This window comes from Shouchella tritolerans (assembly GCF_025770735.1).
GTDB classification, from domain to species: Bacteria; Bacillota; Bacilli; order Bacillales; family Bacillaceae_D; genus Shouchella; species Shouchella tritolerans.
The window spans coordinates 112,846-170,516 of record NZ_JAODPB010000005.1; the positions used below are offsets into that span (position 1 = coordinate 112,846).

Below are 57,671 nucleotides of genomic sequence, written 5' to 3' on the forward strand. Positions count from 1 at the left end.
ACAGAAAGAACCGCTTCACCTAGGGGCGGACTTTTCAGCATGGCTCGCCATTGTAGAAAGCATTTATGGATTTATCCAAGCAGGCCTCGTCGTGCCAGGGCAAGACGGGTTATGGAAATTAACAATCAATGACGCTTGGTACGACGACTGTTTTGCCAGTCTGCCTAAAGCAGCTCTCTCTTTGCGCTCAAGTCAAATGGCCAACAGCGATAAGCAAACCGACGAAATCGAGCACCATACAACCGCATTGCTGAAAACGATCATTGACGAGACCGTCCGCTCCCTTCTTTCTGCTGACAACGTCTCTGCTGCGTTTGCTGCTTGGAAACAGGCCGTCCCGCAGGAAATTGCGCCTTTTTTGCATTCACTGGAAACAGGCCGCTCGAAGGCAGTTTCACCGCCAAGCACGTTGTTTGCAGAACAGCTGGGACTAAAAAAAGCGGAGCCGTTTCAAACGGCTCTTGTTTTACACGACCCTCCGACCCCAAAGGAAAGCTGGTCTGTCTCTTTATCTGTAGCTGACCGCAACCGCCCGGAAACATTAGTAGGCATGGAACAGCTGATGGCTGGCAGTCACCCTTGGCGGACAAACCCAGTCTCACGGCTAAAAAGCGATGTTTTGCTAATTTCGAAGCACATTCCCCTATTAGCGGGCCTGTCGCTGGGTGCTCCTACAAAAACGATGAGCGCTGAAGAAGCTTACCAACTCTTTACCGCTTACGACAGGCAACTTGCTGAAATGGGCATTCAATTGATTGTGCCAAAATGGCTTAAACAGCGAAGTCCATTAAGTGTTCGCCTGATTGGCGATCATCAAACAGCACAAAACGGGGCAGACCCCGTCTTAAACTGGCAAGATTTAGCGAACTTCCAATACACGGTCTCCATCGGCGGGCAAGCAGTTACAGAAGAAACGTTTAATCGATATGTACAGGAAAACAAACCATTTCTTTATGTAAACGGCCAGTGGCTAGCTTGGGACCCAACGTTAGCGAAGCAACTCAAAGCCTATCTCGAAGATATAAATAGCCGTTTTACTTATTTGGATGCTTGGAAAATCACGAAAACACAAGACGTCCCCGAAGCTCTTTCCACCGTTCCGTTCCAGCTAGAGTGGACAGACGAGCTGGAAGAGAGGCTGACGGCACTCTATAAGCAGCAGCCTGAACCGGTTACAATGCCTTACGCCTTAGAAGGCACGTTGAGGCATTATCAAAAGCAAGGGCTTGATTGGCTTTCCCATTTGCGCAAAGTTGGCTTTGGCGGCTGTTTAGCTGACGATATGGGCTTAGGCAAGTCGATTCAAACAATCGCTTATATGTTATATGTCCGCGAACAGCAATTGGAGCAACAAACAGCGCCATTCCTGCTTATCTGCCCGACTTCGTTGCTTTACAACTGGGCCGATGAATGTAGAAGATTTGCGCCGAGCTTAAAGGTGTTTATCCACCACGGCTCAGACCGCCTCGAGGAAGGAGACGCAAGGCTGGCCGAAGCAGATCTCGTTCTAACCTCTTATGCTCTCGCTTTAAGAGATGCTCGCTTTTTCCAAACTGTCCACTGGAATGGCCTGATTTTGGATGAAGCTCAACATATAAAAAACAAAAATACAAAACAGCGGCAAGCAATCCGCCAACTGTCGGCTACACACCGTATTGCTTTAACAGGAACGCCGATTGAAAACAGGCTTCATGAATTGTGGTCATTGATGGACTTGCTCAATCCGTCGTTGCTCGGCTCATTTGCCGGCTTTCACAAAGCCTATATTCGCCCAATTGAGCGAGACCACGATGAAACAAAACAACAAGCGTTGCAAACGTTAATACGTCCGTTTCTTTTGCGCCGTACGAAAAACGACCCTGCTACTGGACTACAACTGCCAAACAAGCGGGAAACGACCGAGTCTGTCCCCCTCTCCCTTGAACAAGCTGCCCTTTACCAAGCTGTGGTGGAAGATGTGTCAGAACGACTCGCAACGGTGGCTAATTTGGAGCGAAAAGCAATGATCTTGCGCGCCATTACGCGCATGAAACAAATTTGCAACCACCCTGCTCAATTTTATAAAGACGGGGATATAGCTGGGCACCAATCAGGGAAATGGGATGCTTTCCTCGATATTGTCGCCAACATTTTCTCAAAAGGCGAGAGTGTCTTGATCTTTACTCAGTATAAAGAGATGGGCAAGCTGATTAGCCACGAGCTACAGGTACGCTATGGGATGTCTGTGCCTTTTTTACACGGTGGCCTATCGCGTAGCCAACGGCGTACGGCAATTGACCAATTTCAGAACGATCCACACGCGGCCGCGTTTGTCTTGTCTTTGAAAGCAGGGGGCGTTGGTTTAAACTTAACAAAAGCAACCAACGTGATTCACTATGACCGGTGGTGGAACCCGGCGGTTGAAAACCAAGCAACGGACCGTGCTTACCGGATCGGCCAGACAAAGCCTGTCCAAGTATACAAACTGCTGACGTCTGGCACCGTCGAAGAACGAATTGATCAGCTCATCAATGGAAAAAAAGCGCTTGCTGAAGGGGTTCTGCAAACACCTGCGTTTTTAACAGAATTAAATGATGATGAATTGCTTTCCCTCATTCAACTAAGCCATACGGAAAGGAGCAACGAATGAAACCACTGTTTGAGCATTTTTGGAACAACGAAAAAACGCGAATTCTGAACGAAAACTACATTTATTCGCCATCTGAACAAGGGAGACCTGAATGGCAAACATTCATAGAAGCCTTGAAAGCAGAAAGTGAAAAACGCCTAAAGGGATAGCAAAAGCTATCCCTTTAGGCGTTTCAGACTATAGACAGTTACTGGGCTTATTCGATTTCCACTTCTACTGTTTGTACAAATGGATTGTCGTCTCCTTGCGCTTCGATTGTTTCTTTTGATACAGCTAACTCAGCTGTTAATGTATAATGGCCAGCTGGTAAATCGCCAACTGGAATCCGTTCCTTTTGCAACTCAATTTGTTCTCCTGGTTCAAATTGACGCTCCACAATGACTTGGGCAAACATATGGTTTTCTGAATAACGGAAAACCTCTTCCCCTTCCTCATTCTTAAGCACAAGTTCGTATTCTTGTGACGATGGAAAGACAAGTGTTTGCTGCTGATCCGATTCGTTCTTTACATCCATTTCGACTTCCAACATCTCGCCTGATTGCTTTGCACGAACGTCAAACGTCCATTCAGTGCTCACTGAGGCATCTCCTCCCGCCGGAATATCCGGATTTTCTTCTTCTGGCTGTCCGCCACATGCGCAGAGCACCAATATGAAACTAAGCGCTATAAGCACATTCCACTTTTTCATCAAAAATCCTCCCTAATCTTTGCGGAACAAGCCAAAGATACTGGCTGTCTCGACAATATTCGTAAAGGCTTCCGGATCGACTTCTTCGATGATGTTTTTTAAATCATACAATTCATAGCGAGTGATGACAATGACAAGCATTTCCTTTTCCTCAAACGTATACCCGCCTTTTGCTGGAATTCGGGTAATTCCCCTCGTCAGCCGTTCATGAATCGCCTTATTTAATAAATCAGGTTTTTTTGTGACAACCATGGCTGTCAGCTTCACGTAGCGTGTATGAATCGCATCAATAAAGCGAGAAGTGACGTATATGGATATTAATGTAAATAACGCTTTTTCAGGATCAAGCAATAGCCCGGAAGCAACAACAATAATGGAATTGAGGAGGAAGAAAAAGCTGCCGACTGGTCGATCCGTATAGCGGGCCAGCACAAGGGCAATGATGTCTAGCCCGCCAGATGAAGCCCCCCATTTAAGGAGCAGGCCTGCCCCTGTTGCGCCGATAACGCCACCAAAGACAGCATTAAGCATAATATCCGACGATAAAGCATGGACAGGAATCAGCTCAAGAAAAAGCGTCGTCATTGCGACACTGGCAAAACTGTACACCGTAAAGCTTTTTCCCACTTTAAGCCAACCTAAAATCGCAACTGGTATATTTAAAAGCAAAAGCAACGTCCCTGTTGATAAAGGAAGAATATAGGAAAGAAGCTGGGCTACGCCCGTAAAACCGCTAGCAAACACATCAGCGGGGATTAAAAATAAGTTTAACGAACAGGCAAGCAGAAATGAACCAGCAAGAACAATAAAAATTTTTCCTGCTTCCCTAAAAAGATTATGTTGTACGAGAAACATGAGAACTTCCCATTGCTTGGGGGAGAAATTCTGCCGCCGCAAGCATTGCCTTTCTAGAGATTTTATGGCCGGCGCCTTCCTCTGCGATAAACTGAAAGCGGTCTGTGTTGCCTTTATAAGCATCGAACAACCGATTGGCAAATTGTTCTGCATAGAAAAAAGGCACTGTGTCATCTTGCTTTCCATGCCAGATAAACAAAGGACGCCCATTTAATCGTTCGATGTCAGCCGCCAAGTCAAATGGGCGGATCTTTGCTAGCACAGCTTCTTTCTGCGCTTCTTTCACTTCCACTCCCCGTTGTTCCAGCTTTTCAAACATCGCTTTCGAAAATGTCATATATTGGGGGACGCCCATAAAACAACAACCTGAACAAAGCCATGGATAAGCTGCTAAAGCGCCATAAGCAGTAATCGCCCCCATGGACGTGCCGCCAATCGCTATCCGGTTCTCATCGATCAATCCTTCTTGCAAAAAAGGCTCGGCGATAGTAGGGACTTCATGAATCGATTGCAAAACAATATCCCAAAAGGATAAATAGCGCTTCTCACCAACGATGCTTTTTTCCCGCTCCCCATGGTGAAGGGCATCAGGCAAAAGAACGCGAAACCCTTTCTTTGCAAACGTATAGGCAATATGTAAGTTATGCTCTTTTGCACTTGTGATTCCATGATAGAAAAGAAGCGCTGGCTTTTTCGCAGGGCCGTCATTGTCTGTAATATGTAATAGCGGTACAGAGTGGATTTCTCGTTCTTCAATTAAAAACATTGGTTCCCTTCCTCCCTTGGTAAAAGAAGCTGCCCTTTTAGGCAGCTTCAGACTGTAAACAAATGCGTCGCTTAAGCAGGAAAAACACTGCTCATGAGCGCCTGTTCTACTCGCATCTTCCCTCGCCTGACAAGCGTTTTTTATCAGTCTAGGCAATGGCAACAAACGCTCATCATTCTTTATGGCTCAATGAATATGTTTTGTCGGCACAGAATAATGGTGTCCATTCTAAGTCGGTGCCGGCATGCACTTAAACGCCTTCTTGGTATTTTTCGTTGTAGCGCTTAATGCTATACAAGGAACCTTCATCGACCATTTTGCTGTCTGCTGACGATGGCTTAGGATTGCCGAGCTTAAACACGTTTTCATTCGCCGTCGTTTTCTGTCCCCTCCATTTGGCTAACACCGTTTGCAATTTGTTTTTCATTTGCTGCCTGCGGTTTTCGTCTTTTAAGCAAACGACAGCCATTCCAGCAGCCGCCGCGATTCCAAGCGCAAGTGTCGTTTGTTTGGCTTTCATCTCTTCCATCCCCTTTTATATAGAATGATCTTCTTACTCTTATGTCTTCCCTAAAAGAGGAGAGATAAACCTAAAAAGGCCTCTTGTCGTAACGGGGAGGCCTTTTTCGCACCTTATTTATAAAGTTCTTCTATGTCCTTTACGACCCATTCCTGGCCATATTCAAGCTCTCCATCCCAAGCTAACATTCCGCCTTCATAATTTCGGACGTTCGAAAATCCCTGTTCTTTTAAGTACAAGGCGGTGTTTTGGCTTCTTCTGCCGCTACGGCACACCAATACATAACTTTTTGATTGGTCCATTTCAGCAACCATACTTGGAATTTCATTCATGGGAATGAGTGGTACACCTGGCAGATGGCCATTCTCGTATTCCTCTACTTCTCGGACGTCAATAATAATCGGCTCGTCTGCTTTATTGATCAAAAAAGACTTTATTTCTTCTGTTGACAATTGAACGATACCGTCTTCATTACGGGCCATATTGCGCCACCTCCACTACTAGTTTACTGGTCAGTTTGCTTGCAAAGCAAGCAGAACGCATTTATTGGAAATCAAATTGGAGATGCGGGAGATGTTCCCGTAACTGTGTTAACGTAATCTCCTCGTTGTCTAGCTTTTCAAGCTCAGGGACGGCGACTTGATCGATATAAGCCGCCACATCAATTGACTGGTCATGACGGACAACTTCCTCGTTTGCTTTGGCAAATGCGTAAATCGGTTCATATTCATCGATCGAAATATGTACGGTCTTCCCCTGTGCTTCTCGGATCACTGCCCCTGTTTCAATACCGTGGACTTTATAAATCGTCGATAAACTCAAATAGCGAACTCCCTTGTCTTCGACCAGTTTTGCTGTGTTTGGTCCGATGAGTACATCAGAAACATACGCACGTGGGAGGGCAAGCGACAATGCAAAATAAATTAACAGCACTGTGACAAATACTAAAAAAGCGCCTGCTTGTTCTTTCGCCTTTGTTATGCCTTTCTTTCGCTTCAACCAAGAAAAAATGGCCAACAAGCTAATAACGAGCAGCAGAACGCAACTGATAGCCAATAAAAACTGGACCCAGCCTTCAGAAAGGACAACCATTGGCAACGACTCGCTTTCATACAATAAAATAACGCTTCTATCGTATCGTATCACATACTGAGCGAGTGAAAAAGCATCAATTATAACGGTATGTTGCCGTGCTTTTTCTTCCAATTAGCGCTTTCGTCTTTGCACGCTAAAATCGAAAATGACTCAATTAATCGCTGCCTCGTCTCGTCAGGCTCAATCACGTCGTCAATCAGTGCTTCTTTTGCCGCCGAAAAGGGATCGGCTACCTTCTCCCTGTAGCTTTCTTCAAATTGTAAAAGCGCTTTGGCCGGGTTATTGCTCGCCTGTATGTCTTTTTGATGAATGACCGCCGCCGCTCCGGATGGGCCCATCACCGCAATTTCAGCTTCAGGCCAGGCATAAACAAAATCGGCCCCTAAAGCTTTGCTGTTTAAAGCAACATAGGCGCCACCATATGCTTTGCGGACGATCACGGTGATTTTCGGCACTGTTGCTTCGGCAAAGGCATAAATGATTTTGGCGCCATGGCGAATCAATCCGCGGCTCTCCTGCTCGACACCTGGAATAAAGCCGCTGACATCTTCAAGAACGAGTAAAGGAATTTGGAAACAATCGCAAAACCGGACAAAGCGGGCACACTTATCACTCGCGTCCATATCAATGCAGCCCGCAAGATGCTTCGGATTATTGGCGACGACACCAACAGACTGGCCATTTAGGCGGATAAAGGCAGTAATCAAGTTGCGGGCATACCGTTTCGAACATTCAAAAAAAGAATCTTCATCAGCAAGTCCGCAAATAATCGGCACCATATCATAGACGGTTTTGCTATCGCGGGGCAAATGGGCGCTGACTTTCTCACTCACACGCTTATGGCATGGTTTTTTGGCTCCGTTATTAGGGAGATAACTTAAAAACTGGCGAACAAGCACGAATAACTCCGCTTCTGTTTTTGCGCAAAAGTGGGCAACGCCACTTTTTTCGGAATGCATGCGGACACCGCCCAAATCTTCCATTTTCGCTTCTGCCCCTGTCGCTGCTTTAAGCACTTTTGGGCCAGTAATCGCCATTTGGCTCGTTTGGTCGACCATAAAAATCGCATCAGTCAGCGCCGGAGAGTAAACAGCCCCGCCTGCACATGGCCCTAGCATAACCGATAGCTGCGGAATGGCGCCTGAATATCGAACATTTCGCTTAAATATTTCTCCGTAGCCAGCAAGGGCTTTTGCCCCTTCTTGGATTCTTGCCCCTCCTGAATCGATCAGGCCAATAATGGGTGCTTGCATGTGATAGGCCAAGTCCATAATGGCACATATTTTTTGGGCATGCATGGCTCCAAGCGATCCACCGCTGACCGTGAAGTCCTGTGCATAGACAACTACAAGGCGGCCGGAGATTGTCCCATAACCGACGATTACGCCATCGCCTGCCTCACCGTGAGGCCCGCTGGCAAAAGCGAGATGTTCAGTAAAGCTATCGCGATCTAATAACATGTTAATCCGCTCTCTTGCGGTTTGTTTTCCGGCTTCTTTCTGAGCCTGCTGCTTTTTTGTCCCACCGCCAGACGCCAGCCTTGCTCGTTCAGCGGCTAACCGTTTCTTTCGCTCCATCTGCTAAAACGCGCCTCCTATCATTCTGTCGTAATATAACCAAAAGGCGCAGATATATGCGTTAATTTGTACGGACTAACGGCATGGTCACGCAGCGGAACGAACCTCCAGACTTAATAATTTCTGAGAAATCGACTTCAATAATCGTAAACCCATGTGCTTGCAACTCTGCATTGGTGTTTTCATTCATGGGCAGTGCAATCACCCGTTTGTTGCCAATCGAGAGGACATTAACACCTAAATGGAACTGTTCCTCTTTGGACACATCGATTAATGAGAAACGCTGTTCCAGCATGTCAACAGCCTTTTTAGAAAGGGCATCACGGTAAATGAGCGCCAGTGTCTCAGAAACGGGCTGAAACACGCAATCTAAATGCAAATAGTCTGGATCAAGCGAAACCATTTCTATTCTTTTTTCAGGATGTAGGCGGTGCAGCTCCTCGATGCCTTCCTTATTTGTGCGTCCGCTTGCCCCTATGTACACTTCATCATTGGCGAGTACAACATCTCCGCCTTCCACTGTGCCTGCACTTGCTTTTGCAAACGGTTTGCCGATTTTGGTCAAGTACTCGCTAAGCACCTTTTCTTCGCCTTTGCGGATATCCCTATCCAAATTGGCTACATACAAGGACGTTCCGATAACAAAACCGCTGTCCCGCATAAACACTTGCTCTGGCAAATGGTCATAGGCTGGAACGGAATAAACACGGATGCCTTCTTTCTCCATGGCTGTAACGAGCGCTTGATGTTGTTGGCTCGCGATGTTCCTGTTAATATTTTCATTCACGTATTTGCGCTGCGTTCTATTAATCGGCTCCTCGATTGCCATAAACGTCGGTTCGCAGACAACGACTTCCTTTAGTAGACCATACTCGTTTTCACATTGAATCGGTTTTTTCGCCACTAAGCCTTACTCCCTTTCGTTTAATAACCTGGACATCTTTACAATTACACAGAAATACGCAGAAAGCAAAGTTTTATATATGGATGGGGAAACTTATGCCAGGCATTGGAACAACTGACCCTATACAGAAGACGATTATGCCGGTTAGGCGTTTGTTAGCCGACAATTAGAATATGTCCAAAAAAGCTTTTTTTGATGTGATCACCCCAACAAGTTCGAATATTTTTTTGTTGCAACACGCCCTGTTTCGATAACGAAAAAGGCCATCAATATGACTTGGCAACGCAATATTGATTGGCCTTATGACCGAAAACCAGCCCGCTATTGAATTGTTACTGGAAGGTAAGATGGAGCCTGAAGCCATTTTCATACAGTGTGCGCCCGCCTTTATAGCGATCCCTGTGATCGTTTAATGCTTCTGCTAGTAAATAAAAGGCCTGTTCGTCACGTTGCTCCAACGCCTGATCGATTTTTTCTTTTAAATGTTGTTCTCTAAAGTGATAGATGGAATATTCCAACACCGCTTTCGCATAAAGGGATTGGACAGTTAAATCGGCCCGCAACTCCAAACGGTTAATAATGCTTAATTGCCTGTACACGTCGCCGTCTAACCTAAATGGCTTTTCCACGAAGAATCCCCCTCCTGCTTCAAAATTGGATTTACGTGTTTATACCCTAAACCATAAAAATGAAACATGGTCCTACGTTGTTAGTCGACTGTTACCCTTTCAGCAAAAAATTGACTTTTATATTTAATTGGAGTAAGATTAGCTCACTAAAAAACTGGAGGAAACATTATGTGTGGTTTTGTCGGCGATCTGCTTATTCGAAATAGCAGCCATTTACCTGATCAATTGTGGAATCAAACGCTAGAAGCGATTCATCACCGTGGCCCTGACAGCACCGGTAACTATAAAGATGAAACAGTCCGTTTTGGATTTAAACGTTTAAGCATTATTGATTTAGAGCACGGCCACCAGCCACTTGCGTATAGCAAAGGGCGCTACCATATTGTTTTTAATGGCGAAATTTATAACTACATTGAGCTTCGTTCCCAATTAATTCAACGGGGTTACACATTCCGAACCGATTCTGATACCGAAGTACTCCTTGCCCTTTATGCAGCAGATGGCAAAAATGCGGTTACACAATTACGCGGCATGTATGCGTTTGCAATTTGGGACAAGCACAAAAAGGAATTGTTTTGCGCACGAGACCGTTTTGGCATTAAGCCGTTTTACTATATGAAAACAGACGAACGTTTTTTCTTTGCCTCTGAACAAAAATCAATCATGCCGTTGCTTGAGCAAATTTCGATTGAGCAAGAAGCGCTCCAGCATTATGCCACATTCCAGTATGTTCCTGAACCGAACACACTGACAAAAGGCATTCACAAGCTACTACCTGGACATACATTAACGATCAATGCAGACTTTTCTTTGCAAATTGAAGCATATGCTGAACGTACTTTTCAGCCTGAATCTGGGCCGACCGTCACAGAACTTGCCAACCAAACACGAAAATTGTTAATAGATTCTGTAGAAAAACATATGCGCTCTGATGTTCCGGTTGGGGCATTTTTGTCGAGCGGCATCGATTCCACGGCGATTACCGCCTTAGCGCAGCAAGTACACCCTAATCTGTTGACTTTTACGGTTGGTTTCGAAACAGAGGGCTATAGCGAGATTGCCGTCGCAAAAGACACAGCAAGAGCGTTAGGCGTCAAAAATATCCATAAAGTCATATCTGCTGAAGAATTTATTGAAGAACTGCCTAACATCGTTTGGCATATGGACGAGCCTGTCGCAGACCCAGCAGCTGTGCCCCTTTATTTCGTCGCCAAAGAGGCAAGCAAACATGTAAAGGTCGTCTTGTCAGGAGAAGGTGCTGACGAATTGTTCGGAGGGTACAACATTTACCGGGAACCTCTTGACCTTGCCTGGTTTAAAAAGTTGCCGCCTACGTTTCACTCTGGCTTAAAGCGGGTTGTTGCCCATATGCCGTCTACGCTCAAGGGACGAAACTACATTATCCGTGGAACGACTCCTATCCAAGAGCGGTACATTGGCAATGCCTTTATTTTTTCTGAAGCAGAAAAAACTCGGTTGTTCCGCGACTATGATCGAACCAAACCTTACACAAATGTAACAGCGCCACTATACGAACAGGCAAAAGGCATGGATGAATCGACGATTATGCAATTTGTCGATATGCATACGTGGCTTCCTGGCGACATCCTTGTTAAGGCTGACCGAATGACAATGGCACATTCGATTGAATTGAGAGTCCCATTTCTCGATAAAGACGTATTTGCATTTGCGAGAATGCTTGATCGGGGTATGAAACTTTCCCATAAGACGACTAAATATGTGCTTCGTCAGGCAATGAAGGACCTTATTCCAGCAAACATTGTGCCCCGTAAAAAATTAGGCTTCCCAGTGCCGATCCGTGTATGGCTCAAAAATGAACTGTACGATTGGGCCAAACAGCTTATCGAGTCCAGCGATACAGCAGACGTTTTTCATAAGCCTTTTTTGCTGCACATGCTTCAAGAACACCGCGACGGCCACGGCGATTATAGCCGACGTTTATGGACGGTCCTTACGTATATGATGTGGCATGACATGCATGTTGCCAAGCGACTGATTAGCACACATCAACAGAAAGACGCCGAGCGCTGTAAAGCGCTCGCCCATTCTTAATCCCGACATTGCAAGGAGGGCAGTCAAACCTAGGTTGAATTGCCCTCTTCGTGTCTATATACGCTAGCAAGTAAAGTCGTTTATTGTTTCTGTACTTGATGTTCAATTGCCTTGGCCAACTGGGCCCCGTCGAGGATGGTTACAAGTGTCCCCTCTACTTGGCCTATCCCCTTTTTATAAGAAGCATCAGATAGCTCTTCAATTGAAGCAAGATCGATTTCCGAGATGTCGCTCGCTTCATTGACGGCAAGCACGAATGATCCAAGTGCTTCCGTGCATACAAGCAATCGGCACGCTTCGGTCACTTCCATTTTTTTCTGATATAGCAAATAACAAAGGTCAACTACCGGTAACAAGGAGCCGCGAATATTGACAACGCCCATAATGGCAGGGTCAGCATTTGGGACCATACGAATGCCGTCAAGGAGCTCGATTGCGGCAAGTTGCAAAATATCCATTCCATACCATTCCTCTCCTACGGCAAATACGGCAAATTGTTTCGTACGTTCCACGATTGTTTTCCCCCTTTCTTTGAAACGAAGCTATTTTGCTAAGTATTATTTATTAAAAAACAGCGCAATGTCGACAATCAATGCAATTGTGCCGTCCCCAAGAATCGTTCCGCCTGAAATTCCTTTTGTCCCTTTCAACAATGAACCAAGTGGCTTTAGCACAACTTCTTGTTTGCCAATAAAGCGATCAACTTTTACAGCCATTAATGTTTGGTTGCGGTAAAGCAAAAGAACGGCAAGCTCTTGCTCGTCTTCGTTTTCTGGCAGGCCAAACTGCTCATTTAATGAGACAAGGGAAACAAGTTGTCCTCTCCATTCAAACAAGCTTTGCCCGTCTGCTTGCTTTAACTCGCTTTTTTGCACATAGGCCGTTTCGGCGATATTGGCGATTGGAAAAGCATAAATGTCCGAGCCAAGTTCAATCATCATCGCATCGATAATTGATACCGTTAATGGGAGCGAAATGGAAAAACGTGTGCCCACTCCCTCTTTGGAAGAAACGGCTATTTTACCGCCAAGAGCAGAAAACGTGCTTTTTACAACGTCAAGTCCGACTCCGCGCCCAGACAAATCAGTCACTTCATTGGCTGTGCTAAACCCAGGGGCAAACAGCAGTTGGTTGATTTCATCACTTGCCATTTTCTCTGCCTCTGTGGTGGTAATCAATTCATTTTCAATCGCTTTTTTCAAGACTTTCTCTTGTTTAATTCCTGCGCCATCATCCTCAATTTCAATGACGACATGGCTGCCACTATAAAATGCGCGTAACACGATTAACCCCTCAGGGTCCTTTCCGCTTTTTTGGCGTACTGCTGGCTCCTCAATGCCATGGTCAATCGAATTGCGCAGCAAATGGAGGAGTGGATCGCCGATTTCATCAATAATGGCCCGGTCTAATTCTGTCGTCTCCCCTTCAATGACAAAACGAATTTGCTTGCCGATTTCTTTTGAGACTTTACGTACCATCCGTGGAAAGCGGCTAAATACCGGCTCAAGTGGCATCAGCCGAACTGACAACATCACTTCCTGCAAATGGCTCGTAATGCGGCTTACTTTTTCATATACATTCGTCAGCTCATCTGCTTGCAATGAATTGGCGACTAGCTCTAGACGGCCCTTTTCCACAACTAGCTCTTCAAACAAGTACATTAACGAGTCTAGCTTTTCGACATTGACGCGAATCGTTTTTTGCTGCGCTTGCTCCCCTTTTGAACCGGCCCCTTTTTCAGAAGCAGCTTTTGCCGTTTGCGGCTTGGCCTTATCCGCCTTCTTCTGAGGCTTATAAGGAGTAACCGTTACTTGTTTCACTTCAGAAATTCTCTCAAGGCGTTTTTTAATGTCTGAATCTGGGAGCGTCGTAGCTGCCGTCAGCGTAAAACCGCTGGCAAACTTCCCTTCCTCAAGTTCCTCTCTGCTCGGATCCGTATGGATTAACTCCCCAAACTGTGCGGCTTCACTTGCAACCATAAAAGCGCGCACTCCTTTGAGCGCTGCATTGTCATCGATTTCGACATGGATCACTTGGACAGGAACGCCGTCTTGTAGTGCTTGATCCATAATGGCGTGCGTATCTGTATCGATGCTAGCTGCAACCTCATTGTCAGTCGTCCGTTCTTGACCGAGAAGCTGCGCAAACGTATCCCGCAAGCCGTTAGCCTCTTCTAACTCTCCCCCGGTATTCCGTACGTGGCTGACGCTTGCTTCAAGATATTCAACTGCATCAAACAGCAAATCGATTTCGCCTGCGCCAGCTTCAATGTTTCCGTCCCTCATGGCATCAAGAAGATTTTCTAAAGAATGGGTCAACTCAGCCATGGCATTGAAGCCCATCGTCGCCGACATCCCTTTTAACGTATGGGCTGAACGAAAGATTTCAGCAATCGCGTCTTTATCAAAAGGATCCTGCTCAAGTTGAAGCAACTTTGCATTCATTGCTTGCAAATGCTCATCTGCCTCTTCTAAAAACATACCTATGTAATCGTATTGAGTCACCTTGCCCACCTCGATAAAAAAGAATACGAGGAGGGACTCTCCTCGTATTCTTTATCGGCTTTCCATCTTTAAATGTTGAGTACGTTTTCGCCACTCTTTATGGAATCAACCCAGTTGATCGCAGACAATCGAGATTGCTCATTCGCTGCTCCAATCATTTCTGCCCACGATCGGCCTCCGGACAAGTCTGCAGCTGCAAACAAGCAATAGTCTTTGGCACGAGTAAGAGCGACATAAAATAAACGCTTTGACTCTTCGAGCGCTTGCTCGCTTCTTTTTTCTTGTGCCTGGAAAAAGGCAGGCGTGGAAATGGTTTCACCATCGTCTGATTTCAGTTGGAACACAATGTCCCATTCTTGGTCAAAATAGATCGCATCTGTGTCCGTCCGTCGTTTTTGGTCCATATACGGAAGGCAGACAACTGGAAACTCCAATCCTTTTGAGGCGTGAACGGTCATAATCGTGACTGCCTCTCCCTCCAACTGTTCCACTTCTGCTTCAGGGACATTTTTGCTTGCTGCTATATAACGATTCATTTGCAAACACATCGTTTCTAAATTAGCGGTATTCAATTGGGCAAACAAATCAATGAGCTTTTCCACATTGCCGACACGCTGTATGCCGTTCGTATCGCTTAAAACAGCATAGCGCAGACCTGTTTGCTCAAACAGCTGAAGCAGCCCCTCTTTTACACTTCCTGTAAAAGTGAACGGCAAGAACAAATCGATCCATTCGCCATACTGCTTTAGCGCTTGTTGCAGCCGTGGGTGGCTCGCAACTAAGGAAGACGCTTCTTCTTTCGCTAAAAAAACAGCCAAGTTCTCCTCTTCCTCTTTATATTCGTTCACTGTCAGCAACTCACTTAGTGTCAGCCCAAAAAGAGGTGAACGAAGCAACGCCACCACGTAAGCATCCTCAAATGGGCGTCTGAGCCAGTTTAGCACATTTAAAAAATCAATCACTTCTTGTTTCGCAAAAAAACCAACACCACCGTGGACGCGATAAGGAATGCCCGCTTCAGCAAATGCCTGCTCAAGCTCTGGCAAATTTGTACGCGAAGGAAGCAGGACAGCGACATCATTCCATTGAGCTTGGCGAACCTTGCCTTCAGCCTCCACTTCAATGATTCCATCAGCCATTGTTTGTTGCAGCAATGACGCAAACGAGCGGGCTTCGCTGCTTTTTTCAAGCTGATGGAAAGAAGCAAGTGCTTGCTTGTTTGTATGAGGCTTCCTCCCTGCTTTTAAGGGCACATAATGGGTCGCATACGGGAGAGCGTCCTCCCCTCCTGGTGCCATCACATGGGCAAACAATTCATTAACCAGTTCTACAATTTGCGGCGCTGTTCTGTAATTTTCTTGCAGATGAATCAATTCTCCTTCATCTAGCTTCGCTGCTTTTTTGGCCATCTCGTTCATAATAGCGACGTCAGCTCCGCGAAAACGGTAAATCGATTGTTTTTCATCGCCGACAAAAAATAAATGGGCTGGGTTGATCGCCTGAACAATTTGCAATTGGACTTGGTTCGTGTCTTGAAATTCATCGACCATAATATGTGTATAAGCAGACTGACAAGCTGCTGCTACGTTTGGTATTTGTAAAAGCGTATACGCTTTTTGTTGCAAGTCGCTAAAGTCAGCGACATGGCGTTGTGCTTTTATATGGGCATAACGTTTGGCAAATGCTTGCAACAGCGTCACAAATGCTTCAAGCAATGGCAGCCCTTGATCACCGGCAACTTGATTCCGTTCACCCCATTGCTTTTTGAATGGCTTCCATTTATGCTCATAAAAAAAGTAAAGAGACGGCAACGATTCCTGCCATGCTTTTTGCACTCTACGTGGAAGCGCCTCGGTCATCATCGCAACCGCTTCCTCCTCGTTTGCAGCAAGCGCCAAACTTTGTACGAGCGTGGCCAGCGACTGTGCATGCTTTTGTTCGGTTTTCGATAACTGATGCAAAGGAGGCAGTTCCTTTGCGGCGTGTTTTACTGCCTTTACGATCATAGCAACTTGTTGCTGCTGTTCACGAATGGCCCCATTGATTTGCTTGTTCCATATATACGGCGGCGAAAATTGGGAAATGGCGTCATCCCCCGCTCGTTGTTCTCGAACCGCATCATGAAGGGCAACCAGTGAACGCTTCAATGTAAAAAGGGAAAGCACCCCACGCAGTTGATTTAGTTCATTGGCAAATTGACGATCTTTACACAATTGCTCAACAAGCTCCGCTTTTATCATCGCAGCTTCGGTTTCATCGAGAACCGCCATTTCCCCATTTTCTTCAGCGTATCGGCTATAACGACTAAGCAGTTGTCGGCAAAAACGGTGAAAGGTTGCAATCATTGCCGTCTCTACTTCTTCTTGTTGTGCAAGCCAAAAGCGTTTTTCTTCCCTATTTCCAGCCGCTTCTGCCTTTTCGCCCATCCGGTTTGCAAGACGTTCTTTCATTTCTCTCGCGGCCTTTTCAGTAAAGGTGATGGCAGCAATTTCATTAATAGGAGCACCATAACTTGAGTGCTTGTCATGAAAGTGTTCAGCGATAATCGAGACAATCTTCTCCGTTAGCACCCGGGTTTTGCCAGAACCAGCTCCAGCGGCAACGACGACAAGGGGCTGGTTCGACTCAATTGCTTGCTTTTGTGCGCTGTTGAATTGCATGCTGAGCCTCCCTTTTTTGTTCTTCTGTCACTCGGCAAATCGCTTTATAAGGGCAGCTGGCCGCGCAATCAAGAGGGGCAACGGGCATGTTTGTCTGCATTCCTTCCCATAGTTCTTGAAGACGCTCATGGATGTGCCATTTTTCCATAAAAGCCTCTTCTCCTAAAGCGTCCTCTTTATTACGGCATTGAGCACTTACGCCAAAGATCGATTGCTTGCCAACATGCTCCGGCTTCCAAACACCGTTGCCTGCCCGTTTGCCTGGATCAAGCAAAGAAATATATGTAGCCCCAGCCACTGACGATTGCTTGCCAACGATATACGAATACATAGGGAGCTGGAGTTTTGTGCCGAGTGTGGCTTCCTCAAGTTTCAGTGCCGCCTTGCCAGTCTTGTAATCATAGAGCACCTTCTCACCGTTTGCTACATCGACCCTATCAATTTTTCCAGTTACTTTTAGCTTCGTTGTGCCCAATTGAAAGTCTTCAAGAACAATAGGCACTTCCAGTCCTTCCATGTAAGCATCCGCCAACTCCTTCCGATCCCAAAACCGCTCCCGCTCTGCTTCCCACCATAGACGCAGCTTGTTTGCCCACCATGTTTCTTCCTGTTCAAGCTCGAAACGATTCATATAAGGGACAAATGGCACAATGTCCTCATTAAAGCGGCGGCGCCATTCTGTGTCAAGCCAATGAGGCACTTCGTCTTTTTCTGCTTCCGAGAGGGTGGAAAAAGGTTTGCCAATGACATTCAATTTATGGCGATACAATGTTTCAATGCATTGATGAATAAGGGTTCCAATCTTATTTGCCGGAAGCCCCTCGCTTTGACCTGCTGGCGGCTTGATCCCTAAAAGCCATTCCAGCCCATAGCGGAATGGGCAGCGCGCATAAGCTTCAAACGCAGTAACTGCAACAGCGGTTTTAGCTTTCTCTTTCTCCTGTTGGGCATCCGAGAGCCGCTCTTGCCCTAATTGCAGACGGCGAAGCCTTTTTTGAAAGTGATCCAGTTCGCCGCGGTAAGCTGCCCCGTCTTTGTGTGAATCCATTCCGATTCCGTTGTTTAACCTATTTTGGTAATTCCAGAAGCCAACTTGTTGGAAGTCGAGTAGAAATGGAGAAGGTAGCGCGGGACTGTCCTGGTCAAGACCGCACACATAGCTGGCATATATGTCCATGCCGCTGTTGATGAGCTGTTGGAATTGCAGCGCTTGGACAGAGCGTGTACGTGATTTTAACGGCATCCCCCGTTTGTTTATTTCCGCTAAGTCACTATCTTGAAAATAGCCTAGCAATGAATAAGGGTGTGGATATGTACCTAAAGCAAGCCCAGCAACATATACGGTCGATCCTTGAAAGGCAGCGACATCCGCCCAAGAGAGGACGGAAATTCCCTCTTTTGGCTTTGGCTCCTCGGCAATGACAAGTGTGTGCGCAAATGTCTGGAACCATTGGCGAAACCCATCTTCAGTTGTTTCCACTTCAGCATAGGAGACGCCTTCCAGGGCTAAAAGCGCTTGTTTTACGGCGTAGGCATACGGGATATCCATTCGCTCTTCCATTTTCGCTAGCATGTCGACAAGCAACGCGGCTTTATCTGCTATCGTTTTCCCTTGGGCAAGGGGGCTTTTTCCGATTTTGTTCAGAAAAAAATCAACCTCGCTGTCGCCAGTGCTATAACCAGCGTACAAAGCCTGCTTCATCCTTAAGCAACGACGCCCAGTTATGCCAAGCACAGCAAAGAGGGAATCGACGGTACCAAGTCGCGCTTCTCTTGACGACAAAGGGGTGAGCAGTGCTTCTTTAACCCATAGATAGAAGGGGGTGTCCGCAAAATAACAACGGTCACTAACGGCAACAGGCAATCCTTCTTGCTTCGCCTTTGCCATAAAAGCGGCACGTTCATCTGACTTCGTAAACAGCACAGCGATGTTGGAAAGCGGCGTATTGCTTGTGAAAATATGTTCAATCAAACCGATGTGCTCTTCTTCTGCGGTCACCGCTTTATACAGAGACAAAGAACCTCTTTTATCCTCCGTGACTGGCTCTCTTTTAACATCATCCACCGTAAAGCCAATCTTCACTAACTCCGTTACGACTGCTTTCGCCCTCCCATTAAGGTAGATGGTCAGCCTCACGCCGTCTTTGACCATTCGCTCTAGTGCCTCTAACTGATTGACAGAGAAATCATGAAACCCTTCTACGACAATGTCATCATAAGGCAAAGCAGCCGGTTTGCGAGCAAAAGCGTTGTAGTCGTCTTCAATCGTCTTCCAACATCTCTTCTCTTCTAGAGTCTTGACCTTCGCAAATTCAGGTTTTAAAAAGATTAGACTGTCAGGCAATCGGCATTCGCCAAAACGCTTATATTGTAAATAACTATTCACGATTTGCTCGCTTTTTCTTCCCGTGGCATTCATTTCATTTGCGATCGCCCACTTCCATTCGTGGTGAAATAGTTCAATCCCGTTTACTCGTTCCTGGCACTTGCGGATAAACGAGTCAAATGTCAGGCAGCGAAGTTCTGGCGCCACCAAACGGATTTGCTCCACCCAATACGTCGTCGGCACAATACAACAACTGGTATCTCGTTGTGTACGCGCCCATTCCCTGTAACGCTTTGGCGAGAACGGTTGCCATCCAGTGACCGCCCTAATATGCGCCTTCATGTTCATCCCCCTTCATTTCCAATAGACGCCCATCGCCCAAACGACTGCTGCCGTTACGACAAGCAATACGCCATGAGGATATAGCTGTCTATATTGTTGTCGCTTTATCGCCAAACGTGTTTTTTCATAGAAATAGAGCATGAGAATCGCAATCGCCCCTTTGACGGCGTAAAAAGCAGCAAACTCGTACGCATACCACATCAAAAACCCAGACAACAGAAGGACCACTTCTGTTGTTCGCACAAAGGAAGCACAAAGAAAACGGGCGTTTTGCCATCCTCGCCACGTGAAAAGAAGCCAAACAGCAGCGCCAATAAAAAACAGCGGCCAAACTCCACTATGGAAAGCAGCAATTACTCGGAAAGCTTGTGCGGAAATCATCATTAACGCCTGCCTTTTCTCGTCTTAAACGTTTGTCTATTATACCATATGAAAACAGTGCATCGACGAAAAAAGAGAGCTTGCCTAAGGCAGCTCCCTTCCAATTGATTCCTTGATCGAATCTATCTATCAGTTTAAATCAACATATTGCCCATTTGCTTCATAAAGGATCCATTCGGACAAGTTTGTAGCGTAATCAGCAATGCGTTCAATATAGCGGGCAATAAAAGCCAACTGGGTAATCGCTTCTACGTCTTGATCTGTCGTCTCTTGCCTAAACAGCTTTTTAATGAGCTTACCAAAGCGTTCGTCGATTTCATCGTCGGCTTTTGCCAATTGTTGAGCCGTAAGCACATTTTTTGTTGCATAAGCATGCAGTGCTTTTTCGATCATCCCTTTGGCATCTAAAGCAAGCTCTATCAGTTCTTGCTTCAGCTCTTCGTTAGGGAAATCATCAATTCGTCTCGAAACTTTAGCAATGTCAACGGCAAAGTCAGCTACACGTTCAAGATCGCCAGCCATTTTCATGACAACGATCAACCGCCGCAAATCGGTTGCAACCGGCTGCTGCCTAGCAATAATGTCAAACACTTTTTCGTTGATGTCAAGTTCGCTCTTATTAATGTCTGCATCATTGTCAATAATTTGCTGGACAGCGGCTCGGTTCTTTGTTGACAAGCCAGCAATAGCAGCATCCAGCTGTTTTAAAACGGCGGTGCCTAGCACTTGAATTCGTTCTGCCACTTCATCAAGCTGTTCTTGAAACATGCTTCTTAACATAGGATGACCTCCTGTTAGCCAAATTGGCCAGATACGTAGTCTTCTGTACGTTTATGCTCAGGGTTGGAAAAAATTCGCTGTGTCGGACCAATTTCAACCAGTTCGCCCATGTAAAAGAATGCTGTCTCGTCTGAAATTCGTGCAGCCTGCTGCATGTTGTGTGTAACGATGACGATCGTATAAGAATCACGCAAAGACGTAATCAGTTCTTCTACCTTCGTCGTGGAAATCGGGTCAAGGGCGCTTGTCGGCTCATCCATTAGCAACACTTCAGGCTTTGTCGCTAGCGCCCGGGCAATGCAAAGCCGTTGCTGCTGACCGCCTGATAACGACAGTGCGTTTTTATTCAGTCGGTCTTTGACTTCCTCCCATAAAAACGCGCCTTTCAAGCTTGATTCGACAATTTCATCAAGTTCTTTTTTCTTGCGAATTCCGTGAATGCGTGGCCCATACGCAACATTTTCATAAATCGACTTTGGAAATGGATTCGGCTTTTGGAAGACCATGCCGACCGCTTTTCTTAGCTCAGCCAAATCCATCGAAGTTGTCAACAAGTTTTCGCCACGAAAATTCAATTCACCAGCCATGCGGATATCTGGGTTTAAACGCGACATTAAGTTCAATGTTTTGATAAACGTTGATTTGCCGCAACCAGAAGGGCCGATGATCGCTGTCACATGCTTTTCCTTTAATTGAAGCGAAATGTTTTTTAATGCCTGGTTGTTGCCATACCAAAGATTAAAATCAAGAACATCATACACGTTTTTTGTTTCCGTTTGTTTGGCTAACGCTTGCATATGCTTTCCCCCTTACCCAAATCGTCCTGAAATGTAATCTTCAGTCTGTTTCTTTTCAGGATTTCGAAACAGGACGTCTGTCTTATTGACTTCGATCAGCTCGCCGTTGTAGAAAAACGCGGTCCGGTCAGATACGCGCGATGCTTGTTGCATATTGTGTGTAACAACAACAACGGTATAATTCTTTTTCAATTCGACCATAAGTTCTTCCACTTTAGCTGTTGCAATCGGGTCAAGGGCAGAAGCCGGTTCATCAAGAAGAATCACTTCTGGCTTTAAAGCAAGCGTACGGGCGATGCAGAGTCGCTGCTGTTGGCCACCGGATAATGACAGCGCCGATTCATGGAGCCTGTCCTTGACCTCATCCCATAAAGCGGCACGCTTTAAAGAATCCTCAACAATGTCAGCCCAATCTTTTTTCTTGACGTTATGGAAGCGCAAGCCGTGAACAAGGTTCTCGTAAATCGACTTTGGAAATGGGTTCGCTTTTTGGAAAACCATACCGATTTCTTTGCGCAAAGCAACCACATTTACATCATCACTTAGCAAATTAAGTCCTTCATAGGCAAGCGTGCCCGTAACCCGTGCGCTCGGGATTAAATCGTTCATACGGTTAATGCTGCGCAAAAATGTCGATTTCCCACAACCAGACGGGCCGATTAACGCCAAAATTTCGTTTTTGTTCATATCAAGTGACAACTGTTTTACTGCATGGTTTTCTCCATAGTAAATATTGATGTCCTTTGCTTGTAAAATCGCCTCAGCTTGATTGGATTGTTGTCCAAGTGCAGCAGTATCTTTTTTTGGAACGGTCAGAGCAGTCATGTTGGCTTCCCCCTTTTATTTCGATGCCGTAAGTTTCCGGTGCACGTAGCGTCCCAGCAAACGGGCCAACAAATTGAATAACAACACAGCAAAAATCAGCACAAGCGCAGCCCCGTCTGCTACTTCCCGCGCGTCTGGAATTAAACCTTGCGTATTGATTTTCCAAATGTGAACAGCGAGTGTTTCAGCGGGCCGGAATACGTTTAATGGCGATGTTTCCGAGAAAGGATTCAAATTCATCCAATCAAGCCGTGGCGTTGTTACACCTGATGTAAACAACAACGCTGCTGCTTCGCCAAACACACGCCCAGCCGACAAAATCACGCCAGTCAAAATTCCAGGAAACGCCGCTGGCAAAATAACGGTCCGAATCGTATCCCACTGGGTAATGCCTAGGGCAAGGCTTGCTTCTTTTTGCTCTCTCGGCACGCTCGTAATCGCGTCCTCGACAACACGGACCATTACTGGCAAGTTAAACACCGTCAGCGCAAGGGCACCGCCTAAAATCGAGTAACTCCAGCCAGTTAGCTGTACGAATACAAGCAAACCAAACAAACCGACGACAATAGATGGCAAAGAAGCGAGAACTTCAATACAAGTACGAATAAAATCAGTTACACGACCTGGCTTTGCATATTCAGCCATATAGATGCCTCCACCAAGGCCAAGAGGTACAGTAAACAACATCGTTAAAAATAAGATGTAAAATGAATTAAACAATTGTGGCCCAATCCCGCCGCCTGCTCTATAGGAGCTTGGCGGGTTTGTAAGAAAGGCCCAATCAATTTGGGCAAGTCCCCTTACAAAAATATAGCCAATTAAGCCAGCTAAAACAGCAACAATAACTGCAGCAATCACCGTAAACATAGACGTTGCGCATGTATCCGCCCATTTTTTGTTCATGAAAATTTCCTCCTAGATGACAAGAACCGCACAAGAATAATAAACAGATAGGACATAACGAGCAAAATCAAACCAAGTGACCAAAGGACATTGTTGTCAATGCTCCCTGGCACAGTATGCCCCATATTTAACGTAATGATGGTCGTCAACGTCGCTGTGGAATCAATTAACGACTCGGCAATTGTCCGCGAGTTGCCAATGACCATCTGTACGGCCAATGCTTCGCCAAATGCACGTGCCATTCCGAGGACGACTGCTGTAAGCAGCATCGGCCCGGCGGCTGGAATGAGTACCCGGTAGATCGTCTGCCAGCGGGTCGCACCAAGCGCCAACGACGATTCGCGCAAACCGCCAGGAATCGAACGCAGTGCATCGGTTGATATACTTGTCACAGTTGGAAGGATCATGATCGATAATACGATCATTGCTGATAGAAGGCCAAACCCTTGGCCACCGACATGGTCGCGTATAAATGGAACAATGACGGATAGACCGATAAAACCATATACAACAGACGGGATGCCAACGAGCAATTCTACAGCAGGCTGCAAAATTTTTCTGCCCCAGCTTGGCGCAATTTCCGTCATATAGATCGCTGCGCCAATTCCGAGCGGAGCAGCGATCAATGCAGATAAGATCGTTACAGCAAATGAACCAAAAATAAAGGGTAGTGCGCCATAAGACGGCCCACCGGCGTCCGCTCCCCTAGTCGGGTTCCAATCTAAGCTAGTCAAAAACTCGATTGGACTGACGCCATCGATTACAAATGCTTGCAGTCCGCGAATAACTAGGAACAGCGTAATCGCAATGGTTGTTAAAATGATTAGTGCAGCGCAGGCGTAAACGATGATTTTTCCTTTGCGCTCAGCCTTTGCTGCTTGTTTATTGTTTGCTTTTAACAAACGGTCCGCTACCGATTGAGAAGACGGCATGACAGTTTCCCCCTCATGATTTGCCCTGTTTTTGCCCTACGTGAGAATGGCCTCTACCTTACGGCAGCGACCTTCTTCACTTTTCTTTATTATTTTGGTGTATCGTTTCCTTCAGCATCTCGTTCAACTTGCATGTCCGCTTCAGGAATGTAGCCCATTTCCGGAATCAACGTGCCTTGTACAAAATCAGCTTGCAAGTACTCAATGAACTGAGCCGTTAAGCCTTCAGGCTCGCCTTTTGTGTAAGAATGCATATATGCCCAAATTGGGTATTCGCCTGAAATGACATTTTCATCTGTTTGTTCAACGCCATCTACTGAAAGGGGCAAAACAGATCCTTGTTCGTCATAATAAGAGAAAGCGAGATAACCGATTGCCCCAGGTGTTTCACTAATGATTTGCATTACGGCATTGGAAGAGTCTTCCGTAATGTCCCCTGGAACAGGTTCGTTGCCTTCAAGGCCATATTTCACAAATGTATCTCTTGTCCCAGAAGAATCTGGGCGGTTAACAATCACGATTTCTTGGTCAGCGCCACCAAGTTCGCTCCAATTGGTTACTTCCCCTGTAAATACAGCAATTAAATCTTCAGTCGAAATATCTTCAACGCCAACTTCAGGATGTGCTGCCGGCCCCATGCCTACAACAGCAATACGATGGTCGACAAGTTCTTCAGCGGGAATATCTTCTTTTTCTTCAGCAAACACATCGGAGTTGCCAATTTGGACTTGTCCGCTTGCAACAGATGACAGCCCTTGGCCAGATCCACCTGCTTGCACAGAAATGCTTGCATCCACATTTTCATTCATAAACTCTTCACTTGCAGCTGCAATTAGCGGCTCCATTGCACTTGAGCCTGACACTAAGATGCTGCCTGACGCTTCGTTTTCTTCAGTATTATTGCCTTCTGCCGAATCTGTCTCTGCTGGCTCATTTGTGTTTCCGCCTCCGCAAGCGGTGGCGACAAACAAAAACGACGCAAATACTGCTCCTAATTGGACTTTTTTCATTAACGTTTCTCCCCCTATATAGGTTTACGTCTTACAAGGGTAAGTATAAGGATCGAGTATTAAGCTTATTTATGCCTAATGTTAAGGTTTTGTAAAGGGGAAATGACAGCTGGTTAACAGTTCGGTATCTCGCTTTTAATGCCATTGCTAAGCAATTGTCAAAACACCGCTATATCTGAAGGCATTAAAAAAAAGCAACGGACATTCCGTTGCTTCAGACTGTAGACAAACCTCGCGTACTTCTGTTTTTGCTGATCCGTTCGCCTTTCAACATCAGTTTACTGCCTTTATTTCTGCTACCCTAGCTGCTGTTCTTTCGTTGGGCCATAAACGCCAGGAACAGTCAAGCCAGCTTGGCGAAGCAAAACAGTCATTTGCCCGCGGTGATGGATTTGATGGTTCACCAGTTTCCGTAATACCACACCCCGAGCTACTTTAGCACCAAGAAAATCAACTTGCTCTCCTAGCGCTTCGTCGCTTAACGTGCTTGCTTGTTTCGCTAATTCAGCGGTGACTGCTTCATAGGTTTCCACTATTTCCTTGATAGATTGAGGCTCATTTGCCAAATTAGCGCTTGTGTGGAGCTCCAAGCCAACCCCTCCTGCAAAAAACGCCGGTGTTGTCGTCAAATGCCAACTAAGCCACGAAAGTGTGTTGTGTCCTTCTGCAATCGCTTGGTTTTTCTTTTCATCGGTCACAGCGCTAATCACGGATTTCGTCAATTTTGCTTCTTCCTGCCACTCTTGCAAAAAATCTTCAACTGTACGGTACATCGAATCATCCTTTCATTTAGCCTATAAGAGAAGTATACAACATTTCCACTTCCGTGCTAAAGCTTGTCCACTGTTTTTCATCCACTCGTTCTCAAACGGCGCCGTCAGACCGCAAGCCTTTTATTGCGGCTGCGTTACTTGCCAAAGTTCACTTTGTTCAAACGCATAAGCAAGTTGGAGAAGACGGTGCTCCTCTCCCTTTCTTGCCATCGCTTGCACGCCGATGGCAAGCCCTGCTTCATTTTTGTACAACGGCATTGAAATCGCCGGTTGCCCTGTTAAATTGGCTAGTTGTGTAAAAGGCGTATACGTCAAGCTTGGCAAAAACATTTCATAGACTAGGTCAAGTTGTTCCTTAGGCGGCAACTCCTGGACAAGCGCTTTTAAAGAACGTTCTTGTGTAAGCGTTGGCGTTAATTCGCCAATGCGTGGCGCTACGCTCGCCGTTGCAGGCGTCAAATAAAGGTCATATGTCTCATGGAACATATGGGTGGCTGCAGCAGCATCGTCCCACGCAACAAGGCTTGCCGCATATTCTGCTGCGCGAACGTTGTCTCCGTACTCTGCCAATACCCATGATTCCATTTCAAAGTCATCCTCGTTTAGAGAGCGACCAAGCGTCTGGCCTAGTTGTTGACGCAAACGAGACATTTCCCCTGCATTCATCAAATAATAATGCCTCATTAGCTCAACGCCATCAATTTGCGGCGCCGCCTCCTCAACACGATGACCTGCCTCTTCCAGCCAACGGACTGCCTGTTGCAATGCTGTAATTGCTTCTGGTGAAACGGAAGTCCCAACAGGAGACTGGGCGGAAAAGGCAACCCGCAAACGCGGCAATCGCTCTTGAAACGTGTTTTCATAACGATTGGCAAACAACGGTGTTTGAAAAGCAGCTTCCCATTGGACTATTTGCAGCACATCCAACGCTCGGGCACTATCGCGGACAGAGCGGCTCAGCACAAAATCGATCGCCGCTCCTTGCCATTGTCTGCCAACACCTGGCCCGACTGGTGTACGGCCACGAGTCGGCTTTAAACCGACAAGCCCGGTGAACGAAGCAGGGATGCGAATCGAACCTCCTCCATCGCTCGCGCCTGCAAAAGGAACAATGCCGCTAGCGACAGCAGCTGCAGCCCCACCGCTAGACCCACCTGGCGAATAGTCTAAATCGAGGGGGTTCCGTGCTGGGCCATGGAGTTTAGGTTCTGTAATATTTTTCAAGCCAAACTCAGGGGCATTGGTATGGCCTGCCATAAGCAACCCCGCTTGCTGCAATGTCCTCGTATAGTGGCTTGTGACTTTAGCCCGCTCCTGTTTAAATAAAGCTGAGCCAGAAGTAAGCCGTGCACCTTTTAAAGCGTGGGAGCTATCTTTAAGCAAAAACGGCACGCCTGAAAATACACCGTTTTTAGCTGCTTCCTTCGCTTCTTGGTACACTTCCTTTTCCCGCTTGGAGACAATCGCGTTCAGCTTTTCCCATTCGTGGCTAACTTGAAAATGGGCATCGAGCACTTCTTCTGGTGAAACGGTTCCTGCTTGAATAAGCTCAGCCAACGCTACACCATCGAGACGTTTGTAATCAGATGAATCCATGCTTCTCCCCCCTTAACTGCCTCATTATACTTGACAATCGCGAGCTGCGCCAATCTTTGTTATTTGCAGGAGGCTATGAAAGCATGAAACAAACGGGTTGAAAATTCATCTTCTACTAACGTTTCCGGATGCCACTGGACGCCGACTTGAAAAGGGGAGCTAGTGCTGTTTTCAATCGCCTCAATGACACCATCATTTGTCCAAGCTGAAGCTTTAAAACCAGCGGGAACTTGCCTCACCGCTTGGTGATGGTAACTGTTGACGTAAGCGGTATTTCCTTTTGCAAGCGTTTCTAATCGTGTGCCTTGCCCAATTGTAATCTGATGGCTTTTATACGAACGAGGTGCATGTTGGCGATGTTGAATGAGTGGCTTCGCAAATTGGCTCGGCAAGTCCTGGTACATATCGCCACCTCCAGCAATCGCCAGTATTTGTACACCCCGGCAAATGGCGAGTAGCGGCTTGTGTCGCGCCAGCAACGCTTTCGTCAACGCCACTTCAAACTGGTCCCGTTCCGGTGTAATTTCCCCAAGCAACGGATGAGGATCTTCTCCAAATAGCGCTGGGTCGATGTCCCCTCCACCTGTTAGCAGCACGCCATCCACCATATCGGCATAATGCTCGGCTTTATCTGCTAGGTTCGGAAGTACAACTGGGAGGACATCCGAATCATTGACAGACCAAATATTTGCAAGCGTCGTGCTGAGCAACGTTTCTTCAGCAATAGACGATGTAATGCCGATGATTACCTGTTTCACACCGTTTCCTCCTGTCACAGATTGCTCCTTTAGTTTATGTGTGGACGGCAAAATCTTGAACCTTTCTTTAAAAATCCAACTAAAGATCTCCATTCAGTTGACACGGTTTGCCCCTTTCGTTACGCTCAAAAAGGACTATTGACGAACAGAAGGGATTCCTGTTTATGAAAAACATTGTCGTAATTGGGGGAGGCATTTTAGGAAGCTCCACTGCCTACCATCTTGCTAAACACGGTGCGTCTGTCACGCTTATTGATGACGATCATCATGGGAAGGCGACACAAGCGGCAGCGGGGATTGTTTGCCCCTGGCTTTCAAAACGCCGCAACCAAAAGTGGTACCGCCTCGTTAAACAAGGCGCCGCTTATTACCCGGATTTGATCAAGCAGTTGGCAGCACTTGGACAAAAACAAACAGGCTATAAGCAAACGGGCGCATTGTGGCTCCATAAAGATTCGCAAGAACTTACAGCCGCCTATGAGCGTGCCCACAAAAAACAAGGCGATGCACCAGAAATGGGCGAATTAACGGTTTTGTCCCCTTCCGAAACGCAGAAACTTTTCCCGCCCCTAAGCAACGATTTTGGTGCCGTTCATGTAAGCGGCGCAGCACGTGTCGACGGCTCTAGCTTAAATAATGCCCTGCAACAAGCCGCCCAAAATCTTGGCGCTACCCTTATTCCTGCAAAAGCAACGCTTGTTCGTGAATCGTCGCGTAAGCTCAGCGTTTATGCTGACGGAAAACAATTGCAAGGGGATGAAATTGTCGTTGCTTGCGGCGCTTGGGCAAAAGAATTGCTCGCTCCCGTTGGCATTGCCGTAGACGTGCGGGAACAAAAAGCGCAAATTATCCATTTACATCTCGAAACAAACACAGATGAATGGCCAGTAGTCATGCCACCTGGAAATTCCTATTTGCTTGCTTTTGAGAACGGCCGCATCGTTGCAGGAACAACCCATGAGGATTATCCTCGCTTTAATACAGCCGTGACTGCCGGCGGAATGCACACGATACTGGCCAACGCCCTTCGTGTTGCCCCAGGGTTACACAGAGCGGAATGGCTTGAAACGCGAGTCGGCTTCCGTCCTGTCGTCCCACATTTCCAACCGGTCTTCGGCTTGCTTCCTGGCGTAGAAGATGTGTGGTTTGCCAACGGCCTCGGCTCAAGTGGCTTAACGACTGGGCCTTATATCGGCATGCTTCTTGCACAGCAAATGCTCGGGAATAGGCTGCCTCTTGATCCAGAGGATTACAAAGTGGCTACCATCCTTCAAGAAGATCGATAAGGGCGTCGAATTCCATCTTTCTAATACGATTGATTAGACGGGAAAAACCTCTTTCACCCTTGTTCATGTAACCAGTCCAGCACTAACCGCAATTGCCGCATATCGTTTGTAATCTCTGTCGCTAATGTTGGGTTGTAAAAGACAGATGCAGGATGGAATGTCGGAAATACATGTTGTTCCCGCTCTCCTCGTACTAGTTTGCTAGATTCAAGCGATGGCAATTGCAACAAACGGGTGCAAAACGGTTTCCCGTGAACATCTTGTAGGTTGACGCTCGGGCCGACAAGGCGTTTAAGAGCAATCGCGCCTAGCGTTACAATGAGCTTTGGGTCCAGTTGTTTGATCATTTCATCGAGAAGGGGAGCGTGGGCGATGATTTCCTTTTGCGTCGGCGTTCGGTTTCCACGCTCCTCAATTGGTTTTTTGCTACTTTTAACATCATGTTTATAAGGGCGGCTCCTCACGACGCTCGTAATATAAATGTCGTCTCGATTCAAGCCCGCTTCTTTTAAAAAACCATTCAAGTTCGCTCCTGCTCTGCCAGTAAAAGGCTTGTGCGTTTGCAATTCATCGCGCCCTGGCGCTTCCCCGACAAACAAGACGTCTGCCTCCTCGTTTCCGCCGCCGAGGAGAAAGCCTTCACACGGGTACGGAGCGATTCGCTTTTTTCCTAGCTCTTGTAACTGTTTGCTAATCATGGCTTTTCCCTTGCTCCTTTAACCGGGCTTGTTCAATGGCCAATGCCATTTCGGTCACGCAACGTTTTCGTTCCTGTTCCGTTTTAGCTTGCATAAACCGTTTATACAAGCCGTCCATATCCGCTTGTTCAAAATCACTACAGGCACGCACGACTTGTCCCTCCTTTTAACTAAGCAGCTTCTCTTTATCACAGGCCCGCTTCTACGGCCCTCCCCGTATTTAATAGAGCAGAGAAAACAGACATGCCCATCAAGCTGTCTTCTTCCCAACTACGCCTTGTTTCCTTCTTAGGAAGCCACTGAATCGGTCTACTTAATTAGTATAGACTGATTCCCCATTTATAAACGTTTCTCTCACAACCGTGCCCGCTTGCAATGGCGGACCGCTCCAAATGACAAGATCCGCATCTTTGCCGGTTTCAATCGTGCCAAGGCGGTCATCGATATCGAGATGTTCTGCTGCCCGTACAGTAATTGCTTCCAACATCCGTTGCTCGCTAATTCCGTACTTTAATGCAAAAGCGGCAGTCGTCAACAAATGTTCAATCGGAATAACGGGGTGGTCTGTCGTTATCGAAAAAGGCACATTTCTTTCGGCAAACACTTGTACCGTCTCCCAACTTTTGTTGGCAAGCTCTTGTTTCGAGCGAGAAGAGAAAGTCGGACCAATTGTAAAGCGCACACCACTATTCGCTAGCTCTTCAGCAATAAGGTGGCCTTCTGTCACATGCTCAATTGTAAGCCGCAACGAAAACTCATCGGCAATCCGTAAAACGGTCATTATGTCATCTGCACGGTGGGCATGAACACGCATCGGCAGTTTCCCTTCGATAACAGGCACAAGCTGCTCCATTCCCAAATCCCGTTTTTCTAATTTTCCAGCACGCTTGCGTTCAGCATAGTCTTGGGCGTTCATTAACGCTTGCCTAAAAACGGCAGCCACTCCCATACGCGTCACTGGCGCTCGTCCTTTTCCCCCATGGACACGCTTTGGGTTTTCCCCGAGTGCGGCTTTCATTGCCGAAGGTGCTTTAACTGCCATATCAGCAACAGTACGGCCAGCCGTTTTTAAGATGCATGTTTCGCCGCCAATCACATTGGCGCTTCCTGGTAAAACTTGTACAGTAGTAACCCCAGACTTGCGGGCGTCGTTAAAACCTGGGTCTAGCGGATTGACGCCATCGATTGCCCGGACTTCAGGTGTACATGCAGCGGTTGTTTCATTGAAATCATGGCCATCATTGCCGAGCCCTTGTGTGTGGACGCCTAAGTGGGTATGCACATCAATTAAGCCTGGCGTCACCCAGCCCCCTTTCGCATCAATCTTTTCAATCCCTTCTGGCAAAACCACATCCACCCCGACTTCTTTTATCCGGTTGCCTTCCACCAATACCGTTCCCGCAACAGCTGGCTGATTCGCAATTCCTGTCCATATGAGCCCGTTTATTATCGCTTTCATTCGATCCCCTCTTCCCAGTTCGAGTTCTTTCTAGTATACAATGTATCGGCAATAGAAAAACACCGAAACCTTAGCGGCTTGCGGTGCTTTCAAGCTGTTGTTGCAGTTCTTTAATAATTTGCTCTGCTCCTTCTTTGCTTAAAACAATATTTCCGTTTGCAAGTGTCAAATTTTCATCAGAACTTTCGCCTGTAACCATACATGCTTTGTATGGCTGATATTTTTCTAAAACGATTTGGTCTCCATCAATTAGTATCGCAAGCGGAGTTTTAATTTCAATATTCAGCATGCTGCGAAGCTCTTTCGGGATAACAATTCGACCTAGTTGGTCCAGTTTGCGTACGATACCTGTTGATTTCATTCTTCACGTCTCCTTCTTAAGCAGTTCCTATTTCTTCCTTTTTATGCGTATAAATCTAGTTTACTTCATCTTTTTCGCTTTTAATAGTCTAATAGGAAAAATTAGTGTTAAGACGGAAATCTATTCCAAAAGCTGCTAAAAATAATAGTACTTTTTAATCATTTTTTCATATACAACAAATAAAAAAAAACAGCTCTTTATGAAAAGAACTGTTTTTTTATTAGCTTTATGCTGGGTATACACTTACTTTTTTGCGGTCACGACCGACACGCTCATATTTCACAACGCCGTCAATTTTAGCGAACAATGTGTCGTCGCCACCTTTGCCGACATTCGCACCAGGATATACGCGTGTGCCGCGTTGGCGCACGAGGATAGAACCGCCCGTTACCGCTTGCCCGTCTGCACGTTTAGCACCAAGGCGTTTTGAGTGGGAGTCACGGCCGTTCTTTGTGCTACCTACCCCTTTTTTCGATGCGAAAAATTGAAGGTCCATTTTCAACATGGAAATCACCTCCTGTCTATTTCAACCGTAATAAAAGTTTGATAAGCGTCAGCCATTGACAAAAATGACAATTCCATCCCTTTTAACAACAGCTGTACATCTTCATATGTCCGTACGTCAAGCCCATCAGGAACAGCGCAGTCAAGATAGCCACCCTCTCCTTTTGAGCTGACAACTAGATCAACTCCACATAAGGACTGGACAGCATTGACCGTTCCGATGGAAACAGCGGAAGCGCCGGCACAGACAATGTCTTGGCCGTAAGGACCAGCTTCTGCATGTCCGCTCATCGTAAAAGCGATGATATCATCATGCTCATTATGTTGCATGCGAACATAAATCATTGGGATTAACCGTTGATTTTTCCGATAACAACTTTTGTGTAAGGTTGGCGATGGCCTTGCTTGCGACGATAGTTCTTTTTCGCTTTCATTTTATAGACGATGATTTTCTTGTTACGACCGTGTTTTTCAACCGTTCCCGTAACAGATGCACCTTCTACAAACGGAGCGCCGACTTTCGCCGATTCGCCTCCTACAAAAAGAACTTTGTCAAAGCTCACTTCTTCGCCAGCCTCTGCGTCTAATTTTTCAACGTAGATTTCTTGGCCTTCTTCTACTTTGATTTGCTTTCCGCCAGTTTCAATAATTGCGTACACTGTTTGCACCTCCTCATAACATCAGACTCGCCATCATAGGCAGGACATGCCATTTAAACGCCTACTCTGCGCGGTTGTAAGTTCATTGGGTGCTTCTCCAAATCACCAACAAGCTCCATCATAGCATAAATGACTTTTCTAGTCAATTGCTTGTGCCATGGCGGCAAAGCGTTTCCGTGCTTCTTCATAAGAACCAGCAAAATGGATCGAGTAAGGTTTGGCCTGTGGCAATGAGTCGTCTGTTACTAAAAACAAAGTAAGGCCGGCCAATGACTCAAGCCGCTCCTTATACAGGTCGCCAACCCCGACTAAAAGCGAGCGCAATTCAGCCGTTACGGCGACAACGAGTGCTTCCGCTTGCTCTTCCAATATGAGCCGTTCAAGCATAAAAGCGTGACCATGGCCTGCCAGCACAGCGCCCGTGCCCGCGCATGCCTTACACTCAACGGTTAAGGTTTTTGCCATCGATAAGCGTGTTTTCTTCCGTGTCATTTCAAGCAAGCCTAGTTTCGTAAAACCACGGACACTTGTTTTAACCCTGTCTTTTTTTAGCGCCCGTTCCATTGTCTGTTGGACAGCCAAGCGGTCTAAGTCGCTCTGCATATCAATAAAATCGATCACGATGATGCCACTGCAGTTGCGGAGGCGAATTTGTTTCGCTGCTTCTACCGCTGCCAATTTGTTGACAGCGAGTACGGTCTCGCTTTGCGCAAATTTGCCGGTAAACTTGCCTGTATTGACATCAATAACAGTCATAGCCTCCGTTTCGTCAATGACAAGAAAAGCACCGTTTTTTAGCCAAATACGACGCTTTTGCGCTTTGGCCAATTGGGCGCTAATTCGTGCTGACTGGAACGAAGAACCTTTATGCGCGTACAGTTTAACCTTGTCCTTATCGTCTGTTTGAACTAGTTGCTTCATCAGGCGGTAATCATCAATGTCATCGACGACCACTTCAGTGACATGCTCATTGAGATAGCCTAATAGCAACGTCTCCACTAAAGTAGCTGCTCGGTAAATAAGCGCTGGCGCCTGCTCTTGATGACGGAGCGTTTTTTTCCAAAGTGTCCGTAAAAACACCAAGTCACGCTCTACCTCTTCAATTGGCGCATCTGCTGCGGCAGTCCGGACAATCGCACCTTCATTGTACTGAAGCTTGTTTTCTAAAGCAGTGTGTAGCGAAGCTCGAACACGGTCTGATTCAATCCGCCGTGATACTGCCACATACGCCCCTTCTGGCATATAGACAACATATTTTCCCGGAATAGACACAACGCCTGATAAACGAGGCCCCTTCTCATTTGTCCCTTCCTTTGTTACTTGTACGGCAATTGTATCGCCTGGCGATACAAACTGGGAAATGCTTTTTGTTTGTTTTTCCGTTAAGTCGCTTGGATCAAGGTGGAAAGTGAGAAGCTCGTCACGGTGCAAAAATCCGTTCTTGCCCGTGCCAATATCGACAAAAGCAGCCTCCATGCCAGGAAGGACTCTTTCCACTTTGCCTAAAAACACGCTGCCAACCATTTGGGGGCGGTCATTGCTTTCAAAAAACCATTCAACCACCTCATTATTTTCCAAAAGGACGGCTTCGCGTTTATTGATCCCTTTCGTAATGACAATCGATTGCTCCATGTTTACGCTCCTTTTTGGCTTGTCTCTTATTTTACGCGAAGCCAAAAGGAGATACAATTGTTACATGGCTGGGGGTACTAATGTTCTTACTGGCGCGTGAAGTTTCGCCTCCGCAAAATAGGTTTGCAAAAGCTCTTTTTCTGCAACTGTATAACGTTTGCCACTATCCTCTATTACAAACAGCTGGACTTGGCCCCTCCGTAAAAGCGCTAGGGCATCACGAATGGGCAGCTGACCAGAAACTTTTGTACGTATATATCTCGTTGCACGATCTGTTTGTTTCGCCATTAAAAACCGCATAAATCGATAGTTTCGCTGCTTGAATTCCAATCCATTCGTCAGTGCCAAGAAAGAAAGAATCACGAACAAATTAAGGTGAAAGGGCAAAAATAGCATGAATGACAGTGCTACGGCCAAAAATCCAACCGAAATCCCAAGGCTAGCTGCCATCGCCCGCTTATACGGCCAAACAGCTAAGCAAGCAAGTTGCACCATCCTTCCGCCATCAAGTGGATAAATTGGCAACAAATTAAACAAGACAATCGCGGCGTTGTGGGCAACAAACAATTCATGGTCGTTCTCAGACCAAAAAGGCTGTCCGACTAAGGCATACGACAATGCCCATAACCATAAGTGCTGAAGCGGTCCTGCCAAGACAATGGCCATTTCCTCTTTAATTGGCTTTACCCCGTTTTCTTCCATTTCAGCAGCGCCGCCAAAGGGAAGCAGCTCCATTTTTTTAATATCCCACTTAAGCATATAGGCCGCTACTGAATGCCCCATTTCATGGACAAATACAATGACAAACACCATCAATACTTCTCTAAAATGACCGGTGATGATTCCAGCGGCAATGACTAGCCAAAATAGGGGATGTACGCGAACTTTTTTGATAAGTTCAATCAAAATTCATCACTTCGCTGGGATCAATATAGTCATCTCCTTGCCGAATAGCAAAGTAAAAGATGCCTGCCTGATTTTCATCAGATGATACGGTTCCCAGCACCGCTCCGCTTTCTAAAATATCATATGGATGGACAGAGACATCATCAAGCATACCGTATATCGAGGATGTGCCATCAGGATGTTGAAGTTCAATCAGATTGCCCAATTCAGATTCTTCGCTTGTCGTCACGCGAATCACGTGACCACCTTTAACTGCCTTTACTTCTTCGCCTAATCCCGTTTCGAGCAAAATGCCTTTGCCGTCTTTATCAAAGCTTTCGCGAATGACACCTGATGCTGGATAAGCGTAATCGAGTGGTTCCTTTTCTTCTTCAGAGGCACGTTGCTCTGGAAGCAAATGAAGGGGCGACCCTAAATGCTTTTCAAAAAAAGCAGAAACAGCAGCAAATTGAAAATGCTGGTCAAATGTCTGTTCAACAAATGCTTGCACAGGCTGTACACGCTCATTGCCTGATTGATAGATAATGCCGATCGTAAAAAACAAGCATCCGGAGATGGCCAATTGCATAACGAAACGGCGTATTCCTGACTGGCGCTTTTGTGGCAGCAAATCGTCGCCTTTTTCAGCAGAAAGTGGCGTTTGATTCAAGCCAATGTTCCGTTTTGGAGCAGCTTGCCTTCTAGCGGCGATCTTTTTTTGGATTTTTTTCCTTCTATCCATTCTACAGGCCCCTCTCATCGATTTGTACATCTTATGACTTGTCCCTAACTCGTATTCAGGTTAATAATAAAGAAAAGCGGGAATCACAAAAGTAGGGGTGATAATGATGAACAGACGGCGACTAGGAAAATCAGATCTTTACGTAAGCGAGCTCGGCCTTGGGGCGATGTCGCTAGGGACAGATAAACACCGTGCAACAGAAATAATCGCTGAGGCGGCAGACCTTGGGGTCAATTATATTGATACTGCCGACTTATACGATTATGGGGAGAATGAAAAAATAATTGGCGCAGCATTAAAAGGAAAACGCTCCGAGTTTATCATAGCCACAAAGGCTGGCAATCGTTTTGAAAAGGGGAAACAAGGCTGGGAGTGGGATCCTTCGAAACAATATATTAAAGAGGCGGCAAAAACGAGCTTGCAGCGACTGCAGACAGATTACATCGACTTGTACCAACTCCACGGCGGAACCATAGACGATCCAATCGATGAAACAATTGAAGCATTTGAGGAACTGAAACAGGAAGGGCTTATTCGCGAATACGGCATTTCCTCGATTCGCCCCAATGTGATCCGCACATATGTTGAACAGTCTTCCATTGTGTCGATTATGATGCAATACAGCATTTTAGACAGGCGTCCAGAAGAGTGGTTTCCGTATTTACAGGAAAATGGAATTAGTGTTGTTGCCCGTGGCCCAGTAGCTAAAGGGATTTTGAGCGAACGCCCCTTACATACGGTTGCTGCTGCTTCTGACGGCTATTTGGATTACTCAGTCAAAGAAATCGAACAATTGCGTGACGTCCTTATGCAAACTTACGGAAAAACATACTCTTTGACAAAAGTGGCTTTCGATTATTGTTTGGCCCATCCGCCAGTAGCAGCAGTTGTAGCTGGTGCAAGCTCTATAGAACAGCTAAGGCAAAATGCCCGCTCATGCAAGGAAGAGCCACTGTTACAGACAGAAATTGACAACATCGAACGAATCACCAAACAAAGCAAATACACGCAACATCGTTCATGAAAAAGAAGCTCACGCGCATTCCTCGTGCGTGAGCTTCTTTTTTAAGCACTTCTTTTTTCTTCCACAACCCGTCCTGTATCTCCTTCACCTAAAGCATGACGGACACGGACAGCAATAAAAGCAGCCAGTACTGCTTTTGCCGTATCTCCTGGAATAAAAGCGATATTAAGCATGAGCGCTTCGCTAATAGATGTGGCTGTCACTTGCGACAAGTACAGCGCCCCGCATCCATAGAGAAGAAACATTCCGACGATGATATTGACAGCCATTAGTTTCCAAACATTTAAGCGCTTGGCGTAAGTGGCATAGCAGCCGACTAGAAACGCAACCAGTATCCAGCCAAATAAATAACCGCCTGTCGGGCCGAATAAATGGCCGACACCCCCTCGCCCCCCTGACAAAAGCGGGACTGAGCAAGCGACAAGGAGAAGAAAAAGCATCATGGATGCTGCCCCCCGTTTAGCTCCCAAAATGCCGCCAGCTAGCATCGGCGCAATCGACTGGATCGTAATTGGTACTGGACCTATTGGGATAGATGGAACCACTCCCATAACCCCTGTTAAAGCTGCCATCATGGCAATAGCCATTTGTTGTTTTAAATTCATGCTTTCCTATTCCCTTTCGTTTTTCTTTTACTATAAGGAGATCCAATCTTTTTGTCAACCTATTAAACGAAATGGTTAACAAACGAACAAAGGGAAACTTGACTTTGTTAAAAGGCCTCGCTTATGATAAGGATAAATAAGGAACGGAGCGAAAAGAGGGTTGGTATGTGGCGTAAGCAGGAAGGGGCTCATACAGGGCTAACAGAATTGCCAAAAACAAACGCAACATCACAGCAAGCGATTGCGAAGACAAGCGTGCAAATGAACCGCGAACTTTATGAAAGTTTGCAACGAGGCGCCTTGCATGAGGCTTCGGTGCTTGAAAACGCAAGGGCAGCGGGCACGCTCGCGGCAAAAAAGACATCTTCTGTTTTGCCATATTGCCATTTTAAGCCGTTAACGGCGGTAGCTATTTCCTTTGATTGGAAAGTTGGATCAGGGGTTTGGGAGTTGCTGATCGAAGCGGAAGTAAAAGCACGGCATTCTACAACTGTCGATTCGGAAGCCCTGATGGCTGCCACGGTTACAGCGCTCGCGGTATTTGACTCTTGCAAATCCATTTCTCAAAGCATTGTTCTAGGTCCTTGTTACCTCTCAAGAAAACGTACATAAACAAAGCGAACCGTATATGGAAACGGTTCGCTTTGTTGGTAGCTTTAATCTGCCAACACGTTTAACGATTCACGGTTGAAAGCTGGCAAATCATCAGGTGTCCGGCTTGTCACCAAATTATTGTTGCAGACGACGACTTCTTCATCTTTAAATATGGCACCGGCATTTTTTAGATCAGGTACGATCGGTTTGACCCCTGTCACAGTCCGTCCTTTCAAGACATCCGCATTGATTAAAAGTTGTGGACCGTGGCAAATCGCCATAATTGGTTTGCCTGCCTGAGCGAATGCTTTCGTAAATTCGACAAAACGGTCATCCCCGCGAAGCTGGTCTGGCGAAAAGCCTCCAGGAAGCAACAAGGCGTCAAAGTCGCCCACATGAACATCGTCAATGCTTTTGTCAATTGTTACTTTTGCGTTGCCTTGCTTACCTGTCACCGTTTTGCCTGCTTCTTTTTCAATTGTGACCAACTCATGGCCTGCTTCCGTTAACGCTTCTTTCGGATCCGTGTATTCCACATCTTCAAAAAGATCCGTAATGAGTACAGCGACTTTCTTACCCATTTGTCTATTCACCCTTTCTCTAGCAATGTCTACTTGTGTCATACCCTGGCTGTTTTCCGATTAAACATGGGCACATACCATAAAAAAAAGAATCTGCATAGCAGATTCTCAGCCTGTAGACAAACGCTCGCATACTTCGCGTTTGTCTCGGGCATATGTTTACGAACTCCCGTTCTATTCGCATCTTCCCTCGCCCGCACTCCTCAGCTGACAAGCGTTTTTTATAGCCTGGGTAAGGTTAGACTTTGTCGACAATCTCAAAGCTGCGCTCTGAGCGCAGTTAACGGACTCCAAACAGCCGTTTTATTTTTGAAAACACCGTATTGCTTTCCTCAATCGCCATCAATGGGACTGTTTCCCCTAAAATTCTTCTCCCAATGTTGCGGTAAGCAATTGACGCTTTACTCGATGTATGTAGGGCAATGGGCTCGCCTTTATTCGAATGTTTAATGACCTGGTCATCATCCACAACGATACCAAGTAAATCAATAGCAAGGATAGAGGTAATTTCTTCCACATCTAGCATCTCACCATTTTTCACCATATGATTGCGTATACGGTTCACAATTAGCCGTGGGCGCTCAATATTCTCTTGTTCAAGCAACCCGATAATTCGATCAGCATCGCGGACGGCAGACACTTCCGGCGTAGTGACAACAATTGCTTTATCAGCGCCGGCAACTGCATTACGGAAACCATGCTCGATTCCAGCTGGACAATCGATGATGACATAATCATAGTCTTCTTTTAATTCGTTGACCAGGCTTTTTAACTGCTCCGGCAACACATCGGTTTTATCTTTCGTCTGTGCCGCAGGTAACAAGTATAAATGGTCAAACCGCTTGTCTTTGATGAGCGCCTGCTTTAATTTGCAGCGGCCTTCCACCACGTCTACCAAGTCATAGATAATCCGATTTTCCAGTCCCATCACAACGTCAAGATTCCTCAGGCCAATGTCTGCGTCGATTAAGCATACCTTTTTGCCTGATAGCGCCAGCGCCGTTCCAATATTCGCTGAGGTTGTCGTTTTGCCGACTCCGCCCTTGCCGCTTGTTACAACGATCGCTTCACCCACGCTCTCATCCCCCTTTTTCTTTTGTCAATCTAGGAAACGGCTTCCTTGTTGATTTCCGCTGCCACATCCAAAAGCCGCTGCACTCGTTCAATGCGAATGCTGCCGTTCGCCTCATCTAAAAAGGCTGCTTTCATATGATCCTCTACAGCCTCCTCCTTATCGACAAAATACAGCGATTCGTCTGCAATTTGTAACCCAGCAGGAGCCATCATTGCAGCACAAATGCGGGCATCCCGTTTTCCTTCAAACCCGGCATGAGCACGTCCTTTTAAAGCGCCCATTACATAAATGCTCCCTGTAGCCGTCAGGAGCCCGCCAGGATTAATGTCGCCGACAAGCAAGACATTTCCTTTGACATGGACGACTTGACCAGAACGGATCATTCTCGTTAAAGTCGTTGTTTGCGCATGCTCTTTCATCAATTGTGCTTCTTCCCAAGAAATCACACCAGAATCATAGTGCTCAATCCGCATATTGCGTCCTTCTGTGACAACCGCTTCTAGCTGCGCTTTGTCTTCCTCATTTAAATACCGGTTGCCCAAATCCATTTTAACGTAAACAGGCCGATCTTCTTCTCCACTTTTGTAATAATTGGCCGAAAGTTTGTCTGCAAGCTCATTTATTAATTCATCAAAAGAACAGCGGTCATCTAAAAGAAACGTCAACCCATCCTTTGTGCCTTTGATGGTGACGAATGATTTTCCACGTGTCATCCACGATCACCTCGGTACCTATCTCTTTGTCGTTTCGTTTCTATCAAGACTAGTTCCACACGATCCGCCAAACTCCTGCTTTAGCGCTGGCGAATGCGCGCTTGCTCTAAGACATGGGCAGCGAGTTTACGCACAGGGAGAACAATGAGGATCGCAAAAGCGCTGTTTAACACAAGTGTTGGCAAAAGCCGGTCCATAAAAAAGGTGCTCCCTTGCATTTCTGTTACGCCCAAAACATAAAATAGACCGTATTGGTAGTATTCAAATGCAAAAACAGCAACGATAGCGAGCACGACAGCCCAAAGCGCCGATTCCTTTACAGCTTTTAAAGGAATCGCAAGCGCATAGCCGAGGCAAGCAAAGCCAAACGTATAGATGCCAAGATAGTTTGTATAGACGACATCAAAGATTAGCCCGAATGCAAGCCCGTACAACAGCCCTACCTGCTTGCCAGAATAAAGGCCAATCAGCACAATAACGATAAGCGCGAAGCGAGAGACGACGATTTGGTCAGAGCCTGTGTAATTAAGAAGCAAATTAGGCAACAAGGAGCCTTCTACAACGAGTAAAAAGAGGAGAACGAGCGAAAAGTACGTTCTACTCATTCCGACCCACCTTCTTCAAGCAGCTCCTCATCCATAGACGGTAGATGACGCTGAACGATGAACACATAATCGAGTGCCGAAAAATCTGCTGTTGGGCGAATGTATACATTTTGAGAAAGACCATATTCGTCTGCTTCCGTATGGTCCACTTCTCCTATCAACAGACCAGCCGGATAGACATCGCCAAGGCCTGAAGTCGTTACCGTTTGTCCTTCTTCAATTTCACTTTCCACGTCAACTTTGCGCATGATCAATAAATCATTTTCTTCATCATAACCTTCGATGAAACCGACAGCCGTGTCCTCCTCGAGCACCACTTGTGCAGACACCCGATTTGTCGGATCATTGTCGCTAAGCAGCTGTACGTAGGATGTAAACTTGCTAGTCCGGCTCACTTTGCCGATTAATCCACCTTGCGAATCAACAACGGCCATGTCGGCAGTGACTTCGTCTGTTTGTCCGCGGTTTAAGCCAACGTATTGCTCCCAAGCATCTGGAGAACGGTTAATGACAACAGCAGGGATTTGATCATAATCGTTTAGCGTTTCGTCAATCCCAAGCATATCGACTAAACGGGCATTTTCTTCTTTTAGGAGGTCCCGTTCCACCGAGATTTGCGTATACTCTTCAAGCCGCGCCCGCAAAAGTTGGTTTTCGTTATAGACGTCAAAGATTTCTTGGATGTTTTCATAGATGCCGCCAACAAAATGGGCGGGCCGGGCAAAGACATTTTGCACCCACCCTATTGCATCACGCATAATTTGTTCCGGCTCTGACAAATCCCGATCCCGATTCATCGAGAATCCAATTAACGCCACTAGAATGATAATGCTCACCAGTAAGACGATAAGCTTTTTATTGGAGAAAAAAGACCTCATCCCTTACACCCTTACTTCCAGTCCGATCTTGTTTGGCTACTTGACTTGCCCCGGAACAAATGAATGTTTTCCAAAGCTTTTCCTGTGCCAATTGCCACGCAGTCAAGCGGTTCTTCAGCGACAATGACCGGCATATTCGTTTCCTCACTTAGGACTTTGTCCAAGTTGCGCAACAGCGCCCCTCCACCAGTTAAAACAATGCCACGGTCCATAATATCGGCTGCAAGTTCAGGTGGCGATTGCTCAAGCGTGCCTTTCACTCCGTCAATAATCGTTGCCACTGTATCCGCCAATGCATTGGATATTTCTTCGGCCGTCACCGTAATGGTTTTCGGCAACCCAGTCAACAAATCACGGCCGCGTATGTCCATCTCACCGTTTTGCTCGTCGTCGGAACTGGCCGAACCAATTTCCAGCTTCAACGTTTCAGCAGTCCGCTCGCCAATCAGTAAGTTGTATGTCTTTTTCACATATTGAATAATGGCATCGTCCATTTCATCGCCAGCGACACGGATTGACTGGCTCGTGACAATTCCTCCTAAAGAAATGATCGCGACTTCCGTCGTACCACCGCCAATATCAACTACCATGCTTCCCGTAGGTTCCCAGACAGGAAGGTTGGCGCCAATCGCAGCCGCAAATGGTTCCTCTAGCGTATAAGCTTCTTTAGCACCTGCTTGTTTTGTCGCATCTTCAACCGCCCGTTTTTCGACAGCAGTAATGCCTGAAGGCACACATACCATGACAGCCGGTTTTTTACTAAACATAGAACTGTTTTTCATTGCCTGTTGGATGAAGTATTTTAACATCGTCGCCGTCGTGTCAAAATCGGCAATCACGCCGTCTTTCATCGGGCGAACGGCAACGATGTTGCCTGGCGTACGGCCAATCATATTTTTGGCGTCATTTCCGACTGCTTGAATCGAATTTGTATCGGTCCTTAGCGCGACTACAGATGGCTCGCGTAGCACAATCCCTTTTCCTTTTGTATATACGAGTGTATTTGCTGTTCCTAAATCGATTCCAATATCTTTGCTTCCAAACATTTTATATGTACTGTCCGACCAAAATACAGCCGCTGTTACGCTGGCTGCTACCCCTAATGATCAAACAGAAAGCCTCCCTTTATTACACGTAGGTTCGTGTCTTTTGTTTTTTGTGTTCATAGTGTGAAACATCGCTTGTCATAATATGAAATCATACCCATTATTATATCGAATAACTGCAAAAAAAAATAGCCTTAAAGTTCCCCAGGCATAAAAATCTGTCCAAAGTCTGACACTCACGAAATCGTTGCTAAAAAACCACGTTCTTTTAGGCTAATAAAACAACCATCACCAACAATAATATGGTCGAGTAATTCAATTCCGAGGATGGCTCCAGCTTGACGCAAACGCTTGGTAACACTGATGTCTTCCGGGCTTGGACTTGGGTCTCCGCTAGGGTGATTATGGAGGCAAATGACGGAGGCAGAGGATGACTGAAGAGCTTCTTTAAATACCTCCCGTGGATGGACAATGCTGGCATTGAGGCTGCCAATAAAGAGCGTTTTTTGCTTTATCACATGATTTTTTGTATTTAAATACAATGCTACAAAGTGTTCTTGTTGAAGGCCGCGCATATCTTCCGAAACGAGCTCTGCCGCATCTTCAGGCGAGGAAATCACGGGTCTTACCAGCTTGGTTTCTTTCTGAATTCTCCTTCCTAGCTCAATCGCAGCAGACAATTCAATTGCTTTAGCCAAACCAATGCCTGGCACTTTTTGAATTTCTTCTAACGGCGCTTCACTGAACATCGCCAACGTCGGAAATTTGCTTAATAACGCGGACGCTACATGCAGCGCCGAGCTTTGCTTCGTGCCTGTCCGAAGCAAAATCGCGACAATTTCTTGATTTGACAATGCTTTGGCCCCTTCACGGATAAACCGTTCCCGCGGGCGTTCTGTTTGCGGAACATCGCGTATAAGCAACGTCATAATCCAACTCCTTTTAACCGATATTCGGATAGATATGAAATGTTTCCAGCGCTTTTGCTGTTTTTGAAATAGGTAGCCCCGCTACTGTATAAAAATCCCCTTCTATTCGCGAGACAAAAATGGCGCCAAAGCTTTGAATTCCATATGCCCCAGCTTTATCGAGCGAATCGCCTGATTGCAAATAGCGCTCTAACCGCTCTGGTGTAATTTCATCGAACGTCACTTTGGCGGCATCGGAAAAAACATGTTCTTTGTTTCCGTGTAGGATGGCGACGCCTGTATAAACCGTATGGGTGCTATTCGACAATTCCATGAGCATCGTTTTTGCTTCTGTCAAATTCGCTGGCTTGCCTAAATGCTTGCCATTATGGACAACAATTGTGTCCGCCCCTAGAACAACCGCATTTGGATGATTAGCTGCGACTGAAGCCGCCTTTCGCCTCGCTAGCTCTTTTACAATGGTGTCATTATCCCATGATGGGTCAAACGTTTCCTCTACATTGCTTGGTTGGGTAAAAAATTGATAGTGGCATTGCTTTAAAAACTCGCTGCGCCTCGGGGAACTTGAGGCTAATAGAAAGGTATTCATGAAGTCACCTCTACATCGTTTTTATCTAGTGTACAGGTTCTTCGTTAGTTTACCAAATCGTGTACGTGAAAGACAAGACTGTTTTTTACAGGATTTCTTTAGAGAGAATGTAAATGGAGGGAGCGTATAAGTGTGCCAAACACCCGCCTTCGCCTTAAGATGAACGATTTGTCGCCACTGTAGTTGAAAACGCTCTCCTCCAGTAAATCGAGCCGCTCGCAAACAAGGAAACATATCGGCGCGAGCAGCATCGATGGCTACTGATTTCGATTGATAACGCCTGGCAGGCGTATCATAACCGATTGGAAAACCAATCTGCTATCGCATTGAGACGTTCGATCCGCAAATTCGGTTTACCACTTCTTGACAGTTCATGATTAGCATCTGGGAAACGGATAAATACAGTCTCTTTCCCGTGCTTTTTCAATGCAATAAACAATTGCTCTGCTTGTTCAATCGGACAGCGATAGTCTTTTTCACCGTGCAAAATAAGCAACGGCGTTTCCACGTTTTCAACGTATTTGAGTGGGGAATGGGCCCATAGCGTTTCGATATCTTGCAAATCTGCTTTTAATTGCCACTCCGAAAAATAGTAACCGATATCGCTTACGCCATAAAAACTAATCCAATTGGATATCGAGCGTTGCGTAACAGCCGCTTTAAACCGATTCGTATGACCAATAGCCCAATTCGTCATAAAGCCACCGTAACTTCCCCCAGTCAGACCGATGCGGTCCTGATCAATCCAGCTATGTTGTCCAATTGTAAAATCAAGGACGTCGATTAAATCTTGGAAGTCCCCTCCCCCATAATCGCCACGGACCGCATCAGCAAACGCTTGCCCGTACCCAAGCCCACCACGGGGATTGGTAAACAGCACGCCAAACCCTTTCGCGCATAATAGTTGAAATTCATGAAAATACGTACGTGCATACATTGCATGGGGACCGCCATGTACTTCTAAAACAAGCGGGTACGTTTTTCCTTCTTCAAATCCAATTGGCTTCATTAGCCAACCTGCGACAAAACTGCCATCTTCCCGTTTATAGCAAATTTCTTCAAGTCCGCTAAACTCGTACGTACGCCGCGGTTGGTCATTGAACGCCGTAAGTTCATGAAGCGTCCCAGTGGCAAGTTCAAGCCGATAGGCCTCGCTAAGCTGTTTGACGTCGCTTATCGTAACAATCCCTTGGCCATTTTGAATATCGAATCCATTTATGTGACGCTTTTCATGCGTCACCTGATTCACTGTGCCGTCGAGGCTAAACGACCAAACATTCACATCGCCTTCTTTTGAAACAAGCGCATAAAGGGACTGACCATCTTCTCCCCATTTCAACCCATTTGATCCAATATTCTGCAAAAAATCCCCAATCGCAACGTCGCCAATGGACGCATCAACTTGCCTAGAAAGCAAACGGATCTCTTGCTTTTGGCAATCATAGACATACAACTTCGTCAATGTCGCGTTTTTGTATTCTCTATCATGGCCTAAGAGAGCGACATAAGAACCATCAGGCGACACGGATCCGCTTTGCACAACCATTGGCTCCTTTGTTATTTGTGTTTTTGCTCCCGTCTCCAAGTCAATAAACCAAACATCGACCGCGAAGGTAAAATCATTGTTTTCGTCATGGTTGCCAGCAACAAGAATAGCACGTCCATTTGCTGAAAAATCAATTACATTTACATCAGCAGGACTATCTGTTACCCACTCCCACTTTTTTGTGGCCATGTCCACTACGCCAATTTGTTTCAAGCTGCCATCAAACAAGCCTCTCTCGTCTGACTTATATTTCATTGCCTCTATTACTAACGGTTTTGGCCAATCACTGCTTTTCCCTGTTTTTTCAGTCTGTTTATAAGCAGTAAAGGCAATTTTGCTCCCATCAGGTGACCAAAAAAACGAGTTAACACCATTTTCGACATCCGTCAGTTGTTCAGCTTCCGCCATGCCTTGTTTAACATAGACTTGCATTTTCCCAGTCCGGTTCGAGAGATAGGCAAGCGCCCCAGTTGAGGACCATTTTGGTGAAATATGCTTATCGTTCCCAAATGTCCATTGAGAAACGTGACTACTTTTTTGGATGTCCACTCCATAAATATTGGCTATGTAGTCATTTTTTTGCTTGTCCATTTTTGTGACAACCATTGCAGCACTTTTGCCATCAGGCGCTAAAGCTGGGCTTGTTACCGTTGTTAATTCATATAATGTCTCTGCAGATACGCGGCTTTTCATCAAAGCATCCCTCCTGTTTACCATTATAAACAGAAATTTCGAGTATAGAAAGAATAATAAGGAGTAAAACGCGTCCGGCGTTTTCTAGCAGTCTGAATTTATTTCCTATGGACAACCTTAAGAAGAACGCTTCCAGGCGTTCTTCTACTGTTTGATCGCAGCAATGGCATTTTCATAATCGCTTAATGCCTGCAAAAGTGCTTGCTGTGTTGCCCATAATAGTGGTTCCTCTGCTTTTTCTTGGTACGATTCAAGGTTCACTGTCGCTTCAGAAAGAGCATCACTCATCGCCAATGCGAATGGTTTCGCTTCCTCACCTAACTCATCAAATGCCCCATCACGGTTGGAACGTAGCTCTGCTACCGCTGTATTCAACTGCTGAAGTTGTCCTTGGTTTAAAGGAGAGTCATCAGCCGCTAACAACTGGCTGGACGACAAATCTGCGAGAGCGCTATACAGAGAATAAGCGTCTGTGAACCAAGCGGCAGCTGCTTCTCCGCCAGCTTCAGGCACGCCTCCTTCGACTGTATATGTTTTCACATAGACATCTTGACCTGCTTTTGACACAAGCGCACCAAGTTCTTCGGCACGGGAACGATCGCCAGCAACGCCAACAAACATAAAATACGGCTCCTCCTGGCCGATTAATGTTGCCGGCAGCCCTTTGGCCTTTGTTGACTGAATCACTTGCTCCTCTTGTCCTGGCTCATCAAATGCTGCGCCTTGAACAACATCAACTTGCATTGTCGGAAAAGCAACCTGCCCACTGGCGGTAACCGAGACCGCTTGCGGTGTCTGATCTTGGGCAGGGCTTGCAATGACAAATTGGTATAGAACAGCCCCTAGTCCAACGCCGACGACAATCGCTGACACAACAGCAGCTACTATGTTCCATGGAAACGCTTTTGCCGTCCAGTTTATAGGACGCTTCCGTTTTTTCGGAGGCAGCTTTGGCGACTTTGAACGGTTGCCATCATCCCAAAATCGTTCTTCTTGTCCGCGCTCTTCCCGTTTTCTGTTTAAATCAATAACTTTGTCCGGCTTCGGCAAAAATTCATCCTCACCGCTGCTTTCTTTTATCGCTTCTTCTTCCGGTTTTTGAAAAGGCGTCCCATCCCATGTCAATACTTCCAGTGGCGGGTTTTCTTCTTGTTCACTCGTTTTAGCGGGTGTCTTTTTTGGCGGCAGTGGTTCGTTGTGATCAAAGCGAAAAGACATTGTTTTTTTGTTGTTTTCCATTTTTTATACACCCCTCTCTGCTTTTATTTATATGAGGCTTGTCTATTTTTAGAACGATCAAATCCCAGCGACAAAATAAACAAGCAATGCTGCTGCGCTTATAAATGGCGCAAAAGGGATTGCAGTGCCTGGTGCAAACTTTCCTAGCACCATTTTCGCTCCTACAAATAATAAAGCCAAACAGGCAGAACAAGCGAGCATAGGTAAAAACAGCTTTGACCCGAGCACAAAAGCAAGCACGACAAATAATTTCAAGTCGCCACCGCCCATGCTTCCATTAAGACACGCAGCTACGAGCATAAGAAGCATAACTGTTGTACTGATCGTACTAAGCCACGAAAATGGTACCGGCACGACAAACAAGCGCAAAAAAACAAGGGGAATGGCAAAAAACAACAACACCACATTCGGGATTATCATCCGGCTATAATCCGTCATCGACACTAAAAGAAGCATCGCAATGAGAAGAATGGAAACAACCAATTCAAGGCGAAGACCTATCAAAAGCCAGGCAAGCAGATACAAACAAGCGCTGGCCATTTCGATAAGTGGATAGGAGATTGAAAGAGGCATTCGGCAATGTTTGCATTTACCAGATTGGATGACATACGACACAATGGGAATCAACTCAGACGGCCCTAATACACGGCGGCAGCCCTCACAGCGCGACCGTCCCAAAAAACTTAAGCGCAGTGGCACCCGTGTTGCCGCTACATGGAGATAAGAGCCAATTAGCCCTCCACAAATAGCAGCATAACAGGATATGACGAGAGACATCTTCCACCTCTCCTTCCTTTTCGTCTTCGTTTTTCGACGAAATTAGCCTGATTCCTGCAAAAATGTTTCAATTTTCTAGTGCAATTCGCCATGTTTCACTCGTGTTAGACGAGCCGCAAATGAAGACCTGCTGTATTGTAGGTGTGATCACATGCCTTCTTTGTGAGAAGCCAACGATTGCCGCACGGCTGAAATAAAATAAAGCGATCCTGTCACAACAAGGACATCCTCCTCGCCAAGGTTTTCCATCATCGTTTTGAGCGCTTTTCGCCAATCAGCTGCTACCCGCTTTCGCTTGACTGGTGCTTGTTTGAATAGTTCTTCAGCATTGGCAGCACGGTGGAAATTAAAGCTTGTGAACGAAAATGCCACTTCAAGGCCGCTTGTTGCAAACGACTTTAACAACACATTCATGTCTTTTTCTTTTGTAGATGCAAGCAATACGTGGATGTTCTTGTCGCTAAAACGTTCTTGTAATGCAGCTGTTAGTGCTAAAAAGCCTTCTTCATTATGAGCTCCGTCTAAGACGACTGGTGGATCAACTTGGAGAATTTCAAACCTTCCTGGCCATCTTGTGTTGGCAATCCCGATTGCCTTAGCTCCCTTTCCGACCTTTCGCTTCAGTGAATCGCTTAGCAAAGAAGCAGCTTTAAGGGCAAGCGCAGCATTTTTATGTTGGTGTGCCCCATAGAGCCCGGCTTGATAACAAACCCCTTCCTCGCCCTTTTCCTCTTTGTATGTAAACGTTCGTCCTTGTAGGCTCTCCACAAAAAACGTTTCATTTAACTGGTGCAAGGGGCATCCCTTTTGGCGAGCTGTCTCGGAAATAACCACATACGCTTCTTCTCCTTCAACTCCTGAAATAAGCGGAACGCCTTGCTTAATAATGCCCGCTTTTTCATGGGCAATTTCCGCAAGTGTATCGCCGAGAATGTGCATGTGGTCGTGACCAATCATGGTGATAATAGATAAAACAGGCATCACCACATTGGTTGAATCGAGTCTGCCTCCTAGACCGACTTCAATTAAACAAATGTCCGGTTTAGCGACTTCGGCAAAGTGGTAAAACATCATGGCCGTCAGCACTTCAAACTCTGTTGGCGACCCGAGGTCAGACTGTGCCACTTCCTCTACAATTGGCTTTAGGCGCTGGGCAGCTTGAAGCAAGTCATGATCTGAAATGGGCACACCGTTTACAGAAATACGCTCTGAAAACTGTTCAATGTAGGGCGATGTAAACGTGCCGACTGAAAAGCCGTCCGCTGTAAGGATGTGGCGTAAAAAACTGACAGTCGAACCTTTTCCATTGGTGCCAGCGACATGTACTGCCGTTAGTTTTTGTTCTGGGTGGCCTAATGCCTTAAGCATCCATTCCATCCGCTTTAATCCTGGCTTTATGCCAAACGGCAATAGCGAATGGACCCATTGTACTGCTTCTTCTGCTGTTTTCATTTCGATCCCCGCTTTCAAAGTCAGTCTGTTTTAAAAAAGCCCAGCGAACGGCCGCTGGGCTAAAAAATGCGTTATGCCTTCAATTCAGCGATGCGCTCAACCACCGTTTGCCGCTTCGCTGCATAATCTTGCTGTTTGGCTTTTTCCTCTTCTACGACGTGAGACGGCGCCTTTGCAAGAAAGCCTTGGTTGTTTAGCTTTTTCTCGATCCGTTCAACTTCCTTGTTCAACTTATCCAGTTCTTTTTCTAAACGGGCCACTTCTTTATCTAAATCAAGCATGCCGGCCAACGGCAAGAATAGTTCCATTCCCGAAAGTGCATGGGACATAGCTTTTTCCGGTGTAGCCAAGTCGACCGCTATATCGAGTGAACTTGGGTTGGCAAACTTTTCAATATAAGCGCCCCCTCTTTGCAGCCGTGCCGCCATTTGTTCGTCTTGTGGGCGGATCTTTAGCTCAATTTGTTTGCTCATTGGCACATTCAGTTCCGAGCGTGTTGTCCGGATAGCGTGGATAAGCGATTTGAGTGCTTCCATATCTTCTACAGCTTCCGCGAAAACAAGAGATTGATCGTACACTGGCCAGCTGGCAACTGTAATCGATTCGCCATCATGAGGAAGATGCTGCCATATTTCTTCCGTAATAAACGGCATAAACGGATGGAGCATACGCATCGTTTGGTCAAGGACATAGGCTAGCACAGAACGAGTTGTCTGTTTTGCTTGCTCATTTTCCCCATAAAGGGCGAGCTTTGCCATCTCAATGTACCAATCACACACATCGTCCCAAATGAAAGCATAGAGTACTCTTCCAGCTTCGCCGAATTCATAAGCATCAATTAATCGAGTAACCGATTCTACCGTTTCTTGCAAACGCGTTAAGATCCACTTGTCAGCAATCGACTTTTCTTGGCTAATATCAATGTCGCTATAAGAGAAACCATCCATGTTCATTAAGGCAAACCGGGAAGCATTCCAAATCTTATTGCCAAAATTCCAAGTCGACTCGACTTTTTCCCAGTAAAAGCGCAAATCGTTTCCAGGTGTGCTGCCTGTCGCTAAAAAGAAACGTAAAGAATCGGCGCCATACTTGTCAATAACCTCTTGGGGATCAACGCCATTGCCAAGAGATTTGCTCATCTTCCTGCCTTCAGCATCACGAATCAGGCCGTGGATGAGCACATCTTTAAATGGCCGCTGCCCAGTAAAGGCTTTGCCTTGGAAAATCATACGCGATACCCAGAAGGCAATAATGTCATAGCCTGTCACTAACACATTCGTCGGGTAGTAACGCTTGTAATCAGGCGCTTCCTCGTCAGGCCAGCCCATTGTTGAAAAAGGCCAGAGTGCAGAGCTAAACCAAGTATCAAGGACGTCCTCATCCTGACGCCAGTTTTCGCTGTCGCGCGGAGGCTCTTTGCCAACATAAATTTCGTTTGTTTCTTTATGGTACCAGGCTGGAATTTGGTGACCCCACCACAGCTGTCTCGAAATACACCAATCACGGATGTTTTCCATCCAGCGTATATACGTTTGTTCAAACCGTTGCGGCACAAATGTCACTTTTGTGTCAGCTTGTTTTTGAAGCTTCAATGCCTCTTCTGCCAGCGGACGCATCTTCACAAACCACTGTGTTGATAAATATGGCTCTACTACAGCGCCGCTACGTTCTGAATGGCCGACAGAATGGAGATGGTCTTCGATTTTGAAAAGAACTTGTTGTGCTTGCAAATCTTTGACAATCTGCTTCCGGCACTCGAAACGGTCCATTCCTTCATACTGTCCCGCTTTTTCATTCATCGTGCCGTCTTCATTCATAACAAGGACACGAGGCAAGTTATGGCGGTTGCCAATTTCAAAATCATTTGGATCGTGGGCAGGTGTAATTTTGACAGCGCCAGATCCAAATTCGCGATCTACATAATCATCGGCTATGATCGGGATCTCTCTTCCTACAATTGGCAATTTGACCATTTTTCCGATCAAATGCTGGTACCGTTCATCATCAGGATGTACAGCTACAGCTGTATCGCCTAGCATTGTTTCTGGCCGTGTCGTAGCAATTTCGATTGAACCGCTTCCGTCGCTAAGGGGATACCTCATATGGTAAAACGCCCCTTGGACGTCCTTGTAAATGACTTCAATATCAGACAGAGCCGTTTTTGTTTGCGGATCCCAGTTAATAATATACTCGCCTCGATAAATCAGCCCTTTGTTATATAGACTGACAAACACTTCTTTTACCGCATCGGACAGCCCTTGGTCAAGGGTAAACCGTTCCCGGCTATAGTCGACGGAAATGCCGACTTTTGCCCATTGCTCCCGTATAAACTTAGCGTACTCATCTTTCCACTCCCACGATTTCTCTAAAAACGCCTCGCGGCCAAGGTCGTATTTTGAAATGCCTTGTTCCCGGAGTTTCCCCTCTACTTTTGCTTGTGTGGCGATGCCAGCATGGTCCATTCCTGGCAGCCACAGCGTGTCATACCCTTGCATTCGTTTCGTCCGTGCCAGGATATCTTGGATTGTTGCATCCCAAGCATGCCCTAGATGAAGTTTGCCTGTTACATTTGGGGGCGGGATGACAATCGAGTAAGGTTGTTTGTCAGGGTCACCTGTTGCCTCAAAAAATCTTCCTTTGAGCCAATACGTATACCATTTTTTTTCGGTTGCGCTTGGATCATATTTGGTTGGCATCGAGTGCTGTTCTTCCATGTTTTATCCTCCTTCACGTAAAAAAACCCCCGTTCATCTCAAAGGACGAAGGGAGTGTTCGCGGTGCCACCTTTGTTCACGGCATACTTGTATCCGTGCAGCTCGACTTTTTTGTAACGGTCAAAAACCGATTCCGCTTACTAAGATTCGTTCAGCGGAACAGCTCACAGGCGACGTTCAAACGCTTGTAGCCTAGGAAACTTCCAGCCTTGGTTTCCCTCTCTTTAGGCACAGCCATTTTACTCTTCCTGCTCATCGCTTTTTATAGGATATGTCCGTATTTTACCGTTTGCCAGAGCAATCGTCAATAACAGCTTTGCCGGATAAGTGTTTTTTATACGATGGCTTTCTTGGAGCACGCAAATAAGCAATGTTTGCATAAACTATTGCAAACCATTCACAGGAGGTCATGAACATGGCTAAACGGTTTCGGGGCTTCCCGCCTCCTTACCCGCCAAAAGGCCCACCGAAAAAGGGGGGCGGGTTTAAAAACATTTTGCTCCAAGTGTTGCCGCCTATTATTGTTTTCCAACTTCTGCGTACGCTCTTTTTTCCGACCACGTTTGATTTGATTGTGTTAACCGTCATTATTGTTTTGTTTTTCTGCCTCTTCCTGCGCATTTTTTAAAGTTGCTGTAGCGTGTGGTGGCGGTGGCAAGGCTACCGGCATTTGCCGATCTTGCGCTTGTTCCTGTTGTTCCTCTAACACGTGCTTAAGGCGCCTTGCGCCAAACCAGCCGACAATAGACAGCACAAGGAACAACAGGCTACTCGGGAAATCCAATGTCACTGTAAGAAGCCCATCCCAAAGCCTCATCGCTGTAAAAAACAGCAACACAGCGAGCAGCTCACTAGCGATACCAGCCACTTTCCAAATTTTCGCGCGTTTTTTTTGCTTTGTGCCATGCACCATATAGATGCCAGCAAGGCCAAAAACGGCGAGTAACACGAGGGGAAACAATGAAAATTTTGTCGCTTGCACAGTGGAATCAAAAAAGCCAATAAATTGGACGATTGTCTGGACAGCAAAGGCACCCGCCAAAATGAGCATGCCTGTTGCGAGCGCTTGGGCTACTTTCAGTTTTGCTGGCTGTTTCGGTATACCTGAAAGTCGTTTTTGACAATAAGCAGCAACACTGTGTTTTTGTACATGAAGGGGGAGGCCGTGCTGTTCTAGCTCAAGCCATTCAGCAATGATTTCAGCGAGGACTTGATTCGCCTGCCGCGAAGAAATCGGCGCTGAATAGATATAATTCGATACTTCTTCAAAAAGAAGCTGGTTTTCTTCGCTTAGCTTCTCTGCTTTCGTTCTTATATCGTTTGCGCGCAACATGTTGCCCACAGCTCATTGACACCTGCCTTTGCTCCTCATGGTTGTATGATTAAGATCTAGACTCTTTCATTTAACAGGAGAGCGGATTGTTTTTCAAGCTTTAACATTGCAGCACAGCATTACCGTAAAAAAGAATGCCCCCCATTGTGAGCCAGGTTGCCAAAATGAATAGCAATCTGTATTCCATGAAGCATGTTTTTTGTTTATTTCTTCTGGCAAAGAAAAAGCCTTCAGCTTTCGCTCTGAAGGCTTATGCTTCCTTTTTTTCTTCGGCTGGCGCAAGTTTGGAAACAAAGCGCTGGACTTTGCGCATGGCAATGATGCGCTTCTCAAGGCGGCGGACATGTTCGAGTTCGTTTCCGCCGTGCCTATAATCGCCAACCGCGTAATAAATCGGATCTGGATACAATAAATACGCACAAAGGAGGTGTTTTTCAGAATCAAGCAATGGCAAATGTTGCTCGTAACGCTGCAACCAACGGAACACTTCATCGTCTTCCCATAATGCATAAGGAAAGCTGCGTCGGCAAAAGCTGGCTAAGTCCCGTGCTGGTGTGTCTAAACTTGCTTGTTCAAAATTAAACAACAACAGTTCGTTTGTTTCCGTCGCCATTGCATGGTGGCGAGAAAGCCTTCCATGTGTCAGCACGCTTCTATAAGAGCTTTTTTCTAATGTTGCTTCGTACCATTTTTCCAACTGATTGCGCGCCCCTTCAGCAAGCTGCTCCAGCAAGCCGTAATGGGTTAAAAACGTTAGCTCAAAGGGCGAAATATAGCGATTCTGTTCGGCTTGATCCGCAAAACGCGACATTTCTAAGAAATGCCTGTCCCAACGGGCCAACAGCCGTTCACATGATCCATCAAGTAACTCTTTTACAGCTGGCTGCGTCTTTACCGTCAAGCGGTGGATGACACCAAGATGATCTGCAATTGCTTCTTCAATCGAGATGCGGCTATGATATTCAACCTCATTGACCCATGGCATTAAATAATAGCTTTTATCCCCGGCAAAAAGCGTATACTCGCCAAACTTTGTTGGCAAAACAGGAATAAATTGCTTAAAACGGAGCTTTGTCAATTTGCGGATCGCATGAACAAATTCATCCGCCCGCATTCGGTCAATATCCGTCTCCTTTAAAGCAAACATGCCTTGGTCCGTCTCTACACGGATTAACTTCTGTCCAACTTGCTCGATTGCTCTTGGCTGTAAATCATAGTAAAACAAAATCGCTTCATAGAGCGGATTCATACTTTCACCCTCTTTTCATCTAGCCAACTAGCAAATGCTGAAACAAAATTCCTTGTTTTGTCCCAATCAGAAACAGCATGTTTCACTATCTCTGCCAGCTCTTTGTCGCGATTGCCTGACGCATACGCCAACAACGGGTCAAGCTCATCCACTTGCAGCCCTTCTGCTAACAGTGCTTTTTTTTCTGGCGTTGTCAGTGCTGCTTGTGCATCCAATGCATCGAGCAACGCACAAAACGATTCTTGTCCATGTTCAGCGTACCAGTTCTTTAAAAAGCGCATCATTGAACCGTATCCTACTTCAGGAGGCTTAGTCGTTCCTTTCACGACAAGCATATGAAAGAGGATTCCAGACTGTTCAGGCGCCTCGATCCGATCCATTACCGGTTGTTTTTTGTGTTCCTGCGCTAGTTTTTCAGCTTTTGACTGGCGCTTCTCAGCTTCCTTCCACAATCCTTTTACAATCTTTCTCTGTTCAGGTTCAAGGTTTGGCAGAAGGCACTCCAGTTCTTTCAAAGGTTTGGCCCTTTCTTCCCTGTTTTTGCTTTCCTTTCTTCCGCTCGCTACCATCGCTCCTAATAGCGTGCCCCACTGCTGTTCATAGCCTTTTTGCAAACAGCTAGGGGCAATGTGGTCGTGAACCGTAATGTACCGGCCATCCACTTTTATAAAAGGCTTTCCGTCTTTTGTACGAATCATGCGATCCATCAAGACGGTTGGCGTGACGCTGCAACTGTCACGCCAATTTGTATGCCAATCCAATAACGCTTTATCTTGCCAGTATTCAAGCCGTTTTGTCCCATGGTCTGTCAATAGCTGATTGTTTTCGAGAGTGGCATCTACAAACCCGTAGCGTGATTTCAATTGTTCAATCATTGTCTGCCTACTTCGCTTTCACAGGTATATAGAGAATTTGCCCTTCTGATACCTGTTCATCAGCTAAATTGTTATAGCGCGTCAACTGGCTTGCTGACAGTTCATACCGCTCCGCGATCGTGTCAAGCGTTTCATTTTCTTGAATGATGCACATTTTCCACTTTGTAAATTGCTCGACTTCATTTCTGAGCATGCTCGTCAAATACGTCGCATTTTCTTCTCGCTCTCCTTTTTGATCTGGTTCTTCAAGTGCTTCTTCTAATTCTTGTTCATCGGCCGCTAGCGCTTCTTCCTGCTGCTGAGATTCCTCATAACGATCCTCTTCTTCTACGTCTTCTGTCGCCACTTCCTCTGTCGTTTCCCCAGACTCTTCTATCTCTTGCTCAACGTCCAGTTCATTTTCCGTTGATCTTGGCAAAACCGGTTCAGAAGGAAGTGATGTTTCATGTTTGTTTTCAAGTGCTTTTTCAAAAGCAGCAGAGATGTCCAACACTTGCTCTCTATTTACTTGAGGATTTTCTTCGTTAGCTGGCGCTGTCTGTTGCTCATCCGATTCGTCTGTTGGCTCTTCCCCCTCACTCTCCTTGTAAGCAGTGAAAGAAAAA

At 46.2% G+C, this 57,671-nt stretch carries 58 protein-coding genes and 2 other annotated features (2 of these 60 only partly in view); of the genes, 7 read left to right on the plus strand and 51 right to left on the minus strand.

Annotated features, from left to right (window positions below):
- Together N6H06_RS16750 and N6H06_RS16755 are read left to right on the plus strand one after the other, a co-directional pair.
- On the plus strand, nt 1-2,629 hold the 3' portion of the coding sequence (locus N6H06_RS16750; protein ID WP_263707559.1) for a DEAD/DEAH box helicase. Its footprint begins 365 nt before the window's first position; the window shows 2,629 of its 2,994 coding nt (coding positions 366-2,994); its start codon lies off the left edge, out of view; the stop codon is at nt 2,627-2,629.
- Nucleotides 2,626-2,778, plus strand: a complete 153-nt coding sequence (locus N6H06_RS16755; protein ID WP_193754515.1) for a hypothetical protein — start codon at nt 2,626-2,628, stop codon at nt 2,776-2,778. Before N6H06_RS16750 ends, N6H06_RS16755 begins: the two co-directional genes overlap by 4 nt.
- A 47-nt stretch (nt 2,779-2,825) precedes the next feature.
- Here N6H06_RS16755 and N6H06_RS16760 read toward each other — a convergent pair whose 3' ends face one another.
- The 9 genes from N6H06_RS16760 to N6H06_RS16800 all read right to left on the minus strand — a co-directional run bounded on the left by N6H06_RS16760 (nt 2,826) and on the right by N6H06_RS16800 (nt 9,663).
- Complete coding sequence (locus tag N6H06_RS16760; RefSeq protein WP_062749512.1) at nt 2,826-3,317, minus strand: BsuPI-related putative proteinase inhibitor; 492 nt, start codon at nt 3,315-3,317, stop codon at nt 2,826-2,828.
- Between the two features lie 12 nt (nt 3,318-3,329).
- Nucleotides 3,330-4,172, minus strand: a complete 843-nt coding sequence (locus N6H06_RS16765; protein WP_062749514.1) for a YitT family protein — start codon at nt 4,170-4,172, stop codon at nt 3,330-3,332.
- Complete coding sequence (locus N6H06_RS16770) at nt 4,153-4,938, minus strand: alpha/beta fold hydrolase (RefSeq protein WP_212953991.1); 786 nt, start codon at nt 4,936-4,938, stop codon at nt 4,153-4,155. The genes N6H06_RS16765 and N6H06_RS16770 overlap by 20 nt, the downstream gene beginning before the upstream one ends.
- Nucleotides 4,939-5,188: 250 nt before the next feature.
- A complete protein-coding gene (locus N6H06_RS16775) occupies nt 5,189-5,458 on the minus strand; it encodes a hypothetical protein (RefSeq protein ID WP_062749518.1) in 270 nt (89 codons plus the stop codon).
- 113 nt (nt 5,459-5,571) lie between these two features.
- Complete coding sequence (locus N6H06_RS16780) at nt 5,572-5,940, minus strand: rhodanese-like domain-containing protein (RefSeq protein WP_263707560.1); 369 nt, start codon at nt 5,938-5,940, stop codon at nt 5,572-5,574.
- 61 nt (nt 5,941-6,001) lie between these two features.
- Nucleotides 6,002-6,664 (minus strand): hypothetical protein, encoded by a 663-nt coding sequence (locus N6H06_RS16785; protein WP_062749521.1) that lies wholly within the window; start codon nt 6,662-6,664, stop codon nt 6,002-6,004.
- A complete protein-coding gene (locus N6H06_RS16790; RefSeq protein ID WP_263707561.1) occupies nt 6,631-8,130 on the minus strand; it encodes an acyl-CoA carboxylase subunit beta in 1,500 nt (499 codons plus the stop codon). The genes N6H06_RS16785 and N6H06_RS16790 overlap by 34 nt, the downstream gene beginning before the upstream one ends.
- A gap of 61 nt (nt 8,131-8,191) precedes the next feature.
- Entirely contained in the window at nt 8,192-9,034 is an 843-nt protein-coding gene (locus N6H06_RS16795) for a dimethylarginine dimethylaminohydrolase family protein (protein ID WP_263707562.1), read from the minus strand.
- A 332-nt stretch (nt 9,035-9,366) separates the two neighbouring features.
- Nucleotides 9,367-9,663 (minus strand): IDEAL domain-containing protein, encoded by a 297-nt coding sequence (locus tag N6H06_RS16800; protein WP_062749527.1) that lies wholly within the window; start codon nt 9,661-9,663, stop codon nt 9,367-9,369.
- 168 nt (nt 9,664-9,831) lie between these two features.
- Here N6H06_RS16800 and asnB point away from each other — a divergent pair, with 168 nt between their 5' ends.
- Nucleotides 9,832-11,736 (plus strand): asparagine synthase (glutamine-hydrolyzing), encoded by a 1,905-nt coding sequence (asnB, locus tag N6H06_RS16805; protein ID WP_062749529.1) that lies wholly within the window; start codon nt 9,832-9,834, stop codon nt 11,734-11,736.
- A gap of 80 nt (nt 11,737-11,816) precedes the next feature.
- On the opposite strand, the gene N6H06_RS16810 is transcribed toward asnB, so the two are convergent.
- The 14 genes from N6H06_RS16810 to N6H06_RS16875 form a co-directional block, all read right to left on the minus strand.
- The gene (locus N6H06_RS16810; RefSeq protein WP_263707563.1) at nt 11,817-12,248 is read right to left on the minus strand and encodes a chemotaxis protein CheW; all 432 of its coding nucleotides are present in this window, start codon (nt 12,246-12,248) and stop codon (nt 11,817-11,819) included.
- 45 nt (nt 12,249-12,293) lie between these two features.
- Nucleotides 12,294-14,240, minus strand: a complete 1,947-nt coding sequence (locus N6H06_RS16815; protein ID WP_263707564.1) for a chemotaxis protein CheA — start codon at nt 14,238-14,240, stop codon at nt 12,294-12,296.
- 68 nt (nt 14,241-14,308) lie between these two features.
- Nucleotides 14,309-16,900 (minus strand): UvrD-helicase domain-containing protein, encoded by a 2,592-nt coding sequence (locus N6H06_RS16820; protein WP_263707565.1) that lies wholly within the window; start codon nt 16,898-16,900, stop codon nt 14,309-14,311.
- Nucleotides 16,866-19,568 carry a PD-(D/E)XK nuclease family protein gene (locus tag N6H06_RS16825; RefSeq protein WP_263707566.1) on the minus strand — a complete coding sequence of 901 codons (2,703 nt, stop codon included), beginning with the start codon at nt 19,566-19,568 and terminating at the stop codon, nt 16,866-16,868. The genes N6H06_RS16820 and N6H06_RS16825 overlap by 35 nt, the downstream gene beginning before the upstream one ends.
- A gap of 12 nt (nt 19,569-19,580) precedes the next feature.
- The gene (locus N6H06_RS16830; RefSeq protein WP_062749538.1) at nt 19,581-19,952 is read right to left on the minus strand and encodes a hypothetical protein; all 372 of its coding nucleotides are present in this window, start codon (nt 19,950-19,952) and stop codon (nt 19,581-19,583) included.
- Between the two features lie 126 nt (nt 19,953-20,078).
- A complete protein-coding gene (phoU, locus tag N6H06_RS16835; protein ID WP_062749540.1) occupies nt 20,079-20,729 on the minus strand; it encodes a phosphate signaling complex protein PhoU in 651 nt (216 codons plus the stop codon).
- Between the two features lie 14 nt (nt 20,730-20,743).
- Nucleotides 20,744-21,526 (minus strand): phosphate ABC transporter ATP-binding protein PstB, encoded by a 783-nt coding sequence (gene pstB / locus N6H06_RS16840; protein ID WP_062749542.1) that lies wholly within the window; start codon nt 21,524-21,526, stop codon nt 20,744-20,746.
- Nucleotides 21,527-21,538: 12 nt separating this feature from the next.
- On the minus strand, nt 21,539-22,351 hold the full coding sequence (pstB, locus tag N6H06_RS16845) for a phosphate ABC transporter ATP-binding protein PstB (RefSeq protein WP_212953998.1): 813 nt from the start codon (nt 22,349-22,351) through the stop codon (nt 21,539-21,541).
- Nucleotides 22,352-22,366: 15 nt separating this feature from the next.
- The gene (gene pstA / locus N6H06_RS16850; protein ID WP_062749546.1) at nt 22,367-23,254 is read right to left on the minus strand and encodes a phosphate ABC transporter permease PstA; all 888 of its coding nucleotides are present in this window, start codon (nt 23,252-23,254) and stop codon (nt 22,367-22,369) included.
- A complete protein-coding gene (gene pstC / locus N6H06_RS16855; RefSeq protein WP_062749548.1) occupies nt 23,251-24,186 on the minus strand; it encodes a phosphate ABC transporter permease subunit PstC in 936 nt (311 codons plus the stop codon). The genes pstA and pstC overlap by 4 nt, the downstream gene beginning before the upstream one ends.
- Before the next feature lie 89 nt (nt 24,187-24,275).
- Nucleotides 24,276-25,196 (minus strand): phosphate ABC transporter substrate-binding protein, encoded by a 921-nt coding sequence (locus N6H06_RS16860; RefSeq protein WP_062749549.1) that lies wholly within the window; start codon nt 25,194-25,196, stop codon nt 24,276-24,278.
- A gap of 296 nt (nt 25,197-25,492) precedes the next feature.
- Entirely contained in the window at nt 25,493-25,969 is a 477-nt protein-coding gene (locus tag N6H06_RS16865; protein ID WP_263707567.1) for a DinB family protein, read from the minus strand.
- A gap of 120 nt (nt 25,970-26,089) precedes the next feature.
- The gene (locus tag N6H06_RS16870) at nt 26,090-27,565 is read right to left on the minus strand and encodes an amidase family protein (RefSeq protein WP_062749553.1); all 1,476 of its coding nucleotides are present in this window, start codon (nt 27,563-27,565) and stop codon (nt 26,090-26,092) included.
- A gap of 59 nt (nt 27,566-27,624) precedes the next feature.
- Entirely contained in the window at nt 27,625-28,323 is a 699-nt protein-coding gene (locus N6H06_RS16875) for a gamma-glutamyl-gamma-aminobutyrate hydrolase family protein (protein ID WP_263707568.1), read from the minus strand.
- Nucleotides 28,324-28,487: 164 nt separating this feature from the next.
- Here N6H06_RS16875 and N6H06_RS16880 point away from each other — a divergent pair, with 164 nt between their 5' ends.
- On the plus strand, nt 28,488-29,609 hold the full coding sequence (locus N6H06_RS16880) for an NAD(P)/FAD-dependent oxidoreductase (protein WP_062749556.1): 1,122 nt from the start codon (nt 28,488-28,490) through the stop codon (nt 29,607-29,609).
- Nucleotides 29,610-29,662: 53 nt separating this feature from the next.
- On the opposite strand, the gene N6H06_RS16885 is transcribed toward N6H06_RS16880, so the two are convergent.
- The 10 genes from N6H06_RS16885 to N6H06_RS16930 all read right to left on the minus strand — a co-directional run bounded on the left by N6H06_RS16885 (nt 29,663) and on the right by N6H06_RS16930 (nt 36,549).
- Entirely contained in the window at nt 29,663-30,307 is a 645-nt protein-coding gene (locus tag N6H06_RS16885; RefSeq protein ID WP_263707569.1) for a uracil-DNA glycosylase, read from the minus strand.
- Nucleotides 30,300-30,458 (minus strand): hypothetical protein, encoded by a 159-nt coding sequence (locus tag N6H06_RS16890; protein ID WP_193754516.1) that lies wholly within the window; start codon nt 30,456-30,458, stop codon nt 30,300-30,302. The genes N6H06_RS16885 and N6H06_RS16890 overlap by 8 nt, the downstream gene beginning before the upstream one ends.
- 162 nt (nt 30,459-30,620) lie before the next feature.
- Nucleotides 30,621-31,766, minus strand: coding sequence for an amidohydrolase (locus tag N6H06_RS16895; protein WP_062749560.1), 1,146 nt, complete (start codon nt 31,764-31,766; stop codon nt 30,621-30,623).
- A 70-nt stretch (nt 31,767-31,836) separates the two neighbouring features.
- The gene (locus tag N6H06_RS16900; protein WP_011247442.1) at nt 31,837-32,127 is read right to left on the minus strand and encodes an AbrB/MazE/SpoVT family DNA-binding domain-containing protein; all 291 of its coding nucleotides are present in this window, start codon (nt 32,125-32,127) and stop codon (nt 31,837-31,839) included.
- 226 nt (nt 32,128-32,353) lie between these two features.
- A complete protein-coding gene (gene rpmA / locus N6H06_RS16905; RefSeq protein ID WP_062749562.1) occupies nt 32,354-32,632 on the minus strand; it encodes a 50S ribosomal protein L27 in 279 nt (92 codons plus the stop codon).
- Nucleotides 32,633-32,637: 5 nt separating this feature from the next.
- Complete coding sequence (locus N6H06_RS16910) at nt 32,638-32,976, minus strand: ribosomal-processing cysteine protease Prp (protein WP_062749564.1); 339 nt, start codon at nt 32,974-32,976, stop codon at nt 32,638-32,640.
- Between the two features lie 5 nt (nt 32,977-32,981).
- Nucleotides 32,982-33,290 carry a 50S ribosomal protein L21 gene (gene rplU / locus N6H06_RS16915; RefSeq protein ID WP_011247445.1) on the minus strand — a complete coding sequence of 103 codons (309 nt, stop codon included), beginning with the start codon at nt 33,288-33,290 and terminating at the stop codon, nt 32,982-32,984.
- Nucleotides 33,291-33,303: 13 nt separating this feature from the next.
- Nucleotides 33,304-33,376: a sequence feature (ribosomal protein L21 leader region), on the minus strand.
- Nucleotides 33,377-33,428: 52 nt separating this feature from the next.
- The gene (locus N6H06_RS16920; protein WP_263707570.1) at nt 33,429-34,922 is read right to left on the minus strand and encodes an Rne/Rng family ribonuclease; all 1,494 of its coding nucleotides are present in this window, start codon (nt 34,920-34,922) and stop codon (nt 33,429-33,431) included.
- Between the two features lie 60 nt (nt 34,923-34,982).
- Nucleotides 34,983-35,828: a M50 family metallopeptidase gene (locus tag N6H06_RS16925; RefSeq protein WP_062749567.1), complete on the minus strand. Its 846-nt coding sequence runs from the start codon at nt 35,826-35,828 to the stop codon at nt 34,983-34,985.
- Nucleotides 35,821-36,549 carry a M23 family metallopeptidase gene (locus tag N6H06_RS16930; RefSeq protein ID WP_062749569.1) on the minus strand — a complete coding sequence of 243 codons (729 nt, stop codon included), beginning with the start codon at nt 36,547-36,549 and terminating at the stop codon, nt 35,821-35,823. Before N6H06_RS16930 ends, N6H06_RS16925 begins: the two co-directional genes overlap by 8 nt.
- A 106-nt stretch (nt 36,550-36,655) precedes the next feature.
- Between N6H06_RS16930 and N6H06_RS16935 the strand changes: the two genes are divergently transcribed.
- Nucleotides 36,656-37,573: an aldo/keto reductase gene (locus tag N6H06_RS16935; RefSeq protein WP_062749571.1), complete on the plus strand. Its 918-nt coding sequence runs from the start codon at nt 36,656-36,658 to the stop codon at nt 37,571-37,573.
- A 41-nt stretch (nt 37,574-37,614) separates the two neighbouring features.
- Here N6H06_RS16935 and N6H06_RS16940 read toward each other — a convergent pair whose 3' ends face one another.
- On the minus strand, nt 37,615-38,178 hold the full coding sequence (locus N6H06_RS16940; RefSeq protein ID WP_062749573.1) for a biotin transporter BioY: 564 nt from the start codon (nt 38,176-38,178) through the stop codon (nt 37,615-37,617).
- A gap of 165 nt (nt 38,179-38,343) precedes the next feature.
- Here N6H06_RS16940 and N6H06_RS16945 point away from each other — a divergent pair, with 165 nt between their 5' ends.
- A complete protein-coding gene (locus N6H06_RS16945; protein WP_062749575.1) occupies nt 38,344-38,790 on the plus strand; it encodes a cyclic pyranopterin monophosphate synthase MoaC in 447 nt (148 codons plus the stop codon).
- Between the two features lie 44 nt (nt 38,791-38,834).
- On the opposite strand, the gene N6H06_RS16950 is transcribed toward N6H06_RS16945, so the two are convergent.
- The 13 genes from N6H06_RS16950 to N6H06_RS17010 form a co-directional block, all read right to left on the minus strand.
- Nucleotides 38,835-39,353: a type 1 glutamine amidotransferase domain-containing protein gene (locus N6H06_RS16950; protein ID WP_062749577.1), complete on the minus strand. Its 519-nt coding sequence runs from the start codon at nt 39,351-39,353 to the stop codon at nt 38,835-38,837.
- A gap of 280 nt (nt 39,354-39,633) precedes the next feature.
- Nucleotides 39,634-40,428, minus strand: a complete 795-nt coding sequence (gene minD, locus N6H06_RS16955; RefSeq protein WP_062749579.1) for a septum site-determining protein MinD — start codon at nt 40,426-40,428, stop codon at nt 39,634-39,636.
- Nucleotides 40,429-40,457: 29 nt separating this feature from the next.
- Entirely contained in the window at nt 40,458-41,141 is a 684-nt protein-coding gene (gene minC / locus N6H06_RS16960; RefSeq protein ID WP_062749581.1) for a septum site-determining protein MinC, read from the minus strand.
- Nucleotides 41,142-41,221: 80 nt separating this feature from the next.
- Nucleotides 41,222-41,746 (minus strand): rod shape-determining protein MreD, encoded by a 525-nt coding sequence (gene mreD, locus N6H06_RS16965; RefSeq protein WP_062749583.1) that lies wholly within the window; start codon nt 41,744-41,746, stop codon nt 41,222-41,224.
- Nucleotides 41,743-42,624, minus strand: a complete 882-nt coding sequence (mreC, locus tag N6H06_RS16970) for a rod shape-determining protein MreC (protein WP_062749584.1) — start codon at nt 42,622-42,624, stop codon at nt 41,743-41,745. Before mreC ends, mreD begins: the two co-directional genes overlap by 4 nt.
- Nucleotides 42,625-42,635: 11 nt before the next feature.
- Complete coding sequence (locus N6H06_RS16975; RefSeq protein WP_062749586.1) at nt 42,636-43,670, minus strand: rod shape-determining protein; 1,035 nt, start codon at nt 43,668-43,670, stop codon at nt 42,636-42,638.
- 236 nt (nt 43,671-43,906) lie between these two features.
- Complete coding sequence (gene radC, locus N6H06_RS16980; RefSeq protein WP_062749588.1) at nt 43,907-44,599, minus strand: RadC family protein; 693 nt, start codon at nt 44,597-44,599, stop codon at nt 43,907-43,909.
- Between the two features lie 13 nt (nt 44,600-44,612).
- A complete protein-coding gene (locus N6H06_RS16985; protein ID WP_062749590.1) occupies nt 44,613-45,188 on the minus strand; it encodes a Maf family protein in 576 nt (191 codons plus the stop codon).
- Between the two features lie 292 nt (nt 45,189-45,480).
- Nucleotides 45,481-47,427: a S9 family peptidase gene (locus N6H06_RS16990; RefSeq protein WP_263707571.1), complete on the minus strand. Its 1,947-nt coding sequence runs from the start codon at nt 47,425-47,427 to the stop codon at nt 45,481-45,483.
- 144 nt (nt 47,428-47,571) lie between these two features.
- Nucleotides 47,572-48,666: a hypothetical protein gene (locus N6H06_RS16995; protein WP_263707572.1), complete on the minus strand. Its 1,095-nt coding sequence runs from the start codon at nt 48,664-48,666 to the stop codon at nt 47,572-47,574.
- Nucleotides 48,667-48,723: 57 nt separating this feature from the next.
- Nucleotides 48,724-49,443: a prepilin peptidase gene (locus tag N6H06_RS17000; protein WP_212954004.1), complete on the minus strand. Its 720-nt coding sequence runs from the start codon at nt 49,441-49,443 to the stop codon at nt 48,724-48,726.
- 147 nt (nt 49,444-49,590) lie between these two features.
- The gene (locus N6H06_RS17005) at nt 49,591-50,895 is read right to left on the minus strand and encodes a bifunctional folylpolyglutamate synthase/dihydrofolate synthase (protein ID WP_263707573.1); all 1,305 of its coding nucleotides are present in this window, start codon (nt 50,893-50,895) and stop codon (nt 49,591-49,593) included.
- A gap of 71 nt (nt 50,896-50,966) precedes the next feature.
- Nucleotides 50,967-53,609 carry a valine--tRNA ligase gene (locus N6H06_RS17010; protein WP_263707574.1) on the minus strand — a complete coding sequence of 881 codons (2,643 nt, stop codon included), beginning with the start codon at nt 53,607-53,609 and terminating at the stop codon, nt 50,967-50,969.
- A 38-nt stretch (nt 53,610-53,647) separates the two neighbouring features.
- Nucleotides 53,648-53,874, minus strand: a binding site (T-box leader).
- A gap of 150 nt (nt 53,875-54,024) precedes the next feature.
- Here N6H06_RS17010 and N6H06_RS17015 point away from each other — a divergent pair.
- Nucleotides 54,025-54,237, plus strand: coding sequence for a hypothetical protein (locus tag N6H06_RS17015; RefSeq protein ID WP_082808386.1), 213 nt, complete (start codon nt 54,025-54,027; stop codon nt 54,235-54,237).
- Here N6H06_RS17015 and N6H06_RS17020 read toward each other — a convergent pair.
- The 4 genes from N6H06_RS17020 to spoVID form a co-directional block, all read right to left on the minus strand.
- Nucleotides 54,187-54,951 carry a hypothetical protein gene (locus tag N6H06_RS17020; RefSeq protein ID WP_212954006.1) on the minus strand — a complete coding sequence of 255 codons (765 nt, stop codon included), beginning with the start codon at nt 54,949-54,951 and terminating at the stop codon, nt 54,187-54,189. The genes N6H06_RS17015 and N6H06_RS17020 overlap by 51 nt on opposite strands.
- Nucleotides 54,952-55,192: 241 nt before the next feature.
- Nucleotides 55,193-56,191: a spore coat protein YsxE gene (gene ysxE / locus N6H06_RS17025; RefSeq protein WP_062749603.1), complete on the minus strand. Its 999-nt coding sequence runs from the start codon at nt 56,189-56,191 to the stop codon at nt 55,193-55,195.
- Nucleotides 56,188-57,066, minus strand: a complete 879-nt coding sequence (locus N6H06_RS17030) for a hypothetical protein (protein ID WP_263707575.1) — start codon at nt 57,064-57,066, stop codon at nt 56,188-56,190. Before N6H06_RS17030 ends, ysxE begins: the two co-directional genes overlap by 4 nt.
- A gap of 7 nt (nt 57,067-57,073) precedes the next feature.
- Nucleotides 57,074-57,671, minus strand: the 3' portion of a protein-coding gene (gene spoVID, locus N6H06_RS17035; protein ID WP_263707576.1) for a stage VI sporulation protein D. It continues 527 nt past the right edge of the window; 598 of the gene's 1,125 nt are visible here — the last part of the coding sequence; its start codon lies off the right edge, out of view; its stop codon occupies nt 57,074-57,076.

Excerpts from the sequence above, each read along its gene's own strand:
- N6H06_RS16755 (WP_193754515.1), top strand. The coding sequence starts at position 2,626 with ATGAAACCACTGTTTGAGCATTTTTGGAACAACGAAAAAACGCGAATT.
- N6H06_RS16760 (WP_062749512.1), bottom strand. The coding sequence starts at position 3,317 with ATGAAAAAGTGGAATGTGCTTATAGCGCTTAGTTTCATATTGGTGCTC.
- N6H06_RS16765 (WP_062749514.1), bottom strand. The coding sequence starts at position 4,172 with ATGTTTCTCGTACAACATAATCTTTTTAGGGAAGCAGGAAAAATTTTT.
- N6H06_RS16770 (WP_212953991.1), bottom strand. The coding sequence starts at position 4,938 with ATGTTTTTAATTGAAGAACGAGAAATCCACTCTGTACCGCTATTACAT.
- N6H06_RS16775 (WP_062749518.1), bottom strand. The coding sequence starts at position 5,458 with ATGAAAGCCAAACAAACGACACTTGCGCTTGGAATCGCGGCGGCTGCT.
- N6H06_RS16780 (WP_263707560.1), bottom strand. The coding sequence starts at position 5,940 with ATGGCCCGTAATGAAGACGGTATCGTTCAATTGTCAACAGAAGAAATA.
- N6H06_RS16790 (WP_263707561.1), bottom strand. The coding sequence starts at position 8,130 with ATGGAGCGAAAGAAACGGTTAGCCGCTGAACGAGCAAGGCTGGCGTCT.
- asnB (WP_062749529.1), top strand. The coding sequence starts at position 9,832 with ATGTGTGGTTTTGTCGGCGATCTGCTTATTCGAAATAGCAGCCATTTA.
- N6H06_RS16820 (WP_263707565.1), bottom strand. The coding sequence starts at position 16,900 with ATGCAATTCAACAGCGCACAAAAGCAAGCAATTGAGTCGAACCAGCCC.
- N6H06_RS16825 (WP_263707566.1), bottom strand. The coding sequence starts at position 19,568 with ATGAAGGCGCATATTAGGGCGGTCACTGGATGGCAACCGTTCTCGCCA.
- N6H06_RS16830 (WP_062749538.1), bottom strand. The coding sequence starts at position 19,952 with ATGATGATTTCCGCACAAGCTTTCCGAGTAATTGCTGCTTTCCATAGT.
- phoU (WP_062749540.1), bottom strand. The coding sequence starts at position 20,729 with ATGTTAAGAAGCATGTTTCAAGAACAGCTTGATGAAGTGGCAGAACGA.
- pstB (WP_062749542.1), bottom strand. The coding sequence starts at position 21,526 with ATGCAAGCGTTAGCCAAACAAACGGAAACAAAAAACGTGTATGATGTT.
- pstB (WP_212953998.1), bottom strand. The coding sequence starts at position 22,351 with ATGACTGCTCTGACCGTTCCAAAAAAAGATACTGCTGCACTTGGACAA.
- pstA (WP_062749546.1), bottom strand. The coding sequence starts at position 23,254 with ATGAACAAAAAATGGGCGGATACATGCGCAACGTCTATGTTTACGGTG.
- pstC (WP_062749548.1), bottom strand. The coding sequence starts at position 24,186 with ATGCCGTCTTCTCAATCGGTAGCGGACCGTTTGTTAAAAGCAAACAAT.
- N6H06_RS16860 (WP_062749549.1), bottom strand. The coding sequence starts at position 25,196 with ATGAAAAAAGTCCAATTAGGAGCAGTATTTGCGTCGTTTTTGTTTGTC.
- N6H06_RS16865 (WP_263707567.1), bottom strand. The coding sequence starts at position 25,969 with ATGTACCGTACAGTTGAAGATTTTTTGCAAGAGTGGCAGGAAGAAGCA.
- N6H06_RS16870 (WP_062749553.1), bottom strand. The coding sequence starts at position 27,565 with ATGGATTCATCTGATTACAAACGTCTCGATGGTGTAGCGTTGGCTGAG.
- N6H06_RS16880 (WP_062749556.1), top strand. The coding sequence starts at position 28,488 with ATGAAAAACATTGTCGTAATTGGGGGAGGCATTTTAGGAAGCTCCACT.
- N6H06_RS16885 (WP_263707569.1), bottom strand. The coding sequence starts at position 30,307 with ATGATTAGCAAACAGTTACAAGAGCTAGGAAAAAAGCGAATCGCTCCG.
- N6H06_RS16895 (WP_062749560.1), bottom strand. The coding sequence starts at position 31,766 with ATGAAAGCGATAATAAACGGGCTCATATGGACAGGAATTGCGAATCAG.
- N6H06_RS16900 (WP_011247442.1), bottom strand. The coding sequence starts at position 32,127 with ATGAAATCAACAGGTATCGTACGCAAACTGGACCAACTAGGTCGAATT.
- rpmA (WP_062749562.1), bottom strand. The coding sequence starts at position 32,632 with ATGTTGAAAATGGACCTTCAATTTTTCGCATCGAAAAAAGGGGTAGGT.
- N6H06_RS16910 (WP_062749564.1), bottom strand. The coding sequence starts at position 32,976 with ATGATTTATGTTCGCATGCAACATAATGAGCATGATGATATCATCGCT.
- N6H06_RS16920 (WP_263707570.1), bottom strand. The coding sequence starts at position 34,922 with ATGGAGCAATCGATTGTCATTACGAAAGGGATCAATAAACGCGAAGCC.
- N6H06_RS16930 (WP_062749569.1), bottom strand. The coding sequence starts at position 36,549 with ATGGATAGAAGGAAAAAAATCCAAAAAAAGATCGCCGCTAGAAGGCAA.
- N6H06_RS16935 (WP_062749571.1), top strand. The coding sequence starts at position 36,656 with ATGAACAGACGGCGACTAGGAAAATCAGATCTTTACGTAAGCGAGCTC.
- N6H06_RS16940 (WP_062749573.1), bottom strand. The coding sequence starts at position 38,178 with ATGAATTTAAAACAACAAATGGCTATTGCCATGATGGCAGCTTTAACA.
- N6H06_RS16945 (WP_062749575.1), top strand. The coding sequence starts at position 38,344 with ATGTGGCGTAAGCAGGAAGGGGCTCATACAGGGCTAACAGAATTGCCA.
- N6H06_RS16950 (WP_062749577.1), bottom strand. The coding sequence starts at position 39,353 with ATGGGTAAGAAAGTCGCTGTACTCATTACGGATCTTTTTGAAGATGTG.
- minC (WP_062749581.1), bottom strand. The coding sequence starts at position 41,141 with ATGACACGTGGAAAATCATTCGTCACCATCAAAGGCACAAAGGATGGG.
- mreD (WP_062749583.1), bottom strand. The coding sequence starts at position 41,746 with ATGAGTAGAACGTACTTTTCGCTCGTTCTCCTCTTTTTACTCGTTGTA.
- mreC (WP_062749584.1), bottom strand. The coding sequence starts at position 42,624 with ATGAGGTCTTTTTTCTCCAATAAAAAGCTTATCGTCTTACTGGTGAGC.
- N6H06_RS16975 (WP_062749586.1), bottom strand. The coding sequence starts at position 43,670 with ATGTTTGGAAGCAAAGATATTGGAATCGATTTAGGAACAGCAAATACA.
- radC (WP_062749588.1), bottom strand. The coding sequence starts at position 44,599 with ATGACGTTGCTTATACGCGATGTTCCGCAAACAGAACGCCCGCGGGAA.
- N6H06_RS16985 (WP_062749590.1), bottom strand. The coding sequence starts at position 45,188 with ATGAATACCTTTCTATTAGCCTCAAGTTCCCCGAGGCGCAGCGAGTTT.
- N6H06_RS16990 (WP_263707571.1), bottom strand. The coding sequence starts at position 47,427 with ATGAAAAGCCGCGTATCTGCAGAGACATTATATGAATTAACAACGGTA.
- N6H06_RS16995 (WP_263707572.1), bottom strand. The coding sequence starts at position 48,666 with ATGGAAAACAACAAAAAAACAATGTCTTTTCGCTTTGATCACAACGAA.
- N6H06_RS17000 (WP_212954004.1), bottom strand. The coding sequence starts at position 49,443 with ATGTCTCTCGTCATATCCTGTTATGCTGCTATTTGTGGAGGGCTAATT.
- N6H06_RS17005 (WP_263707573.1), bottom strand. The coding sequence starts at position 50,895 with ATGAAAACAGCAGAAGAAGCAGTACAATGGGTCCATTCGCTATTGCCG.
- N6H06_RS17010 (WP_263707574.1), bottom strand. The coding sequence starts at position 53,609 with ATGGAAGAACAGCACTCGATGCCAACCAAATATGATCCAAGCGCAACC.
- N6H06_RS17015 (WP_082808386.1), top strand. The coding sequence starts at position 54,025 with ATGGCTAAACGGTTTCGGGGCTTCCCGCCTCCTTACCCGCCAAAAGGC.
- ysxE (WP_062749603.1), bottom strand. The coding sequence starts at position 56,191 with ATGAATCCGCTCTATGAAGCGATTTTGTTTTACTATGATTTACAGCCA.
- N6H06_RS17030 (WP_263707575.1), bottom strand. The coding sequence starts at position 57,066 with ATGATTGAACAATTGAAATCACGCTACGGGTTTGTAGATGCCACTCTC.